This window comes from Bradyrhizobium canariense (assembly GCF_019402665.1).
Taxonomy (GTDB): domain Bacteria; phylum Pseudomonadota; class Alphaproteobacteria; order Rhizobiales; family Xanthobacteraceae; genus Bradyrhizobium; species Bradyrhizobium canariense.
The window spans coordinates 1-57,671 of the sequence record NZ_VSST01000040.1 but is presented as its reverse complement, the minus strand read 5'-3'; the positions used below and the strand labels follow the sequence as shown (position 1 = coordinate 57,671).

Below are 57,671 nucleotides of genomic sequence, written 5' to 3'. Positions count from 1 at the left end.
CCTTCGTCCGATCGCCGAATAGTGCACGGCGAACGCGCGGCGGCACGAAATCATCGTTCCGCGACGAGGCAAAGATGATTTCCGAAGAGTAGGAAAAGAACCGCGCGCACTTCAGATAGACACCCTGGTAAAAGGGAAAGATCAGAGCCATCTTCCAGCCAAACGTTCCGACGGATCGATGGAACAGGGCGAACACAAGTGCCATATTGAAGACCGAGATCCAGAGCAACAACAGGTAGACCGCCGACAGAAACAGCACGGCATCCGAGCCGAACAACAGCACAATGTAGGCCAAGTAGAACGGCAGGCTGAGCGTCGGGACGAGATCAAAGACGATGAAGTCAAGCCGTTGGATCGTGTCCGGTAAACGCTCCAGCGGATGGCGAAAACTCAGCTCGCCATACATCATGAAGCGGATGCGCAGAGCATCGCGATCCCAGCGCGCGCGCTGTCGCAATAGACTTACGCCGCTTGCGGGGCCGGCTGTTTCCGCCCAGGCGTCGGACACGAACCGAATGACATAGCCGAGTCTGCGGAGCCGCAAGGTGTACTCCATATCCTCTCCCGGGCCGACGTCGAGCCCGCCCTGCTGCGCGAAAATATCCCGGCGATACATGGAACAGGCTCCGGACAGACACGCGATCGCATCCACCACGTCGAGGATCGACCGCCCCGCGGTGATCGACATCAGGTATTCGACGCTTTGAAGTCCTGTCCATATCGAGTCGCGCTCGTTACTGATCGCGATGTTGCAACTTGCGCCGGCGACGAGCGGATCGTCGAAGGCAGCCGCGAGGCGCTCAACCGCGTTCGGTTCGAAGACAGTGTCGGCATCTACGGTCAAAAGAAGATCGCCGCGGGCAAACCGTGCTGCAGCGTTGATGGCAGCGCTGCGGCCGCAGCGGGTCCCATGGCAGATGACCATGTCAACCAGGCCCTGCGCTTTCGCCCGCTCCGCGACCGCGCGTGTTGCGTCGGTGGAGCCGTCGTCGACGACGATGATTTCGACAGGTCGGAGGGTTTGCCGGCGCAGCGAGCTGATCGAAGGAGCAAGCCCGGAGCCGCCGTTGAATGTCGGGATAATCACGCTTACCGTCGCCTGGCAAACCGTCCCGCCGACGCTTCGCCGCTTCGAGCTGAACAGAGCAAGAGACACCAGCGACAAGGTGTGGCGGGGGATGTCGAATATCAGCAGCGAGAAGGCGAGTAGAAATAAACTCGTTCCGGCGAGCACTTCCATCATTTCGGACATGCCGGCCACCTCCGCCACGACAGGACCATTCCCACCATCCGACCAAACAAGGCGCGCAAGGCAATTATCAGACGGGAAAATGAAGACCATCGCGTTGATGGTCGCGGGGTAAATTGCGTAAACATTTGCTTTTTGTGTCTGCGCTATTCATCTGCATCGTCGGCTTCGTCGGTTGACGATGACCGGCTCTCGAAGGCTGATTGTTGGCGTGCCGGCATCAGCTTTGCGTTGGAGTTGTTCCCGGTTCGATGAAACCCACAAGGTGACCGGTCCGTCCAACCTTTCAGGCGCAAGACGGCCCCAGTCTGGAAAGACTGAGGCCGGTGGGGGGCGTCGATGTACCGTTGGGGTCGGTACTCCCCAAATCTAATCACGATGAACCACTTTGCGTATTGTCCTTGAGGACAAGCAATCAGCACGTTGTCCCTCTCACACATCTGCGGACCGCCCGACGGGTTTGACGGACGGTCGTCCGTGCGACGCACACGCCATTGATACGTGTCCTACCGACGCCGCAGGCAGCAGCGACTTCCGTAATCAGGCTTTCGGGCTGTGCAATCGGGGCAGGCGTCATCGCCTGAGCCGATACTGCGAAGAAGAAGGCGAATGCGGCGATTCCGAGCGATTTGATCATATCGAGCTCCCTGGAAGCGCCCAACCGTCCGGCCGGCGCGGCGGAACGATGGACGCGACTCCCTCAAACTGATACCCGCTCCTGTCAGAGAATTGAGATAGATCAAAGCGACTTCAGTGACTTGCATGCGGCCATCGCTGCAGGCCGAGACGCGGGGTTAGGACTATGACCGCAAGAAGACTGCAGAGTCCAAATAGCAGCGCGCAAATATCGTCTGCAACTGCGCACCGCGAAGGAAGATTGTGTGAGGCGACAAACCACCCCGGCCTGAGATCCAACTCCGAACTGGAGCGGGGTACATGGAATAGATCATCCGTGTAGCTTCTCGATTTGTAATATGGCGTCCGCCGGCGCTGAGATCCCAAGCTGCGTGGAAAGCAAGGTTTGCCCTTTCTGTCACGCAAACTCTATCTGATGGGATCTTTGCTAATACGATCGTGCAGGCGGACGCGCAGAGGCCATCGATAATCACAGTCTGGCCAGTCTCATTCAACTCCTCATATCGATCAAGGTAACGTTGAATCAAGCCACCGCGGTCATTGGCAATTCTCACGACTGCGTGGCTATCGTCAGCGCATGCGAACATAGATGCTGAAGCGAGCAGCAGAGTAAAGGGTTTCATAATGTGCCTCTTCGACTGCGACATCAGCAAGGTTCATGACGGCTCGTGCGCGAGAGAACTCGCGGCTTGGCGATGCGCGAGAGCGTGTTCTCTGGTGGTAAGTCCGGCATTCTCGGATCGGCCTTACAGCAACACGTTGCTCGTACGTGCGGCCCACGCTTTCCGTAACGCCGACGGATGCACCTCGCGGCATAATCCTGCTGGAGTTCTTGTGGTCAATGAACCAGCGTTGAGTTTGAGCGCGCGGGCCCGAACCATTTACCGCTCATTGATCACCGCCCCTCATTGTCCAGGCGTAGCGCCAAATGCATCGTGTGGGGGGCGCGGTTCCCGTCCCGCCTGAAGCCAAACTTGCCGAGCACCGCCAGCATTGACTTGTTTTCGGGCAGGACCTCCGCAGTCAGCTCACGCAATCCGCTATTGGAGGCGATCTCGCCAAGGTGGCGCATCAAGATGGAGCCGATGCCTCGGCCCTGCCAAGCGTCGATGACGACGAACGCCAACTCGGCTCGTCCGGGCTCAAACACGACATATCGAGCGCCTCCGACAATCATTGTACGCTCGGATTGCCCGACCTCGCACACCAGCGCGACGTGATTCATGAAGTCGACATCCATGAAGAACGCGCGCTCCTTGTCCGAGAAATGACGCTTGATCCCAAAAAAACGGCGCTGCAACGACTGCTTGCTGGTCTGATCCAGCGCGTCGAGGACGGCCGTCTCGTCGGCCGGCCGCAGCGCTCGGATTTCGGACGTGCTGCCGTCCCGCAAGGGTTCCGTCGCGCTGTATTTAGCGATGTCCGGCATGCGAGGTCTCGGCTCGGGCGGCCGGAAAACACGTCGGCCTGAGGCTCGTCTATGAATGGGGCGGTCGGCTGCCCGTTTGATTTGTATCAAGGGACCTCGCAAAAAAGCGGGCGGCCTGAATCTCGGCAGTCAGCTCGACACATTCCGGCGGGAGGACCGACGTGACACGACTGGGTCGGCGTACTCGCCGTCCAGCATTGACCTATATCAAAGGCCTGCAGTTGCGGCGGGCTTTGGATGCATTCATACGACATTGAGGTCGGAGCATGCAGATGGAAGTGCCTGGAACGCCCGGCGGTTCGATGTCCGGTCTCGTCGCCTCGGCCGTTGAATACATGGTCGATGCGGGGCAACGGAGCATACTCTTTCTCGATGTGATGCGCCGGCGCGGCGACCAATATCGGGAGCACGTCGCCCAAACCGCGCCACACGTTCTGCAATATGCGGCCGAACTGATCATTGATGGCCGCAAGTTGGACGAACCCGTCAATTACGCGCTTGTCCGCATTATCCCGCCAGCCGGCGTCGAGATCGATTCCACACGGCGGCCGTTCATCGTGATTGATCCACGCGCCGGGCACGGTCCAGGGATCGGCGGGTTCAAGGCCGACAGCGAGATCGGCGTCGCGATGAAGGCGGGACATCCCTGCTACTTCATCGGCTTCCTGCCGGAGCCGGTGCCGGGCCAGACGATCGAGCGTATCGCGCGTGCCGAGGCACTGTTCATCGAAAAGGTGATCAGTCTCCATCCGGACGCTGACGGGAAACCCTGCGTCATAGGCAATTGCCAAGCCGGATGGGCGGTCATGATCCTGGCTTCGGTTCGGCCGGATCTGTTCGGTCCACTGATCATCGCCGGAGCCCCGCTCGCGTACTGGGCCGGCGTGCATGGTAAAAATCCGATGCGATATTCGGGCGGCCTGCTGGGCGGAAGCTGGCTAACTGCGCTCGTTAGCGATCTCGGCGGTGGGAAGTTCGATGGTGCCTGGCTGGTCCAGAACTTCGAAGGCCAAAACCCGTCGAACACGCTCTGGACCAAGCAGTACAATGTCTATTCGAAGGTGGATACCGAAGCCGATCGCTACCTCGAGTTCGAGCGCTGGTGGGGTGGGCACGTCAATCTCAACGCCGAGGAGATTCAGTTCATTGTCGACGAACTCTTCGTTGGCAACAACTTGGCCGCTGGCAATATCACCCTATCCGACGGGCAGAAGGTAGACCTGCGCAACATCAGTTCGCCGATCGTGGTGTTCTGCTCCAAGGGCGACAACATCACTCCGCCGCAGCAGGCGCTGGGTTGGATCCTCGAATGCTACGCCGACGTGGATGACATCAGGGCCTATGGGCAAACGATCGTCTATACCGTTCACGAGAGCGTCGGCCATCTCGGCATCTTCGTCTCGGGCGGCGTCGCCAAGAAGGAGCACGCTGAATTTTCCAGCAACATCGATCTGATCGATGTACTACCGCCCGGCCTTTACGAAGCGACGTTCGAAGCCAAGGACGAGGAAACCACCAGTTCCGATCTCGTTGTTGGCCAATGGGTGATGCGCTGCGAGGCCCGAACGCTCGAGGATATTCGTGCCATGGGCGGCAATTCGCCTGAGGACGAGCGGCGCTTTGCCGCGGCCAAACGCGTCTCGGAGCTTAATCTTGCCGCCTATCGCAAGTTCGTGCAGCCCTGGATCAAGGGCATGGTGGCGCCGCAGACGGCAGATTTGATGCGTAACCTGCACCCGCTGCGGACGCAGTATGAGGCCTTCAGCAGTCAGAATCCATGGATGACGGCGGTGAAATCGGCAGCGGAAGGGCTAGAAGAGAACCGCAAGCCGGTTTCGAACGACAATCCGTTCCTGGCATTTCAGGAGCAGGTCTCTAAGCAGATCGTTCATGCGCTGGACAGCTGGCGCGATTCGCAGGAAGCGATGAGCGAGGCGATCTTCCTCAACGTCTACGGCTCCCCGGCGCTACAGGCGGCGGTCGGCATAGATCCGAAAGCTGAACCGTCGCGCGGGCGCGAGATGCCGGCCGAACACCGTGCGATGCTCGACAAACGGATCGCCGAGCTCCGATCCAGGATTGGCGAAGGCGGGCTTCGCGAGGCGGCCATCCGTGCCCTGCTTTATATCGGCTCGGCGAGAGGAATGGTGGATGAACGCAGCATCGAGGCGTTGCGTCAGGCTCGTCACGACAACAGCGGAGCGCGATTAGCGCTTGCCGAATTTAAGATGCTGGTTCGCGAGCAGTTCTTCATGCTGCTGCTCGATCGCGAGGCGGCGCTGGCCGTTATCCCGAAGTTGCTTCCCGACGATGTCAATCAGCGCCGCGCGGCTTTCACGACGATGAGCGAGGTGCTGTCGGCCAGCGAGGACATCACAGGCGAGCGCGCCAGCCGCCTGCAGCGTGTCGCGCAGCTGTTCGGTCTCGACGCCGAAACGTCGGGGAGGGCGTCGAACGTTGCCCCTTTCGACCCCAAGGCGAAGGCATCGTAACGCTGTCTGGAAGGAACCGGCTCATGTCAGCCGACACATCGCAGGCACAGTCCCCGAGCAAGTACGACCGTCTGATAGCGGCCGCGCAGGCCGTGCCGCCGGCCCCAACCATCGTCGTGCATCCCTGCGATGAAAGCTCATTGCGCGGCGCTGTCGATAGTGCACAGGCCGGCATCATCCGGCCGCTCCTGGTCGGACCTGAAAGGAAGATCCGGGATACGGCCGCCAGGCATGGTCTCGACATCGCGGCCTTCGAGCTCGTTGACGCAGCGCATAGCGATGAAGCCGCTGCAAAGGCGGTAGAGCTGATCCACGCCGGCCGAGGTGAGCTGTTGATGAAAGGCAGCTTGCACACCGACGAATTGATGCGCGCGGTCACCGCGAAGGCCGGAGGCCTGCGCACCGACCGCCGTATCAGCCACGTCTTCGTGATGGACGTGCCGGCCTATGCCGAGACCATCTTCGTGACGGACGCGGCCATCAACATCTTCCCTGATCTGGACGCCAAACGCGACATCATCCAGAACGCGATCGATCTTTACGTGGAAGCTGGATTCGGCAAGTCACCGCGCGTGGCAATCCTGTCAGCGGTTGAAACCGTGACCTCGAAAATTCCGTCTACGATCGAGGCGGCAGCACTCTGCAAGATGGCGGATCGCGGGCAGATCACCGGAGGGATCCTCGACGGACCGCTGGCTTTCGACAACGCCATCGACCTGGAGGCGGCGCGCATCAAGGGGATCAAGTCCGAGGTCGCCGGTCGCGCGCAGATCCTCGTCGTTCCCGACCTGGAGGCCGGCAACATGCTGGCAAAGAACCTCGCCTATTTCGCCAAGGCGGACGGCGCGGGCATCGTGCTCGGAGCCCGGGTCCCGGTCGTCCTGACCTCACGCGCGGATTCGGCGCGTGCGCGGATGGCCTCGTGCGCGGTCGCAGCGCTGTATGCCCATGCCCGGCGCCGGCGTGCTCCAACGATTGCCGCGTGAACGCCATGGACACCATCCTTGTGGTCAATGCCGGCTCCTCCAGCGTCAAGTTCCAGGTCTACTCGATCGAGGGGGACGGAATATTGCGGCGACAGCTGAAAGGGCAGATGGATGGGATCGGCAGCCGCCCGCGTTTGCGCGCGAGTGGCTCCACCGGCGATCCGGTTGCGGATCGCGCCTATCCGATCGAGGCGGTGCCGGATGTTCCGGCCGCGATGGACATTGCCGGCGCCTGGTTGCGGGACGAGCAACGCATTCACCCGATCGCGGTCGGTCATCGCGTCGTTCACGGTGGCCCGGACTACGATCGGCCGATCCAGCTCGATCATGGTGTCGTGACCCGGCTGGAGCGGTACATCGCGCTCGCGCCGCTGCATCAACCCCATAATCTGGCGCCGATCCGCTCGATTCTCGGCAATTTCCCGGAGCTTCCGCAGGTCGCCTGTTTCGATACCGCATTTCATCGCACACATAGCGCGGTGGCCGATCATTATGCGATTCCACATCATCTTTATGCCGAGGGCGTGCGCCGCTACGGCTTTCACGGTCTCTCTTACGAGTACATTGCGAAGACCTTGCCAAAGGTCGCGCCGAAAGTTGCGAATGGGCGGATTATCGTCGCTCACCTCGGAAGCGGCGCCTCGATGTGCGCTCTCAGCGTGGGACGAAGCGTCGAAAGCACTATGGGCTTCACCGCTCTCGACGGGCTTCCGATGGGAACCCGCCCTGGTCAGATCGACCCTGGGGTGGTGCTCTATCTCATTTCCGAGAAGGGGATGTCTGCCTCCAACATCCAGAACTTCCTTTACCGCGATTGCGGCTTGAAGGGGTTATCCGGCGTCAGCAACGATATGCGCGTGCTGGAGAGCAGTGACGATCCGAGAGCCAGACTGGCCGTCGAATATTTCTGCTATCGCATAGGCCTCAGTGCCGGCATGCTTGCCGCAGCGCTGCAGGGGCTGGACGCCTTTGTGTTTACGGCTGGTATCGGCGAAAACTCCGCAACAATTCGCGCGCATGTCGCTGGCCAGCTTGCGTGGCTGGGCGTCACCCTCAATCAAGCCGAGAATACGCGCCACTCACAGCTGATCTCGGGTCCCGACAGTCGCATTCCAGTCTATGTGGTGCCGACCGACGAGGAGCTGATGATCGCGCAGCACACTCTCTCAGTGCTGATGAACAGAACATCGACCGATCAAAGACAGGAGAGGGCATCATGATTCCCGTATTTCCGGATACCAAGATTGCCCTGAAGGGGAAAAAAGGCCTCGTCGTGGGCATCGCCAACGACCAGTCGATCGCATGGGGATGCGCCAAGGCCTTTCGTGCGCTTGGTGCCGATCTAGCCGTCACTTACCTGAACGACCGCGCGAAGAAGCACGTCGAGCCTCTTGCCCAGGCACTTGAGGCGTCTATTTTCATGCCACTCGATGTAATGACGGAGGGGCAGACCGAAGAAGTATTTGCCCGGGTCGAGAGGGACTGGGGCCAGCTCGATTTCCTGCTGCACTCGATCGCATTCTCACCGAAGGAAGCCTTGCACGGACGTGTGGTGGACGTCGGTCGCGACGGCTTCCTGAAGACGATGGAGGTCTCCTGCTGGTCCTTCATGCGCATGGCGCATTTGGCCGAGCCGCTGATGAAGAACGGCGGCACCATGTTCACGATGACCTATTACGGCAGCCAGATGGTGGTCGAAAACTACAATGTGATGGGTGTGGCCAAGGCGGCGCTCGAAGCCTCCGTCCGCTACATCGCCGCCGAGCTTGGGCCGAAGGGCATCCGCGTGCACGCGATTTCGCCCGGGCCGCTGGCTACGCGAGCGGCATCAGGCATTCCAGAGTTCGACGAACTGATGGACAAGGCGCAATCCAAGGCCCCGTCGCGCAGCCTGGTCAGCATTGAAGACGTCGGCAACGCCACGGCATTTCTCGCGCTCGACGGCGCCAAGCTCATTACAGGAAGCGTTCTTTATATTGATGGTGGTTATCACATCATCGACTGAAGGGGACGGGATGCGACTCAGCGATAGTGCAGGGCGATTAGCTCGGCCACGCAGGCCGGTCGATTGCCGCCTTCGATCTCGATGACCAGATGATAGTTCACGCGCAGCCCGTCGGGAGGGACATCCTCCGTCTCAGCAACGCTGACGCGGCCACGCAGCTTTGAGCCCGCCGGGACCGGCGAAAGGTACCTGATCCTGTCGGCGCCGTAGTTCAGGGTGTTTCGGAGGCCTTTTAACCCCATCACCGAGCGGATGAACATCGGTGCCAGCGCCAGGGACAGCATGCCATGGGCGATGGTGGTGCCGCCGGGCATTTCTTTCCTCGCGCGCTCCTGGTCGACATGGATCCACTGTTCATCGCAGGTCGCTTCCGCAAACTTGTTGATCCGGTCCTGCGTTACCTCGATCCAGTCGCTAGCGCCGATTTCGGTACCGACCGCAGATCTTATCTCATCAAAATTGCCGAATATCCGCATGTCCTTCACCTTCAGATCATCATCTCCGGGACATGGTCGCCGACGAGAAGGTCGGCTTCAGTCGCAGCCATCACTTCGCCGATCGTGACGCCCGGCGCGGTCTCAAGAAGCGTCGCCGTGCCATCGGCAAAGCCGATCACAGCCATGTCGGTGACGACTAGATTCACTGGCCGCGCCGAGGTGAGCGGCAAGCTGCATTTCGCAACAATCTTCGACTTGCCCTTTGCTGCGTGCTGCATGGCGACGATGACCCGCTTCGCGCCGCTCACGAGATCCATGGCGCCGCCCATGCCGGGAACCATCTTGCCCGGGATCATCCAGTTGGCGAGATGGCCATGGGCATCGACTTGAAGGCCGCCAAGCACCGTGACGTCGACATGGCCGCCGCGGATCAGTCCGAACGACATCGCGCTGTCGAAGGTCGAGGCCCCGGGCAGCGCGCTAATCGGGCGCCCCCCTGCGTCCGTTAGCGTCGGATGCGCCAGGCCTTGCTCGGGGATAGGCCCCGTTCCGATCAGGCCGTTTTCCGACTGGAAGAATACCTTCAGGTCCGTTGGAACGTAGTTCGCGACGAGCGTCGGGATACCGATGCCGAGATTGACGAGGTCGCCGCTCCGAAGCTCCTTGGCGACGCGCCGGGCGATGATGATCTGCGGATCCATGTCGTCACCCGTTTGTAATGAGGTAGTCGACGAGCGGCGCCGGGGTCACGACGTGGTCGGGCGCGATCACGCCGATTGGCACAATGTTCTCCGCGGTGACGATCACGGTGTCGGCGGCCATCGCCATGACTGGATTGAAGTTGCGCGAGGTCAGTGCGTACGCCAAGTTGCCGAGGTAGTCGGCAAGGAAGGCGTGCACTAGCGCAAACTGTGCACGCAAGGCTGTCTCCAGCAGAAAAGGCTTTCCGTCGACTTCGATCTCGCGCTTGCCCTGCGCAACCAGCGTGCCGACGCCGGTTGGCGTCAGAACTCCACCTAGCCCGCATCCACCCGCACGAATGCGCTCGACGAAGGTTCCCTGGGGTACCAGATCGACGGTGATCTGGTTTGCCAGCATCTGCTGCTGTGCCTTCGCATTGAGACCGATATGCGTTGCGGTCAATCGCGCGACCAGCGCAGCATCGAACAGCTTGCCGACGCCCTTGCCGGGGATCGCCGCATCATTGCAGATCAGCGACAGACCGCCCTTCTTCTGCCGCACCACCTCGTCGAGCAGGCGCTCCGGTGTTCCGACACCCATGAATCCGCCGACCATGACACTCGCGCCGACCGGGATCATTGCGACGGCTTCTTCGAGGGAGATGGCCTTCATGAGGGAGAACTCCGGTCGGCGCGTGCAGGGCGTCGATGAATGCTGGAGGGCGGAAATCGCGCTGCTTTGATCTGCGTCAAGGCTCCGCATCATTCGCGGACGATTCCCACGCTCGCGAGCGCGTCGTGCCAGAGCTTGCGCAGTTCGGTGTGTCGGCTTTCCAGGACTGTGCTGACGGTGCCACGGAAGGGTAACAGGTCGGGACCTTTCAGGAACAGGATTTGCGCCTGCAACAGACGTCCGCTCTCGAACTCGATGCGGCGTAGCGCCATCACGAAGGGGTCATTCGGGTTTGCCTCAAGCGGTAGTAACGCCGCTGGCCGGATCCCGGCGTGGACGGCATGCGCGAGCGTGGCGAGGTGGACTGCTTGCCAAAGAATGCGATCGGCAATGCCTTCGTTCGGCGTCGGAAGCCAGGCGGCCTCCCAGGATATGGCCATATAGCCCAGGGCGAGGTCCGGCACCCATGTGGTTGCGCGCATCAGAAGCGACACGATCTCGCTCTCTCGGTAGAACTGAGCGTTCAATTCTGTCTGCCAGCCGGCCTCGAACTTCGCCGGCAGGGCGAGGGCGAATTGCCTTGCGAGAGCGCCATGGGCCGAGATCAGGAAAGCGGCGACGCGAGTCTGCTGGCTGTGCGGCACGCGGCCTTCGGAGTCGAGTGGTCCGAGAAGTCCGCTCATGCCCGGGTCCTCTGGACGGGGATGGCACGCAGATGGTCGTAGCTGGCGGGAAATGGAGTGAGCTCACCACCAGGGTCTTCGGGCGCAATCCAGACCGCTTTGTTACCTTGCCAGCGTCCGGCCAGCACGTCATCGGCGAAGCGCGCGAGCAGGTCGGCTGTGAGCGCACCCTTTTCCAACGTGAAAGCGTGATAGGCGCCCGGGATGATCACGAGCGCGCTGTTGGGGATTCCGACTCGCAGCGTCTCGTGGAGGGCACGCGGCGTCAGGAAGTCGAACTCTCCGTTCAGGATCATGGTTGGGACGGCGATCGAGGCGAGTTGCGGCGTCAGCGGCTGGAAGTCGAGGAACGACTCCATCAGGTTCTGCAGCGCGTAGAGGTCATTGACCAGCCAGCCCTGCCGCTTGACACCGTCGAGCTTATCCAACAGCGGCTTCAACCATTCATCGGACAGATTCATCGGCAGCAGCAGATCCTGGAGATAGCCGGTTCCACCCAGAATTAGGCCGGTGCGTAGTGCGTTGCCGATCAGGAGAAGTTGAGGCGAAAGCTCGGCAAAGCAACTCATTGGCACCAGACCCGAGAGGCGCCTCCAATGCTCGATCGCGTAGCGCAGCGCGATCAGGCCACCGAAGCTGATTCCACTGAGGAAGACCGGACCTTCACCGAGCATTTCGATCAGGCGATGCAGCGCAAGGACATGGTCGTCCTGATTGATGAAGAGCGTCGGCTTGTCGGAGGCGCCCTGGCCGAGCAGATCGAATGTCGCAACGCGAAATCCCCGTGCGATTAGCGCGTCTCGGTAAGCGGTCCACAGTTCGGAGTATTGAGTCAGTCCATTGACCAGCACGTAGGCTGGCGCCGTCACAGGACCGTCGAGCTCATACCGGATCCGGTAGGAGCCGTGCGTGAGGAAAGGCATCGCGGCGTCCGGCATGTAATTCGGTGCCAAGACACTCGCGCGGGCAGTGCGAATTCCCTTGCGCTAGATCAAGGGTCGCGCCGCGTCCTCTCCTAGCGTTTGGCAAAATCAAAGCCTGCCGGAGGAATTCGCCATGGTCGGGAGACATGTCATGCGGCGATATCTCATCAGCCTGCTGTTGCTGTTGATCGGGACATCGCTCGCGGTTGCGCAGCCCTTCACGCGCCGCTCGTCGCAGATGCAGCATGACGGGCTGAAGAAGACCTACGAGATCGCGAATTTTCGACTTGGGGGCAAGTACGATCTGGCCGATCCCTCGAAGTGGGAGAATGGCGGCGAGGGCGGCGTCACGCTCGAATCTTTGGGCGTCGGGAAATTGCACACCGCCTATATCGCGGTCGGTACGCCGCGGCGCAACGCCGCCGGTGAGATCACCAATGCCGTCGTCATCAACTCATATTATTCCGGCGATGCCACCGACATGTACGAGCAGTGGGTCAAAGGAGCAGCCTTGTCAGGCACCGTGCCAATTATTGGTCCCGGCCGTCCCATCGATACGGATCGTTATTATGTCATCATGGTCGATCCGCTCGGAACCTGGGGCGCCAGCAAACCTTCGGACGGTCTCGGCGTAAAGTTTCCGCAGTACAGCTACTATGACATGGTCCAGGCCAATTATCGCATGCTGCGCGACGGGCTGAAGGTCGCGCGCGTGGCCCTAGTGTCCGGCGTTTCCATGGGCGGCACGCAGACCTATGTCTGGGGCGTGATGCATCCCGAATATATCGGCGCAATGATGCCGATCGGTGGCACCACGCAGTCGGATGGGGAAGATCCTGTCGGCAACTGGACATTCCAGATGATGACCGCGGCGATCGAATCCGATCCGGTGTGGCAGGAAACGAATGGTGATTATTACAAGCTGCCCAAAGAGAAGCATCCGATGCCGGGCGTGGCGTTCGGCTGGTCGATCCTCGGCATGACCGGCTATGACTTTGCGTTCCGTACGACCCAGAATTGGGGCGCCGTCCAGCCCGAAATTTTTTATTGGGACCCCCCGAACGAAAAGGCGGCTTTGAACGTCGTCAACCGTGCCAAGCTTTACGATGCGGTCGACCTGGTCTGGCGCAACCGTGTCGGCGAGACCCACAACATCAATGCTTATCTCGGCCGGATCCAGGCGCGCACGTTGGTGATGCACATTACCAACGACCTGTGGCTGAACTTCAAGTTGGCTCAGAAGGCTGTCGACCGTGTACCCGGTGCGGACCTTATCGCTCAGGAAAGCCCGGTCGCACATTATGGTGTGTTTCCGATCATCAACCAGCGCAAGAACGACCCGAAGTTCGTTGCCTTCATGGATGATGTGGCGAGCCTCGACCGCGCGCAGAAATTCGTTGACAAGAATTATCGCGTGCCCGGCGTCGCCGAGAACATCGACCCCAAAAAGTCGTTCTGGAAAGAGTTCGTGACCTATCCCTATCCGGTCAAATACGCCAATGCCAAAGACAAGGGCGGAAATTCCTGGCAGATCGGCTACATGGATGAATACGCCGGCACGGAGAAGGATCCGAGGATCCTTGTGATCGTCCATGGCAAAGGCGCGTTCGGCGGGCACTACGGCAACATCATGCAGTATGCGCTGCGTAGCGGCTTGCGCGTGATCGTGCCCGACCTGCCGCATTACGGTATGTCCGGACCCGGCAATCTCGACAAGAGTCCGGCGCGCACCATGCAGGACATGCGCGAGGTCATCTACGATCTCGTCGTCAACCAGCTCGGCGTCAAGAAGGCGTATTATCTCGGCCATTCGCTCGGCGGTCAGTTCGTGATGGGTTATGCCCTGACCTGGCCGGATGCAGTGCAGGGTCTCGCGCTGGAGGCGCCATCAGGTCTCGAGGAATATCCTCGCGAGATCACCATCGCCAAGGGCAAAAAGGCGCCGCTGTTCGACCCGGCCTTCGATCATGACTTCGACAAGTGGAGGGCGACCTGGGACCAGACCGGCATTCTGGCCGCCGAGAAGGCGCGTGACGAGCAGAACATCCGCGACTTCTTCTATTTCAAGAAACGCGATCCGGAGACTGGCGCGGTGTCCGCGGCGAAGAGCGGCTATTTCTTCAGCGACAGCGAATATGCCCGCTTCCACACCGAGCAGCGCGTTGGGCTGACTAAAGGCAATCCGAAGGAGCTCGAGCAGTGGTGCAACGTGTTCATCTACGACGTCTACACGATCGGAGCGGAGCTCCAGCAGGATGATCCGAAAAACCTGTACGAGCGGCTCACGCAGATCAAGGCTCCGATCTTTCTCGCCTTCGGCGACAAGGAGCCGTTCATCCCGACGCCGGCGTTCAATGGACTGACGGATCTCGGACGCGATGCCATCACGCCCTTCATGACACGCATGACCAATGCGGGCAACCGGCCGATCCTCAAGATTTATCCGGAGACCGGGCACTTCATCCACACGGACAACCCGGTTGAATACCCGGTAGATGTAGTGGATTTCGTGACGCGCGGAAGCGTCGACACGTCGTCGCCGGTCGGAACCGATCGTATGATCAAGGGCTCGGTGGCTTCTGCTTTGCCGGTGGCACCGACGCCGGCCGGCGCCGCGCCCACCGCCGGCCTGAACAAGTAGGACCGGTCCATGCCGATGGTGCAGGCGGGCGAAGTCCAGCTGGGCTGGCGAGAGTGGGGCAAAGGCGACATTACCGTCGTCTTCATCCACGGCAATCTCGCCAGCAAGGACTGGATCGAACTCGCTGCGCCGCTGTTTCCTTCTGGTCTTCGCGTCATCGGCATTGACTGGCGCGGCTGCGGCGACAGCGACCGGCCGAAACCTGCGGTTGACTACACCAACTACACGATGCAGCAGCACGCAAAGGACATGCTGGCTGCGCTCGATACCCTGGACATCAACTACTGCCATCTTGCAACGCATTCAACCGGCGGCATCATCGCGGCCCGCATGCTCCTGATGCAGCCATGGCGATTCGGGCGGGTATTTGCGCTTGATCCGGTCACGCCGCTCGGCATGGCTTTTAATGCCGACCAGATCGGGCTGTTCCGCGCCATGATGGCGAGCAAGGAGGTGACCCGGTCGGTGATGGCGACCGCGGCCTCATCGCTGTTCGTGCCGGAAAGCATGGCGCCGAATAAGGTCCCGCAATTCCGTCCAGGGGGCGCGGACATCCAGGCGCTGTTCGACCGGATCATCGAACAAACCTTCGGCGTCTCCGAAGGGATCTGGATCGGGACGCCCGTCAATCTCACGCGCGAGCGGGAGAGTCGGGAATTGGAGAGCCGCATGCCGGAGATCGGGCATTCGCACCTGGTATTGTGGGGCGAACGGGACGGCTGGATCCCTCCCGCGGATCTTCATGCGATGGCCGCGGCAATGCCGGACTGCCGCCTCGTCGTCGTGCCCGGTATCGGACATTCGATGAATCTTGAAATGCCCGCGCTCTACGCCGGCTATTTTGGTGCGTGGTTCGGGGGACTTGCGGCATAACAAGGAGGAATGACACCATGGCCGATATCAATCCATCCGCAGCGGATATCCGCACCATGCTCGCCGAGACGCTTCTTCGCCTGCGTAAGGCCAACGCGGAGTATTTCGAGCAGCTGGAAATGGGACTGAACGCCTCGAAGCTGCCGATAGCAAACCACGCCAAGGAGTTCTGCGGCTACATGCAACGCAACGTCACGGCGACGTTCGGCCTCGGCGACAAACTCATGCAGGCCAAGGACATGCAGGACGCGCTCGAGATTCAATCTGATTTTTTCCAGGCGCAAATGCGATTGCTCACCGAGCAAAGCAAAAGCATGAGCGAGTCTGCCATGAAGGCCGCGACCGAAGCGTTTGCACCAAAGAATTGAGCCACGCTCGTCGCGGACGCTGTCGCTTGCAAAGCTGGGAATTGTTTATTGAGCAACTAGGATCAATGAGTGACGTGATGAAGCCCCACCAGGCAGCTCTGCATTTGGGGTTTTCCGAGGTTCCGCCGTCTCATGACGGAAGGCCTTGCCCGTGCGCGAGCACCTACCCTGATCTAACCCCCCGTTTAGGCGGACGATCGGAGGAAATATCGCAGATTGGCGTCATGTGGGGAAAAGCGGTAGCGGCCTCCTGACTCGAACCCCCGACGCATCGCAACGCCACCGATCTGGCGCGGCGGTAAATCCGCTGGCGCGATTGCGATTCCAGCCGAACCGGATCAGCTCTTAAGTTCGTCAAGGGATCTCGACCGGCTCCAATCCTGTAGGTGGGAGTGGAATGTGGTGTGCGACGAATGCCCATTTGCGGTCGGATAAGCGCAGCAGTGCGATCCATAAGTCATTGATTGTATTTGACCCGTGGCTGACTCTTAATCAGCGGGTCCCAGGTTCGAGCCCTGGTGCGTCCACCAAATAAGAGTTCTTGCTTCCCAATACCTTCGCGAAATGGTGGCCGAGAATAGAACGGGTCTCGCGCGATATCTTTCGTGGCGGGACGGCGCACGGGCAGATCGCTGCGGGTGAAGTTTCCTTTGTCCTGTATCTCACCCCATTCGACATGGTGCGCAGAGCCGGGCGTTAAGCTTCGGTCGTAGGGCAAGTTACCCGAAAGCCGATCTCAACAAGCTCATTGCGACTGCAAATCGCGAGGCACTCGTTTCTTCGGCCGACCGGAACGATGCAGACCGCGTACTTCCTGCTGTTGAAAAAGCTCCGCGCAGAGGCCACGCAGCCATTGGCTTGCCGGGTCGTGATGGAAGCGGGCGTGCCAATATTGCTTCACCGTGAAGCCGGCAATCGGCAGCGGGCAGTTGAGCACGCGCAGTCCGTAATAGTGAGCCAGGGTTTCGCCGATGTGCCTTGGCAGGGTAGCAAGCAGGTCAGTCGTTCCGACGATTGCGGGTAGCCCCAAAAAGCCGGGCAACTCCAGCGCAACGTCGAGGACTATTTGCTGCTCCTGCAGCGCGCCCGCGAGCAACTGATGTCCAGTGCCGGAGCGAATGAGGACGTGAGCCTCACGCCTGAAATCCTTTGCCGTGATGCGGTCGCGGATCCGAGCATGTTTTGCGTTCGCGAGGCAGACCCAATCCTGCGGAAAAAGAGCCTGCTGGAAGTGTCCAGCATCGAGATCCGAGATGTAGCCGAGCGCCACATCGGCTTCACCGGATTGCAGCATGCGTGGGGTGTCGGCGCCGATCTGTGTCGCCTCGATACGAACGCCTGGGGCAACGCGGCGGACGTGGGCGAGAATGGACGGGAGCAGCGTGACGTGGCTTCCGTCCGTCATGCAGATGGCAAAACGGCGCTTTGCGGTTGTCGGATCGAAGTCGGTGCGAAGCTCGGCAAGGCGACGCAGCATTTCCAGCGCCTGCCTCGCGGTGCCGATGAGAGCCTCGGCGCGCGGCGTCGGCAGCATGCCCTTCGCTGACCGGATGAAGAGCGGATCGTCCAGTTCCGCACGCAGGCGGGCCAGCCAGATCGAGATGGTCGGCTGACTTTGGCCGAGCTTTTCGGCTGCCTTGGTGACGCTGCCAGTGGTGAACAATGCATCGAAGAGCCTGAGCAGGCGCGGGTCCAGCAGGTTGGTCTCGGTGCGATCCCGGTGCTTCATTGCGATTCACAATAATGGATATAAGAATCATAACATATATAAATATCGAGCCGCCAGCTACGATGCTTCCAACGCCGAGAATGGCGCGGGAGAAGCGTTCGGATGAGGATCTGCTTTATCGGAGCGGGAGCCTTGGGCTCGACCATCGGCGGTACGTTGGCGCGCGGCGGGGCCGAGGTCTGGCTGATCGATCCGTTCCAGGCTCATGTCGGCGCAATCAATGCCGGTGGCCTGCGAATACTCGAAGATGGCGCCGAGACCGTCGTGAAGGTCACTGCTTGCACCTCCGCGGCTCAGGTCGGCGTAGAAGCGGACCTCGTCATTGTCCTCGTCAAATCCTACCACACGCGGGATGCCATCCGTGCCGCGGCGCCGATCATCGGGCCGCGGACGGTCGTGATGTCGCTTCAGAACGGTCTTGGTCACGAGGACATCCTGTCGGAGGAGGTTGGTCGTGACCGGGTCGTGGCGGGCAAGACCTACGTCGGCGGTGTGCTGCTCGGCCCTGGTCATGTTCGTTCCGGGGTCATCGGCAAGGAGACCATCATCGGCGAGCTTGATGGGCGCTTGACAGAACGTGCGCAGCGAATCTCCGAGACCTTTAATCGCGCCGGCATTCTCACGCTGCTCAGCGACAACATCTTGGGCACGATGTGGGACAAGTTGTTCATCAACGTCGCCGGAGGAGGAATTACCGCCGTGACCGGGCTGACTTATGGCGGCCTGTATTCGCTGCCGGTTCTGGAAGATTGCGCGCTGGCCGCGATCTCGGAGAGCATCACGGTTGCGCAAGCTGCTGGCGTGAAGATCTCGATTACCGATCCGCGACGCGCCTGGACAATGGCGTCCGCTGGACTGCCGCCCGAGTTCAAGACGTCGATGCTGCAGAGTTTGCAGTCCGGCCATCTCACCGAGGTTGACTACATTCACGGCTCCGTCGTGCGTTGGGGCGCCAGGCTCAGCGTGCCGACCCCCGTCAATTCCACCCTCGTCGCGCTGGTCAAGGGCATCGAATACGCCCGCAGCGACTATCCTGGAAAGTCCTGAGATGTCATTGCCCCGCGCCTATGTCGAGCACGTCGCGATCCGTGTGCCGGACGTTGATCGTCACGTCGCCTTCTTTCGTGAGGTGCTTGGTCTCGCCATTCGCGATGAGCAACCCGCCGATGGTACGCGCCCGCGTCAGGTTTGGGTGCTCGGAAGCGTGCAACTCATCGAAGATCCGAATTTCGTCGGACCAGAGGGGCGTCTCGCCCATCTCGGCATCATGGTCGACGATTACGAGGGTGTGCTCACCCGTGCCGCCGCCTGGGGCGCCAAAGCGTTGCCCGCCGGGCCGAACTGGCTCGAGCTGCCGGGCGGGCTCAACGTCGAAATCTTGCAAGCCAGCGCAGGCGCCGTGGAAGCCGCCCTGGCGATCAATCCCCGTGCCTAGAGGAAGACGCGACATGACAGATGAGCGCTACTGGGACGATGCCAAGGTCGGCGATGAATGCGTAACCCCCTCGGTGACGGTCACCGAAGCAATGGTGAATGCCTATGCCGAACTGACGGGCGATTTCACGCCGGTCCATGTCGACGAGGAGTACGCGAAGACAACGCCGTTCGGCACCCGCGTCGCGCATGGGTTGTTTGGTCTGTCGCTCGCTGACGGATTGAAAACGCGTGCCGCCTACCGGTTCCTCCCGGGAATGTCGCTGGGCTGGACATGGGATTTCAAGCTGCCGATCAAGCTCGGGGACACCGTGCATGTGAAGTTCCGCGTTGGTTCAATGCGCGGCACAAAGAGGGATGGGTGGGGCATCGTTGTGCTGCCTTCGGAACTCATCAATCAGCGCGGCGAGGTCGTTCAGCTAGGTGAGCATCGGCTGATGATCCCGATGCGCCCGAAGACCAGCGCTGCAGGAGAGCAGGCATGACCGCGCAAGATCTGCCGCTCAAAGGCATTCGCGTCATCGACTACAGCCATTTCCTGGCCGGCCCGTTCATGGGCCGTTGCCTCGCCGCGATGGGCGCGGAGGTCATCAAGGTGGAGCGCCCAAAGGGGGGCGACGCAGGCCGGGCCCATGGATATTTCAAGGACGGACAATCCGGCTACTTCCTGCAGCAGAATATGGGGAAGCAGGGACTTTGCATCGACCTGCGCGACGAGCGTGGTCTCGACATGATGATGAAGCTGGTCGACACGGCCGATGTCTTCATCGAGAATTACCGACCCGGCGCACTCGAACGTCTCGGTCTCGGTTACAAAGCACTATCGGCGCGGAATCCGAGGCTGATCTATTGCTCGGTCTCCGCCTATGGCCATACCGGTCCCTATGCCGATCGTCCGGGCTTCGGCCTGATCGCAGAGGCGATGTCGGGTGCGCTGGCGCAACTGGGCAATCCCGGCGAACCGCCGCCGCTGCTGCGGATGCCGCTGGCCGATATGTACACTGGCATTCATGGCGTCGCTGCTATCAATGCGGCGCTGGTTGGCCGTGCGTCGTCCGGGCGCGGCCAACATATCGATCTGGCGCTGTACGATTGCATGGTCTCGATGCACGACTATGCGGTTCAGCGTTACTTCCTCTCGGGCGGCGCTGACCTGCCGAAGCAAACCGGCAGCGGACAGCCGGATTCGACCGTTTACGGCGTCTTTCCGGCCAAGGACGGCAATCTTGTCATCGCTGCGCAAGTCGATGATGCGTGGCGACGATTGGCGAGCCTGATTGGAGGAGACACGCTGGCATTGGACGAGCGTTTCGCCAAGCCCGCCGCGCGGAACGCCCATTATGCTGAAGCCATGGAGATTGTGCGCAACTGGACGCTATCGCAGCCGTCTCGAGATGCGTGTCTTGCGGCACTCGAGGAAGCAGGTGTGCCGTCCGCTCCCGTGCAGACCATCGAAGAGGTCGTGAGGGATCCGCAGATCCATGCGCGCGGCATGCTGGTCGAGCAGGAGCATCCGGTGCTCGGCAAGGTAACGCTGCCGAACCTGCCGTTCCGGTTTTCCGATTGCGACACCTCGGTGCGCACTCCGGCGCCACTGCTTGGACAGGACAATCGTCGCATTGCTGTCTCGCTGGGACTGTCGGCCGAAGCCGTCGACGCGATGGTGCGCGACGGCGTGCTCTACAACGAAGCTGCAGTGCAGGAGTGAGCGATGAGCGATCGCTATGCGGTGATTGGCAATCCGATCGGCTTCAGCAAGTCACCTTTCATCCATGGCACTTTCGCCAAAATGATGGGACAGGATCTCGTCTATGAGGCGATCGAGGGGCCCATCGATGGCTTCAGCGCACGGGTTGATCAATTCCGGACGGAGGGCGCCAAGGGGCTGAACATCACCGCCCCGTTCAAGCTCGATGCCTTCGCTTATGCAAATGAGCTCTCAGAGAGCGCCCAACGCGCAGGTGCCGCAAACTGCCTGAAGTTCGAGGGCGATCGGATCATTGCCGAGAATTTCGACGGAATCGGCCTGGCGCGTGACATCACTGCCAATCTCGGCGTCAAAATGGTTGGCCGGCGCGTCCTGATGCTCGGCGCTGGGGGAGCGGCACGTGGCGCGTTACTGCCGTTTCTGCGCCAGCAACCGTCCGAGCTGGTTCTCGTCAATCGAACGCTGTCCAAAGCCGTGGCATTGGCCGAAGAGTTTGCCGGCTGTGGTCCCCTGATCGTGAGCGGCTACGCTGAACTGGCCGACCTTGCCGAGGGCTATGACGTCGTGGTCAACGCGACTTCTGCCAGCCTGCGAGGTGAAATGCCGCCGCTTCCGAGCAATGTCTTCCAGGGCGCGGAGCTGGCGTACGAACTTGCCTATGGCAAAGGATTGACTCCCTTTCTGCAAGCGGCCCGCACTGAAGGCGTGGCCAAGTTGGCTGACGGCGTCGGCATGCTGGTCGAGCAGGCGGCGGAAGCCTTTGTCTGGTGGCGTGGCGTCCGACCGAGCACGGCCCAGATCATCGCCGAATTGACTGTCCCATTGAGCTGACGGACGACGCCGACAATGCATCCCAAACCCAGTTTTCTCGTCGGCCTGATCGGCAGCGGCATCTCGGCGTCTCGCACGCCGCCCATGCACGAAGCGGCCGCAGACGCCGCTGGCATCCGCTATCTCTACAAGAAGATCGATCTGGTCGAGTTGAACCTCGGGGTCGAAGCGTTACCGGAATTGCTCACGGCCGCAAGGCGGATGGGCTTTGACGGATTGAACGTGACCCATCCCTGTAAGCAGGCGATCCTTCCACTGTTGGACGAGCTTTCGCCCGACGCGGAGGCGCTTGGCGCTGTGAACACCGTGGTCGTCAGAAAGGGCCGGATGACCGGCCATAACACGGACTGGTTCGGCTTTGCCGAGAATTTTCGCCGCAGCATGCAAGGTGCACCACTCGGTCGTGTCGTGCAATTCGGCGCAGGCGGCGCGGGCGCGGCGGTTGCTTTCGCGCTCATGAAGCTTGGCGTGCAGGAACTGACCATCATAGACGTCGACTTGGCCAAGGCGCAGAGCGTGGTCGACGGCTTGTCCTCTCGATTTGTCAAAGGGCGCTTGAGGGTCGGCCGGGATGTCGCAGCGGCCGTGGCTGCCGCAGACGGAATTGTAAACGCGACGCCCATTGGCATGGACAAGTATCCGGGAACGCCGCTGCCGCTGGCAATGCTCTGTTCCGGTCTCTGGGTCGCTGAGATCATCTACTTCCCGCTGGAGACCGCGCTGCTGCGCGCGGCGCGTACCCTCGGCTGCCGCACGGTCGATGGTGGCGGAATGGCAATCTTCCAGGGCACCGAAGCATTCCGCCTGTTCACGGGCGTCTCGCCTGATCCAGACGTCTTCTTCGCAACTTTCGCATCCCTGGGAGGATGACATCCGGCCGATGGGCGAGCGGTACGCACAACGCCCGAGAGGAAACGCAAGATGGGCTACACGCCCGATTTCTCGGTGGTTTGGCACGCAATGCCCGCGTTGCTGTGGGGTTGCGTGGGGACGTTGGGTTTGGCGCTTGCTGGCATGACGCTCGCAATGATCATCGGCGTCGCGGGCGTCGCAGCCCGCGATGCGAAGGCGGCCTGGTTGCGCGCCATCGTGATCGGCTTCGTCGAAATCGTGCGCAACACGCCGTTCCTGGTGCAGATCTTCTTTCTGTTCTTTGCACTGCCACTCGTCGGGGTAAAGCTCAATCCGACTGCCACCGCCATTATTGCGCTCGGTGTGAACGGAGGGGCATACGCCATCGAGATCATCCGCGGCGGCGTGCAATCGATTCACAAAGGGCAAATCGAGGCCGGCTACGCGCTCGGACTGCACAAAGGGCAGGTATTCCGTTCCATCGTACTCAAGCCCGCGCTTCGCGCGATCTATCCCTCGCTCACGGGACAGTTCATCATGCTGACGCTGACCTCGTCGATCTGTTCGGCTGTGTCCGCCTATGAATTGACGTCGGTTGCGCAGCGCATCGAAAGCGACACATTCCGCAGCTTCGAGGTCTATTTCTTCGTCACTTTCCTCTACCTCGCGATCTCCTGGCTGCTGATGGCGGGCTTCGCAATCATCTCTCACCGCTTCTTCTCATATCCGACGCGCTGAGGAGCACAGATCATGACACCGCATTTCGGCCTTCCCGAGTTCGGCTTCCTCCTGCGTGGTCTGCAATGGACGGTGCTGCTGACGCTGGTTGCATTCGTCGGTGGCTGTACCGCCGGCCTGATCGTCGCACTGTTGCGCACCTGCGGTCGCACGACTGTGGAATGGATAGTCCGGATCTATATCGGAATCTTCCAGGGGACACCGCTGCTGCTGCAACTGTTCGTGGTGTACTACGGCTTGGCGCTCCTCGGATTGAAGCTGTCGGCATTCGTTGCGGTCGCGATCGGGTTCACCGTCAACGCCTCGGCTTTTCTCGGCGAGATCTGGCGCGGCGCAATCCAGGCCGTGCCTCGCGGTCAGACCGAGGCTGCAATGGCGCTCGGTCTGCATTATTCCGCGCGCATGCGCGACATCGTGCTGCCGCAAGCCATTCGCATCGCGCTGCCGGCGACCATCGGCTATCTCGTGCAGCTCATCAAGGGCACCTCGCTCGCTGCCATCGTCGGCTTCATCGAACTCGCCCGCGCCGGTCAAATCGTATCGAACCAGACCTACCAGCCGTTGCTCGTCTTCGGTGTGGTCGGCGCAATGTATTTCATCCTCTGCTGGCCACTCTCATGGTGGGGCAGTCGGGTGGAGGCCAGGCTCGCCCTGGCCGGTCAAAGGTAGGTTCGGCGCACCTACTCAATCAAACACAGCCATCACCAGGAGGAGATACTCATGTTGTTTTCGCTCAATCGTCGCCAGCTCGGCATTGCGCTGCTGACGCTCTCGGCCATCGTTGTCGCAGGCGGCTCGCAGGCGGGCACGCTGGAGGACGTGAAGAAGAAGGGCGTCGTCGTCATCGGCATTCAGGGCGATAATCCGCCCTGGGGCTATGTCGATAGCTCAGGAAAGCAGGATGGGATCGATGCCGACATGGGGCGCGCCTTCGCTGAATATCTCGGCGTGAAGGCCGAGTTCGTCCCGCTGGCGGTGGCCAACCGTATTCCGGCGCTGACCACAGGCCGCGTGGACATTCTGTTCGCGACCATGGCCATGCTGCCCGAGCGCGCGAAGGCGGTACAATATTCCAAACCGTATGTTGCCAATGAGATTACACTGGTCGCTGCCCAGGCAACTCCGATCAACAGTAATGCCGATATGGGGAAGTACGTTATCGGCGTCCCACGCTCCTCCACGCAGGACACCCAAGTCACCAATAATGCTCCTGCGGGCGCCGAAATCCGCAGGTTTGATGATGACGCGGCCACGATCCAGGCGCTGCTCTCGGGTCAGGTGCAGGCGGTCGGCGCAAACAGTTTCTACCCGCAGCGTCTGAACGCTGCAAAGCCGGAACTTGGGTTCGAGCCCAAGCTTCACTTCACCGCCTTGTACAACGGGGCCTGCACGCGCCTGGGAGAGAAGGAGTGGAACGAGACGGCGAACAAATTCATCGACCAGATCAAGTCCAATGGCAAATTGGCCGGTTTCTACGCCAAGTGGATGAAGGCGCCCGTGCCAATCTTCCCCGACTCAGTCCCCGGAGTTCCGTTCACAGTTCAATAGTCACTGCAAGCGGCCGACGCGCTGGGCGCGTTGGCCGTCGTCCGATAACGGAGGCCGAATCCATGCAGGACCAGATCCTGATCGAAATGAAGGGCGTGCAGAAATGGTACGGCGGGTACCAGGCTCTCCGCAACGTTGATCTCACTGTGCGCCGAGGTGAAAAGATCGTGCTCTGCGGTCCTTCCGGTTCGGGCAAGTCGACGCTGATACGCTGTATCAACCGCCTGGAGGCGATCCAGCAGGGCAGTATCGTGGTGAACGGTCATCGGCTGGACGACAGCATCAAGGCCATCGATGTCGTACGTCAGGACGTCGGCATGGTCTTTCAGAGCTTCAACCTTTTTCCGCATATGACGGTCTTGCAGAACTGCATGCTCGCGCCCATTCGCGCGCGCCGCATCGGCAAGACCGAAGCGGAGGCGACCGCGCGAAAATATCTCGAGCGGGTGCGCATTGGTGAGCAGGCCGAGAAGTATCCGGCTCAACTCTCGGGCGGTCAGCAGCAACGTGTCGCTATCGCGCGTGCTCTCTGCATGCAGCCCAAGGTCATGCTGTTTGATGAACCGACCTCGGCTCTCGATCCGGAAATGGTCAAGGAAGTGCTCGACACGATGATTGGCCTCGCCAACGACGGCATGACCATGATTTGCGTCACCCACGAGATGGGTTTTGCCCGCCAGGTTGCCGACCGTGTCATCTTCATGGCTGAAGGGCAGATAATCGAAGAAGGTGTGCCCGACGCGTTCTTCCGCAATCCGCAGCACGCTCGCACCAAGCAGTTCCTTGGCGAGATCCTAGCCCATCACTGAACGGAGTTTATCCATGAGTCGTCTTGTCTACGTCCTCAACGGGCCAAATCTCAATTTGCTTGGCAAGCGCCAGCCCCACATCTACGGTCACGAAACGCTTGCCGATGTGGAGCGGGATTGCCGGGCGCTGGCCGGGGAGCTTGCTCTGGAGCTACGCTTTCATCAGTCGAACAGAGAATACGAGTTGATCGATTGGGTCCACGAGGCACGCGAGACGGCTGTCGGCGTCGTGATGAATCCCGCGGCTTTCACCCATACGTCAGTCGCCATCCTGGATGCTTTGAACACGTTCGAGGGGACAGTGATCGAGGTGCACATTTCCAATGTGCACAAGCGCGAGGAATTCCGCCACCACTCGTTCGTTTCCAAACGAGCTGATGGCGTTATTGCAGGCTTCGGCACTCAGGGTTATCTGCTCGGCTTGCGTCGCGTGGCCAAGCTGCTCGATGAGAAGAAGGTATAGAATCGCATGAGTGCACCCATCCGCCTGACGGTCATGGGAGCGGGTCTCATCGGCAAGCGACATATTGAACATATTCTCGCGCGGCCGGAGGCGGTGCTGTCGTCGATCGTCGATCCGACGCCGGCAGCACGAGAGTTGGCGGTTTCGCTGAACGTGAACTGGTTTCCGTCCTTTCGGGACATGCTCTCCGAAAGTCGGCCCGACGGGGTGGTCGTCGCCACCCCCAACCAGATGCACGTGGCGAACGGCATGGATTGTATCGCTGCGGGCATCCCGGCGCTGATCGAGAAACCGTTAGCGGATGATGTCGTTGCTGCACAGGCGTTGGTCGAAGCCTCCGACCGGGCGGGCGTGCCGTTGCTAACCGGCCACCACCGCCGCCACAGCCCGATGATCCAACGCGCCAAGGCGGAGATCGATAGTGGCGGGCTCGGTCAGATCGTATCGGTGCATGGCATGTTCTGGTTGATCAAGCCGGACGATTATTTTGAAGTGTCCTGGCGCCGCGAGAAAGGAGCGGGCCCCATTTTCCTGAATCTCATCCACGATATCGACCTGTTGCGGTATCTGTGCGGCGATATCGTCGCGGTGCAGGCTGCCCAATCCAATCGGCTGCGCGGAAATGGCGTTGAAGAGACCGCGGTGGTGATCCTGCATTTCGCCTCCGGCGCGCTGGGAACGGTCAATGTCTCCGATACCATCCAGTCGCCTTGGAGCTGGGAATTCACCGCCGGTGAGAACCCAGCCTACAGTCGTACGCAGGAGGCGTGTTACCAGATCGGCGGCACGCGGGCATCGCTGGCTATTCCGCAACTCGATTTATGGCATCATCCGAGCAAGGCCAGTTGGTGGGCGCCGATTGAGCGCGAGCAGCTAAGATATGAGAAGGAAGACCCGCTTGGCCTGCAGATCGCAAATTTCTGTGGTGTTATCTGCGGCACGGCCACGCCTGTGGTGAGTGGGCACGAAGGGCTAAAAACGCTCAGGGTGATCGACGCGGTCAAGCGCGCAGCGGAAACCGGAGATCTCGTGTCGGTTTGATTCGGGCGAGGCACCTGTGTTCTCGCGGCGGGATCCGCGCGAAGATCGCGCTAGTCATGCTCATACTGTTCCGAGAGAAACTGGTTGATCGCGTCGAACGCCTGCAACCGGTTCTTCTCCAGCAGAACCATGTGCGTGCCTTCGCCGATCTCGACCCATCGCCGATATCGCGCCTGTTTCAGTGAGAGGAAGAGGTCCTGTGCCGAGCCGATGGGCACGTCGCGGTCCCATTCGGCGTGGACCAGAAACACCGGCACGCGAATCTCGCTGGGCTCGTAAAGGGCCTTGCCGGCGGCCCAGTACTCGCGGATGTCCAGGATCGGGCCGTTCACGGCACGCATGAGCGGACGAGCTCCTGCGCTGGCCTGTGGGTCTGTTGCGAGCGAGATGTCCGCCCAGAGTTCGAACCCACCTTCCGGGATGAGACTTGATCGCGCTGCTTCCGGTGCTGCCGAAAGCCAGCGCTCCCTGAAGTCCAGAACAGGGACGTGGCGATAGGCCCCGAGGCGGCCGCCCGCATCGATCGGAGCCGGGCCCTTCAGCAACCACAGTGGCGCGACGAGCGCCAGCTTTACGATCTTATCGTTATTGCTTACCGTGTAGGCACCGGCCACAGAGCCGCCCCAGGACATCGCGACCAGATTGAGCCGCGTGATGTTGCGCTGCTTCAGGATGTATTGGACTGCGCTGGCGAGGTCACGCACGCCGACTTCCGTGCGCACAATCGGCTCAGAATCCTCCGGCGGCGCGTCCATTTGGGGCGGACGCGTCGATCCGCCATAGCCGCGCACGTCGAGTGCAAAGACGTCGTAGCCGTGCCCGGCGAGATAATCCATGAAGGAGATGCCATCGAGCGGCACATCGAACAGGCTTTCCGACGAATAGGTCGCGCCGTGCATCATCAGGATGGTTCGCTCGGCGGAAAACGTCTTGAGCGCCGCTGTTCGCTTGTTGCGCAAGTGAAGCGAGATGCCGGCCGTGTCGCTCGGGATCATGAGATCCTCGACCACGATGTCGGATCCGTCTGCCTGCGCGTAAGTTTGCTGGTCCATGATCGGTCTCCTTTATCAGACGAATTGCCAGGCGAAGCGATCGCCGCGGCAGTCGATGCGCCCGACGGACGATTGTGCGAAATGGGTGGTGAAGACGGTTGCGCCAAGCTCGGCTGCGTCCTCGAGGACGGCGGCGCGAGAGCGCGAGGCGGCCTCAGGGAATTCGCAGAAGCAGGAATTGAGCGAAGGCTCATACACCTGCAGTGGATGGTGCATCACGTCGCCGGCAAAAAGCGCCTGCTCGCCGCGGGATACGAGACGGATCGACGCGTGATCGATGCTGTGGCCGGGAGTCGGGATGAAAGAGATGCCCTCAAGGAGCTCGTCGCCATTCACTGCGATGAGCTTGGCAAGGCCGGCCTCGATCACCGGCCGCACACTGTCGTCATAGACGCGGTCGGCCGGCTTGCGCGCCGCCGGGCCGAGCGCCGGGTCGGGGCGGGCTGCCCCTGTGGGCTCCGTGCCCGCCGCGAGGCTCTCGCCATAGGCCTGCTCGATCCCGGAGAAGACGTAGGTTGCGTTCGGGAATGTCGGAATCCAGCGACCGTTGACCAGGCGCGTGTTCCAGCCGACGTGGTCGGCATGGACATGCGTGAGCAGAACGTAATCCACCTGTTCCGGGGTGACGCCGGCCGCCGCCAGCCGCGCCAGGAAAGGTTCGTTCAGACGATGGAGCGGCGGGATGTCGGGCCGGTTCTTGTCGTTGCCGGTCGCCGTGTCGATCAGGATCGTGTGGTGCGGGGTTTTGACCAGCCAGCTGTGGATGCTCTGAATGAAGGTGCCGGTCGCAGGATCGAACGAGCCCGCCTCCAGCCGATCGCGATGGCGCTCCAGCGCATCCGGCTCGGCGTCAGGATAGAGGGCCTCGAACTTGAACGCGGCAAGCCGCAACTCATCAATCCGCGTGACGGCTGCATCGCCAACGCGATAGGTTTTCGTCGCTTGCGTCATCAAGGTCCTCCTCCAGGTCGTGGCTGAGCCGGCCTGATTGCCAGCGCCGCGGTGACCGGGAAGTACGAAGCGCACCACGCCGCCGGGAGGGCCGTGGGCTCGATAGGTCCCATCGACGACGTCGATATCGAAAGGCGGTCAGCCCAGCTTTTCAGACCGCCATTTTGGCTCTACCTCTCTCATCGCGGCTCGTTCGGCCGCGATCATGTGCTTTGAACGGAGGAGGACCGATGCCGGATGCGGAACACGGTCCAGGTCGGCTGGCCGACGACACCGATCTCGCCGAGATCGACCTCGGCCTATTGCTCGCCCTGGAGGCTCTGCTGCGCGAGCGGAACGTCACGCGCGCGGCGTCGCGCCTGAACATCGGTCAGCCCGCGCTATCGGCTCGATTGAACCGGCTGCGACAGGTCTTTGCCGACCCCTTGTTCGTGCCCGCGGCGGCGGGCCGCGGCGTGGTGCCGACGACGAGAGCGGTGGAGCTGCAGGCGGATCTGGCAGACGTGCTCGGCAAGCTCCGTCGCATGGTCGAGGGACCGGCAGTATTCGACCCGGTCCACAGCCAGCGCACCTTTGTCGTTGCCATCCACGAGAATCCAGCCGTGACGCTGGCGCCCGGATTCGTCGCGCGGTTGACCTCCACGGCCGCACGGGCGCGGCTAGCCTTCGTCCATCCGACGCGCGACGTTGTCGATCGGCTTGAACGGGGCGAGATCGACATTCTGGTGACGGGGGCTGATGGGGCACACGGCGATCTGATGCAGCGCCCGCTTTTCGAGGACAGCTTCCTCTCCGCGCAGCGCAAAGGTCACCCGCGCGGCCACGGGCCGCTTGATCTCGATGGTTTTTGCGCGCTCGACCATCTGTTGATCTCCGCCGACGGTGGCGGCTTTTCTGGTCTGGTCGACGACGCACTCGCCGGGCTAGGCCGTTCCCGACGCGTCGCCGTCTCGATTCAAACCTATGCGCTGGCGCCGGTCATCCTTGCCCACAGCGACTGCATCTGCACCCTTCCGCGACGTTTTCTGATGCGATTTTCCCACGAGCTCGATCTTACATCGCCGCCGCTCGATCTGCCGCCGGCGCGCATCGTTGCGCTGTGGCATCCGCGCAATCAGGAGGACGGAGCTCATGCTTGGTTACGTGAGTGCCTGTACCAAGCGGCCGCCTCCTGATTCGACTTGCCTCAACCGCACCACGTCGCGCATCTAGGCTTGATGATCGTCGGGACCTCTCGATCAGCGGATTCCGTGCCACTATTGTCGAGCGGCGATGGCCGTGATCTCGAGTTTGACGCCAGGACCGAGATCGGCCACGCCGATTGCCGCGCGCGCCGGCAGATGAGCCTCTGCAAAATGCGCCTTCCAGGCCGCATTGAACTCTGCCTTTTCCTTGAGGCTCGCCATGTAGATGGTCACCTGCAAGACGTTGCTCAGATCGGATCCGAGGGTCTTGAGTAACTGCGCCAACTGCCCGAGGACGTCGTTGGCCTGGCCCGACATATCGAGGCTCGTGTCCTCGGGGACGATTCCACCGATGTAAAGCACGCCATTGTGCTCGACCACTTCGTGGAGCAGACCTTCGTAGGGCAATTCGCGCTTGATCATGACGGGACCGATGTTGTGTGTGACGGGCGGCATATCGCACATTTCAATGTCAGTGTCGTTGCAAGAGATCTCGCGCCAAGTCTTGCCGGAAAACGGACCGCACGGCCCTGAATGCAGACGGCTAAGACGTTGAAAATAAAAGCACAAACTGGTCGAAAAATCGCCGCCGGTCGTCCCTGCGAACGTTCGCCAATCTGTCTTTGCACGAGCGCCCGGCATTTTCGCCGGCCCTGACCCGACGACATCGAAGCGCGGATCGCTATACTGCGACCCGGGTTATCGGTGCGGCCGGGACAGTGCCGCGACCGGAACAAGGAATGCGACGATGGACGATACGATTGGCTTCCCCGACCCCGGCCTCGACCTGTCCGACGGCTTCAAGCCGCACACCTCGCATTGGGGCGTGTTCTCGGCACGTCAAGGCGAGGCCGGGCTCGAGGTCAGGGCCTATGCGGGCGATCCCGATCCGAACGGCATCATCGATAATTTTCCCGGCGCGCTGCGCCATCAGGCGCGCATCACCCAACCTGCGATCCGCCGCGGCTGGCTCGAACGCGGTCCCGGTCCGGACGATCGCCGCGGCCGCGACGAATTCGTCTCCGTCAGCTGGGAGAAGGCGCTCGATCTGCTCGGCGACGAGCTGGCACGCATCCGTGACACGCGCGGCCCCGGCGCCGTGTTCGGCGGCTCCTATGGCTGGTCCAGCGCGGGCCGCTTCCATCACGCCCAGAGCCAGGTGCACCGCTTCCTCAACATCGCGTTGGGCGGCTATGTGCGCTCGGTGAACTCCTATTCCTCCGGCGCGTCCTCGGTGCTGCTGCCGCAGATCCTCTGCGGCTACGAGGACATCACCAAGCGCAACGTCACCTGGGAGCAGATCGCGGCCGATACCGACATCGTGCTGGCGTTCGGCGGCATGGCGCTGAAGAACTCGATGGTCGCAGGCGGCTCGATCAGCAAGCATGTCGAGCGCGGCGCGATGGAAGCTGCGCGCCGCCGCGGCTGCGAGTTCGTCCTGGTCAGCCCACTGCGCGAAGACCTGCCCGTCGAGGCCGGCGCCGAATGGATGACGTGCGTGCCCGGCACCGACACCGCGCTGATGCTCGGCATCGTTCATACGCTGGTCGCGGAAAACCTGCACGACCAGGCTTTCCTCGATCGCTACACCGAGGGATGGCCCGTCTTCCTGCGCTATCTCACAGGCGAGAGCGACGGCCAACCCAAGCACGCCGAATGGGCCGCCGCGATCTGCGGCGTCGACGCAAATACGATCCGCACACTTGCGCGCCGGCTCGCCGGCAAGCGTGCGCTCATTACTGTCTCCCATTCGCTCCAGCGCGCCGAGCATGGCGAGCAGCCGGTGTGGATAGGCATGGTGCTGGCGGCAGCGCTCGGCCAGATCGGCCTCTCCGGCGGCGGCTACGCCTATTCGTTGGGGGCGATCGGCTATTACGGCCGCCGCGTCAACGACGTGCCGGGGCCGACATTGGGGCAGGGCCGCAACGCCGTCCGCGATTTCATTCCGGTGGCGCGCATCGCCGATATGCTGCTCAATCCCGGCAGCACCTATCGCTACAACGGCGAGACGCGCACCTATCCGGATATCCGCCTGGTCTACTGGGCCGGCGGCAATCCCTTCCATCACCACCAGGACATCAACCGCCTGCGCAAGGCGTTTGCGAAAGTCGACACGCTGGTCGTGCACGAGCTCGCATGGACCGCCACGGCCCGGCATGCCGACATCGTGCTGCCCTCGACGATGACGCTCGAACGCGAAGACATCGGCTATTCCAGCAACGATCCCCTCATGGTCGCCATGCACCGGATCGCCGAGCCGTTCGGCCTTGCGCGCGACGACTACGAGATCTTTGCCGATCTCGCCGACCGTCTCGGCGCGCGCGAACCCTTCACCGAGGGGCGGACGTCACGGCAGTGGCTGGAACATCTTTATGAGCCGACCCGCGCCTCGCTCGAAGCGCGCGGTTTGGAGGCGCCGAGCTTCGAAGAGTTCTGGCGGCGCGGCAGCCTGGTCGTGCCGCAGCAGCCTGACGACGGCGGCCGGCTGCGCCGCTTCCGCGACGATCCCGTCAATCACGCTTTGCCGACGCCGAGCGGTCGCATCGAGATATTCTCCGCCAAGATCGCAGGTCATGGCGATGCGGATTGTCCGGGCCATCCGGTCTGGCTGGAGAAGTCCGACATGCCCAAGCCGGGGGCGCCGTGTTTTCTGGTCGCCAACCAGCCGGTGACGCGTCTGCATAGCCAGCTCGATTTCGGTGGACATTCGCTCGCCGCCAAGCATCGCGGCCGCGAGGTCGCGCGCATGAACCCAGGGGACGCTGACGCGCGCGGGATCAAGGACGGCGACATCATCCGGCTGTTCAACGCGCGCGGTGCCTGTCTTGCCGCGGTCCACGTCACCGACGGTATCGCGCCCGGCGTGGTCCAGCTCCCGACCGGCGCCTGGTACGACCCGATGGACCCCGAAGACGACGCGCCGCTCTGCGTGCACGGCAATCCGAACGTGCTGACCCGCGACGTCGGCACCTCGTCCTTTGCGCAGGGCTGCACCGGCCAGCTCACGACAGTCGAGGTCGAGAAGTTCACCGGCAATCTGCCGCCGATCCGGGCTTTCGATCCGGTGTAGAAAAAAAGGGGCCGTCCTGTGTGGGGGCAGGGACAGCCCCGAGTGGCTCGCAGGCCCGGGAGGATGAGGGCGCGAGCGGATGCTTACGCGGCTGCGCGGATCCAGTCCCTCTCCGTCAAAGGATGACGCGGCGGGAGTGCTTGCACCTCTCGCCGTTCGCCCTTGCTGGCGAGGCGCCAGCGTGCCGGGGATTGATCGCTGATGCGCTTGAAGACGGTCGAAAAATGCGCCTGCGTGCTGAAGCCGACCGCAAGCGCAATCTCCGCCAGCGGCCGTTCGGTGGTGGCCAGCAGCGTCTTGGCGTGCTCGATCCGGTGATTGAGCAGATATTCTCGGGGCCGGTAACCGGTCGCGGCGCGGAATTGCGCCGCAAAGTGCATTCTGGACAGGCCGGCGACATTGGCGAGTTCGGACAGGCTAATGCAGCGGTGGAAATGATCGGCGACATATTGCTCGACCCGCCGCAGCCGCCATTTCGGCAAGGCATTGACCCTGGCGCGTGGCAATTCCAGACGTGCGAGATGCATCGCAAGGGTCTGGCCGATGCAGCGCGTGAACTCGTGGTCCGCGGCGTCGCCAAGTTCGATCAGCGCCTTGGCAAGCTCGGCTGCGAGCGGATCGCGCAACAGGACGAGGTCATTCAATCCCTCGGTCCCGGAAAATTGTGCCGGAAATTGATCCGCGGAGATGTAAAAGTGCAAGAAGGCGCATGGCGACTGGAATTGCACGGCGAGGGGCTTCGACGGCGCGGTGAGATACAGTGTGCCCGCGGGCATGGTCCCGTCGAAAATGACCTGGCGATCCCGGGTCAGTTTCGCGCGCGTGGTCTTGAGGGCGATGCCGACGAAATAGCGATCCTCAGGGGTCGTCGCTTCGTGCGATGAGGTGCTCCGCGGGTCTTCCCATCGCGAGATCGCGATGTCCTTGGCGGCCACCCCCGCGCGCGGATCGACCTGACGCCATTGACGCTCGCGAATGATCGCTTGTGTTGCCTGAGGTATCTCGCAATCCCCCGAGGCGCCCGGAAATTCAATCCAGGCATCACTTGCCTGCAAATTGGTCAACATCGTTCGTCCTCTCCGGGCGTTCTCCGCTGTTTGCAACCAGCAAACGCGCAAAGCCCTGCTTTCCATGTTGAGAGGATAGGCGTGAGCTGACCTGCAAGCTCGTTAGTGGTGATTAGGATGTGTTAGTTTTTGTGGGAGCGCATCAGGTGCGGCATCCCGTCTCAGGAAGCGTCCTTTTTGTACAATTTATCAGATATTTGCGCATCCCCGGCCCGACATAGGAGAGCGCCGGACATCGCGTGGAGATCGACGCGGCGGCGTAAGTTCCGTGGTTTGCCCTCGCTGGACCTCGCACTGGCGCGGGGTATAGTCGCGCCGCATTTCGATGGAGCGGCCGTCAGGATGAGTCAGAAGTGACCGAGCTCTCGGCAGGACATGGCCCCCGCAGCAGCGACGCCGCGGCGATCCCAGATTTCGATGCCGTCGCGTTCGGGCCATTTTCGCTTCGGTCGCGGCTGCTGGAGAGGGATGGCTTGCCGGTCAGGCTCGGCAGCCGCGCGACGGATATTTTGCGCCTGCTGGTCAGTCGCGCCGGCGAAGTGGTCCCGAAGGACGAAATTCTCGGCTATGCGTGGTCCGGACTTTCCGTCGAGGAGGTCAGCCTGCGCGTCCATGTCGCGGAGCTGCGCAAGGTGCTCGGCGACGGAAAGGATGGTGCCCGCTACATCACCAACATCCCGGGCCGGGGCTATTGCTTTGTCGCCCCCGTGCGGCGTGGCGAACGCGCGGAGCTGGCTGCGCCGCCGTCGCGTGCGCCTGGAAGGACTGCGCCGCCACCTTCGCTGCCGCGCCGATTGGACCGGATGGTCGGGCGGGAGGACGCTGTGGCCGAGTTGGCGGCCCGCTTGCTCCGCGATCGCTTCGTCACGTTGCGAGGGCCGGGCGGCATCGGTAAGACCACTGTTGCGACCGCGCTCGCGCATGAGATGTGCGATAGCTTCGACGGCAATGTCCATTTTCTCGAATTCGGTCCGCTCAAGGACGCGGCCCTGGTCGCGAGCACGGTTGCCGCCGCCTTGGGCCTCGTCGTGCACCATGATGATCCCTCGGCCAGCATCGTCAATTTCCTGCGGGGCCGCCGGCTGCTTCTCGTGCTCGACAGCTGCGAGCACGTCATCGAGGAGGTCGCGCGGCTTGCAGAAAACATCTACCGGGAGGCGCCCGGCATCGTCATCCTCGCAACCAGCCGCGAGTCGCTGCTGGTGGAAGGCGAGCAGATTTTCGAGCTCGTTTCGCTTCCTGGTCCGCCGCAGGGCACCCGCCTCAGCGCCGGCGAGGTGCTGGCTTATCCCGCTGTGCGCCTGTTCGTCGATCGCGCCGTCGCGGCCGGGCATCGCGACGACATCACCGACGAGGATGCCGAAGTCCTGGCCCGGATTTGCGGCAAGCTCGACGGCATCGCACTGGCGATCGAGCTGGCTGCCGCACGCGTCGGTCTCTATGGACTGCGCGAGATGGCGGCACTGCTCGACAATCGGTTGCAGCTCGAATGGCGCGGGCGGCGAACGGCGCCGCCGCGGCAGCAGACGCTCGGTGCGACGCTCGACTGGAGTTTCGGTCTGATCGGCGAGAGCGAGCGGATCGTATTTCAGCGCCTTGCCGTCTTCGCAGGTCACTTCACGTTGAAGGGTGTGATAGCGGTCGCGGCCGGGGCAGAGATGCCGGAGGATCGCGCCGTCGAGGCCCTGGAGCAACTCGTGGTGAAGTCGCTGATTTCCACCCAGCCGGACGGCGCATCGCGGCGCTATCGCCTGCTCGACGCAACGCGCGCCTATGCCCTGCAGAAACTGGCCGATGGCGGACAGCTGGCCGAGATCGCGCGCCGTCACGCTCTCTATGTCCAATGCACGCTCGAAGCGGGCATGAAGGATGAGGGCAGCAATCATGCCTCACGTTTGCAGGAACGCGCGAGCCTGCTCGCCGATGCCCGCGCTGCGCTGCAATGGGCTTATGCCAACGACGAGGGCGCCGGCTTGCGCGTGCCGCTCGCCGGCAGCTGCACAAGGCTCTTCGTCGAACTCAATTTGCTCAACGAGGCGCGCATCTGGTCCGATCGCGCCCTCGCAATGCTCGACGAGGCCGACCGGGGCGGCGCATGGGAGCTCGAACTTCAGTCGACGCTCGGTCACGCCTTGATGTTCACCGAGCGCAACAGCGAGCAGGCGGAAGCGGCGCTCAGGCGCGGGCTGGAAATAGCGGAAGCGCTTTCCGATCACGCCAACACATTCAGGTTGTTGTCCCGGCTCAACATGTTCTACCGCCGGACCGGTCGCTATCGGCATCTGGTGCCGACTGCGCTTCACGCCGAGCGGATTGCCCGCGTCATCGGCGATACCGCGGGGATCGCCGGGAGCAAAGCGCTGCTCGGCGTGTCATATCACCTCGCCGGAGACCAGGCCGCGGCGCAAGCCCATCTCGACCAGGGCCTGCGCGACGACGCTGCGCTCCGCGGGACCCAACCCGGGCATTTCGCCTATTCACGCACACCGCAGATTCCGCTTGCGCGCGTGCTATGGCTGCGCGGCTTTCCCGATCGTGCGCTTGAATGCATCCGGCCGCTAGTCGGCGCTTCAGCGCCGCATGACGTGGTCATGCATTGTATCGCATTATGCTGGTCCGCCTCGGTGTTCGGCTGGCTCGGCGACTGGTTGTCAGTTGAGGCCATGACCGATCGCCTGGCCGCGCATGCGAGCATGCACGGACTCGTGCCCTACGAAGCCGTCGCGACGGGTTTTCGGGCACAGAGCATGATCGCTCGGGGCGAGGTGGCCGGCGGCGTCGACCTGATGCGGAGTGCGCTTCCACGCCTGCATGCCGATCGCTACGAACTCTATGCCTCGGCGTTCGCCGCGGATCTGTCTCGGGGCCTGGTCAGCTTGGGACAATTGACGCAAGGCATTCAGGTTCTTCACGAAACCATTCTGCGGGTCGAGCACGAAGGCGGCGCCTTCGACATGCCCGAGCTGCTCCGTCTGCGGGGAGAGCTGGAGGCCCATGGCGGCAATCCCGACGCGGCCGAGGCGGATCTTGTCGCCTCGATCTCGCTCGCCGAACAGCAGGGCGCGTTATCCTGGCGGCTGCGAGCCGAGATGTCGCTGGCGAGCCTTCGAATCCGGCAGCGTGTGCAAATTCCGCTCGAACAGCTCGCTCGAACCTATGCCCGGTTCACTGAGGGGTTCGAGACCGCCGATCTCAGGGCAGCGCGGCGCATGTTGAACGAGCCGGCGGCCCGGTGAAGTCGAAGCGAATTTTTTGCGCGGGCCGCTACTCGAAGACGGCGTCAAAGATCTCGACGTCCATCAGTACGGGCTTGGCGACCACTGTTCCGTCGGGCCGCAGCGTCTGCGCGCGTCGGAGCGTCGGCACCACGATGCCGCCGAAGCTGTCATGGGCCCAGGAGTAGTGCGCGACCTTCATCCCGAACAGATCGTGATCGGTCCGACGTTGCAACGCGTTATCGTCGAAATAGAAGATCTGCTCGGGCGCGAGCGTGATCAGGCCCGGAGGGAACTGCGCCCGCAACCGCCGCCATGACTCGTTGTTCTCCTGCCACGGTGGCAGCTCCTCCACCACCACGTCGGGATGGGCGAGCAGGAATGGATTGGTCAGATAATTCCAGATCGCGACGCCGCAGAAGAAGACGAGATGCAGTTCGTCCGCCAGCGTAGGCGAACCGGCCTCGGTGAACGCAACGCTTGGATTGCGCCAAGTCCTGAGGACCTCACCCTCGAGGCTTTCGATCGTGATCGCGTCCGGCTGAAACGAGCCGGAATGTTCCCCTCCGGTGATGCCGGTGAAGCGGACCGACTGCGTGCGGGTCGAGCCCTCCGCCGTCACGTCCTTGAATTCGCTGGCATGTCCGGTGCTGGAGAACAGCGTTCCGGCAACGGAGAGGTGAAGCGTGAACCGGCTCAAGCTATTCCAGCGGGCCATTCCGCCGCTGGCATCAATTACATCGTCAAGAAGCGCCATGTCCCGCCATATCCACCGTGAAGTGCCAGCACCATGGCGGGGCGGATGCGGCTTGGCGTGTTAGAAGTTGTTAGGAGTTGCGAGCGCGCAGCATGGCAGTATCTCATTGAAGATACTCTCAATTCAGCGCGCCCAGGAGCTCCCTGGCGGCGACGAGATCACGGGTCTGGAGGCCCTCTTGGTAGCGCGCGACGAGCGGGGCGAGCAGGGCGCGCGCGTCTCCGGCTTTTCCGGCCTGGCGCCAGAACCGGCCGAGACTGATTGCCCCCCGCAGCTCCCAGCCGAGCGCGCATTGGCGGCGTGACAGATCGAGCGAATCCCGGAAGCAGCTCTCGGCCTCCGCGGCATTGCCCGACCGGGCGAGGATATCGCCCTTGACCCTCAACATCTCGGGCATGTCGAAGGATTCGCCATGATCGGGGATCTCTGCGATGGCATCATTGATGGTCTGCAAGGCTTCGTCGGCCTGGTTCTGCGCCACGAGTCCCTCCGCGAGCGCGGTCGCAAACACCGTCGTCATGATCCGGTGTCGCGTTGCGTACAGCGTGGCCTGGCTGCGGCGGAGGTGCTCGATGCTGGCGGTGACGTCGCCGCGGCGAAGCAGCAGCTCACCCTTCTGGCCGATGCCGACCGCATGATAGGGGCCGAGGAAGTGCCGCGCCGAATGATCGATCAGCCGCTCGATCAGGATTTCCGCATTCGCCAGGTCGCCGACCCAGAGGAACACGTAGATGGTCCAGATCAAGGAAATACCGAGAGTGAGCGGTTGCTCGAGCAGCTCGGCTTCGCGAATGGTGTATCGGGACGCCTCGATCGCACGATCGGGCCGGCCGGTGAGCCAAAGCCCGCGCGCGAGCGCCACCAGTGCGACGATGCGGTCGTCATAGCCGAGATGCCCGATATTCAGCCGCTGCGAGCCGGGATTATGCAACATCGCGCTCTCGCAGAGCTGCACCGCCTTGTCCTGGTTGCCGATTAAATGATGGGCGACGCCCAGCATCCATTCGACGTTCAGCGTGCTGGCGGGATCGTTCAGCTTCCGCGCAACGCTCTCGCCCTGTTCGCCGGTTCCGAGTGCTCCGTGAAAATCCCCGACCCTGGTCAGGTAGATGTGTAATCCGCGCAGCAGCCAGAGCTGCCAGTGCAGATCCTGGAGCTCCCCGGCAAGCTGGAGACTGCGCGTGAACGCCGAGCGGACCGCTTCGGTATTGCCCTGCGTGAACATCGCGGAGACGCCGAGCGCGGCGTGCAGGATCATTTCATTGCGGCCATCCACTGCGCTCGCGTCGAGGGACGCCAGCGCCTGCTGGGTCCAGCGGTAGCATTCCGTCAGCAATGTCAGCTCAAGGAAGAACTGGGCCGCTGACGCCGCAAGATCCACGCCGATCGTTCGGTCCCCGCCGTCCGAAAAGCTCCAGGTCAGCGCGGCCCGAACATTGGGCAGGTGGTCGGCATAGGGAAGGAAGCCGCCGGCCGTCTGCATGCCCGTGGATTTGAGCGCGATGTCGCGCAGGAAATCGCGGAAATATTCGGCGTGGGCGCGTGCGACGCGGTCCGCTTCGCCGTTCTCGACGAGCTTGTCCGCGACGAAGGCACGCGTCGTATCCAGCAGGCGATAGCGCAGCCGCCGCTCCGCAGGCGAGGTCGCGATCAGCGATTTGGAAAGCAGATTGGAGATCGCCTCGGCGGCTTCCGCCTCGCCAATGCCCTGACAGGATGCGACCGCAAGCGCGGCCTCCAGGGTGAACGGCCCGACGAACGCCGACAATCCGCGCAGCGTTGCGCTTTCGTTTGCCGGCAGCAAATCATAGCTCCAGGCGAGCGCCGCACTTAGGGTGTGGTGCCTCGGCACAGCGGTGCGCCGCCCGCGCCATAGCAGTGAGAAACGGCTGTCGAGCAGCGAGGCGGTCCCGGCAATGCCATAGGCGTTCACCCGCCCGGCCGCGAGTTCGATCGCGAGCGCGATGCCGTCCAGCCGACGGCAGATATCGGCCACGAGCGGCGCATCCTCTTCGCTGAGCTCGAATTCGCTCAGGCTTTCTGCAATGCGTTCCACGAAGAGCTGAGTTGCGGGATAGGCAAGGATGTCGGCGATGCCGAGTCCGTCGCGCTGTGGCGGGCAATCCAGTGGAAACAGCCGATGGACACGCTCACCGTCGGCGCGGAAGGATTCGCGGCTGGTGGCGAGAATATGCAGCCCGCCCGCTTCCCGGACGATGCGTTCGGCCAGGGGGGCGAGATCGTCGAGGATGTGCTCGCAACTGTCGAAGACCAGCAGCATCCGCCGGCTGCGCAGGAATGTCAGCAACCCCGGCATCGGGTCGTCGGAATTGACTGTAAGGCCCAGCGCGGCCGCAATCGTTCCCGCAACGAGCCGCGTCCCCCTGAGTGCGCCGAAATCGACAAAACACACCTGGCCGTCGAAGGCCTGGAGTTCGCCATGCGCCACCGCCAGTGCGACCGAAGTCTTGCCGATCCCGCCGGGGCCGACGATCGTGACGAAGCGATGCAAGGCAAGCTCGGCGGAAATTCTCGCGACCGCATCGTCCCGCCCGATCATCTTCGCGAGCGGCGAGGGCAGCGAGCGCGGCGCAGCGACGGGCAGGCTGGTCCGGTTCTCCGATGGGGCAGCCCGGAGCAGCGCGGCCGTGAAGCAATAACCCCGCCCGGGGACGTTGACGACGTAGCGGGAGCCTTCGCCCGGATCGCCCAAGGCCTTGCGCAGTGTCGTGATGTGAAAGCGCAGGCTGCCTTCGTCCACATTCACGTCGGCCCAGACGCGCCGGATCAACTCACGCTTGTCCACGACCTCCCCGGCGCGCTCGGCCAGAAAAACGAGAATATCGAGCGCACGGCCGCCGAGGTGAACCGGGGCGCCGTCCTTCTCGAGCAGCCGCGTCTTTGCGAACAGCCGGAATGGCCCGAAAGCAATGGCCGACTCCTGGTCGTTAGTGTCCGGCACGGGCCAATCATTCCAGTGAGAGCTGAACTCTGCACTTTGATTTAGCAGAAGGGAACCCCGAGTAAACTGGCCGAAAGTGGCGAAATCGCGTGGGGCGCCGGCAATTGGCCGTCGCGCGCGACGATCCGTCGCAAATTGTACTCAAACGCGAGCATCTTGCGAAGCGATAGGGGCAGCCCGGCGGCGTGCTTGACCGCCCAGCTCACGGCTTGGAGTCCCGGTCGTCGCACCCTCATCATAACAAAATCTTGCAACGTCTAACGAGCAATGCACGCGAACTGCATCCAGTATCCGTTCCGAGTTTGACGTTAATTCCAACGGGGAGGCGACGATGTCCGGTATCAACGCTCGGCCGAATGACGACGTCGTTCGATCTCAGCTTGTGGCCAGTTTAGACGATCAGTCGCGTGACTGGCAGCTCGTGCTGCGGGAATCCCACCATCGGATGAAGAACACGCTGACGATACTGGGTGCGTCAGTCCGCCGCGATTTCACCCGGGCAGGCACCAGGGACGTGTCGCTTGCCGCGGACCGGCTCGAGCGGCGCATCGTCGCCTTCGGCAGGCTCTATCAACTCTTGTCCGACAATGACGATCATACGGCGATCCCGGTGGCGGCCTTCTTCGAAAATTTGTGCGGAGCGATTTCCGAGGCCGTGCTGGAGCCCGCGGGCATCCGCTGCGAGGCGGCGATCGAAAACGGGACCCTACCGGCATCGCAATGCCATCGGCTCGCGCTGATGCTGACGGAGCTGGTGACGAATGCGGCCAAGCACGCCTTCCCGAACAGGAATGATGCAATGATCCGCATCGAGATAGCCAATCGTGACGGCGCCTGGTTCTGCACGGTATTAGACAACGGGATCGGCGCGACCGGGCCGCTTCAGGGCACAGGCAGCCGGATTCTCGAAGGACTCGCACGCAGCATTCGCGCCCGGCTGCAGGGCGAGGCGGGAGAAGACGGCACACGTGTAACGATCGTGATGCCGATCGCAGCTGCTTGAAGTTCGTCTTCGATCCAACCCAGGGAGTTCGACATGGCCACTACCGAAATCGACCGCGACGCCGCGGCCAAGTCTTCTAAGAACCCTTCCAACAAGTCTGCGAGCAAGCCTTCGACATCGCCTAGAATTGATCAGAGGCTCGAGGTGATCGTGATCCCCGTGTCCGATGTCGATCGCGCCAAGGCCTTCTACGCGCGTCTCGGTTGGCGACTTGACGCCGATTTTGCCTCCGGCAATGACTGGCGCGTGATCCAGTTCACGCCGCCAGGCTCGGCCTGCTCGGTGATCTTCGGCAGGAACGTGACCGCGGCAGCGCCGGGCTCGGCGCGAGGCTTGTACCTGATCGTCTCCGATCTGGAGGCGGCGCGAAAGGATCTGCTCGGCCGCGGCATCGAGGTCAGCGCTCCATTCCATGGTGCCGGCGATGTCCACGCCGGAACCGACGAGCCTTATCTCTCCGGCAGCGTTCGGGTTAGCGGTGCTGACCCGCAGCGCGGCAGCTACGGCTCATTTGCCTCGTTCAGCGATCCCGACGGCAATGGCTGGTTGTTCCAGGAGGTCACCACGCGATTGCCGGGACGGATCGCGGGCGACGGCACGACATTCGCTTCGCAGGCTGCGTTGGCCGCAGCACTGCGCCGCGCGGCGGCGGCACATGGCGAGCACGAAAAGCGGACCGGCGGGCACGATGAGAACTGGGCCGATTGGTATGCCGACTATATCGTCCGCGAGCAAGCGGGCCAGCCGCTGCCATCCTGAGCTGGACGGCGGCTTCTCGACTGATGCAAGCCGACGCGGCGCGCGATGACTGAGCTGATCGCGCGCCGTGTTGCTTTGGCGGCGACCATCGTGGATCGCCGCTTGCTCTGCTCGGCGTCGCGCGGCTCGCAACGGCTAACGCGGTCTAACAACCCATAACGAGCAAATTGCCAGGGCCTGCGCCAATCTCTCTGCATGACGAACCGAGGCGTTGATGTCGAATTCGGTCAGCGTCACCGACCAAAGCCAGGGAGATCGAACATGACAACGCAAGCACGTATCGACATTCTCAATCCAGACCGCCGTCAACTGTTGGGCCAGGCCGCGATGGCTGCGGTTGCTGCAAGCGTATCGAGCCTGTTGCCGCTGCATTCCGCCAAGGCTGGCGTGAGTGGGGCGGTTCGCCCGTTCCACGTCAGCGTGCCCGAGCAGGATCTGGTCGATCTTCGCCGCCGCCTCGGGGCGACGCGCTGGCCGGATCGTGAGATCGTTGTCGATCAATCGCAGGGCGTGCAGCTGACGACGGTGCAGCAACTCGTGAACTACTGGCAGAACGACTACGACTGGCGCAAGATGGAGGCGCGGCTGAATGCCTTGCCGCAATTCGTCACCGAGATCGACGGCGTCGACATCCACTTCATTCACGTTCGCTCGCGTCACGAAAACGCGCTGCCGATGATCGTCACGCATGGCTGGCCCGGTTCGATCATCGAGCAGATGAAAATCGTCGGCCCGCTCACCGACCCCACCGGACACGGCGCGACGGCGGCGGACGCCTTTGATCTCGTGATCCCGTCGCTGCCCGGCCACGGCTTCTCCGGCAAGCCGACGGAGCTGGGCTGGGATCCCCAGCGCGTCGCGCGCGCCTGGATCGTGCTGATGAAGCGGCTCGGCTACAACCGCTATGTCGCGCAAGGCGGCGATTGGGGCAATGCCGTGACAGAGCAGATGGCGGTGATCGCGCCGCCGGAACTGCTCGGCATCCATACCAACATGCCCGCGACCGTTCCGGACGACATCGCCAAGGCGCTTCAGCCCGGCGGATCGCGGCCGTCGAACCTCTCGGCCGACGAGCGCTACGCTTACGATCAGCTCGATGATTTCTACAAGCACGGTCTCGGCTACGCCATCGAGATGTCGAACCGGCCGCAGACGCTCTATGGCCTGGTGGATTCGCCGGCGGGCCTCGCGTCCTGGATGCTCGACCACGATGCGCGCAGCACCGCGATGATCGCCCGGGTGTTCGACGGCAAGACGGAAGGGCTGTCGCGCGATGACGTGATCGACAACATCACGCTCTACTGGCTCACCAACACCGCGGTGTCGTCGGCGCGCCTGTACTGGGAGAACAAGCTGGTGTTCTTCGAGCCCAAGCACATCGAGATCCCGGTCGCCGTCAGCGTTTTCCCGGACGAGATCTACGCCGCGCCGCGCAGCTGGACCGAGAAGGCCTATCCGAAGCTGATGCACTACAATCGGCTGAACAAGGGCGGCCATTTCGCGGCCTGGGAGCAGCCCGCGTTGTTCTGCGCGGAAATGCGCGCCGCCTTCCGACCGCTGCGTCAGTCTATCTGAGACCTGCGGGGACGCGCACTTCCGCGCGTTCTCATTTTTCCCCACAGACAGGAATGCAATCATGAACCGCCCCGAACGCACCTTCACGACCGACCAAATCCGCCTGGAACGTCGGCTGCCGTCGTATTGGCGTGTCACCTTCGACATGCCCCCGGTCAATATCTTCGGCCCCAAGCAGCTTCCGCTGCTCGACGACGTCGTCACGGCGATCGAGACCGATCCTGAGGTGAAGGTCGTGGTGTTCGACAGCGCCGTCGAAGGCTTCTTCATCACGCATTACGACTTCCTCGCGCCGCTGGAGGATTCGCTTCGTATCCCGCCCGGGCCGACCGGCCTGCAGGCACTGCCCGACATGCTGGTGCGTCTCAGCCGCGCGCCGGTTGTCTCGATTGCCTCGATCCGGGGCCGCGCGACCGGCGTCGGCAGCGAGCTGGCGCTCGCGAGCGACATGCGCTTTGCCAGCCGCGAAAAGGCGATACTGTCGCAATGGGAAGTCGGTGCGGGCCTGGTGCCCGGCGGCGGGCCGATGGCGCGGTTGCCGCGCCTGATGGGCCGCGGCCGCGCGCTCGAAGTTCTGCTCGGCGCCGATGACATCCACGGTGATCTCGCCGAACGTTACGGCTATGTGAACCGGTCGCTGCCGGATGCCGAGCTCGACGGCTTCGTCGAGGCGCTGGCCATGCGCATCGCGTCCTTCGACAAGGAGGCGATTGCCGAGACCAAGCGCCTCGTCGACGTCGCGAGCCTGCCGCCGGATGTCGAGATCAAGCCGGAATGGGACGCGTTCCTGGCCTCGCTCAGCCGCCCCGCGAGCCAGACCCGCATCAAGGCGCTGATGTCGCGCGGCTTCCACCGCGCCGGTGACGTCGAGAACCGGCTCGGCTTCCACGTCGGACAGATCGGTAACTAGAGCGTTTTCGAGCAAAGTGGATACCGGTTCGCGTGAAGAAAACGCGTCAAAGCAAGAATCAAGTCCCGTTCGGAACGGGACTTGACGGAACCGCTGCGGCGCTCGGCCGGTTGGAATTGGCGACAGGTGGTCGTGCCAATGTCGCTTTCCTTCGGTACCGAGCGCCGGTGCTAAAAAATCAACCAGGAGAATTGAGATGATCCGCAAGGCAACAGCAGTCTGGAAGGGCACCGGTCGGGACGGGACCGGTCAGCTATCGAGCGAATCCGGCGTGCTCGCTGCGACGCCCTATTCCTTCAAGACCCGCTTCGAGAACGAGAAGGGCACCAATCCCGAGGAGTTGATCGCTGCGGCCCATGCCGGTTGCTTTACCATGGCGCTGGCCTTCGGCCTGCAGCTCGCCGGCTTCACGCCGGACGAACTCTCGACGGAAGCCGCGGTCACGCTCGAGCCGGAAGGCAAGGGTTTCAAGATCAGCAAATCGGCGCTGACCTTGCGTGCCAAGGTGCCGAACCTCGACGATGCCGGCTTTGCCCGCATCGCGGGCGAGGCCGAGAAGAACTGCCCGGTGTCGAAAGTGCTCAACGCCGCAATCACGCTCGACGCTAAACTGACGTAGGGCGCGCTCTCATTGTGTCTCCATCCGGTTCTGGAAGCTTGCGCCTCGCGAGAGGAGCTGGATGGACAAATGCCTGGCTTTCGGCTGAGCCGCCAAAAGCATAGGATGCGACGGATTCAGAACGGACAGACGGATCAATTGGGAGTGGAGATATGACAACGGAACGCGCAGTTTTAGCCGGAGGCTGCTTCTGGGGCATGCAGGATCTGATCCGCAGGCAGCCGGGCGTGATCTCGACCCGCGTCGGCTACACCGGCGGCGCTGTGAAGAATGCCACCTACCGCAATCATGAAGGTCATGCCGAAGCGATCGAGATCACCTTCGATCCCGCCAAGACCAGCTTTCGGACCATGCTGGAGTTCTTCTTCCAGATCCACGATCCGACCACGCTCAACCGCCAGGGCAATGATTTGGGCACGAGCTATCGCTCGGCGATCTTTTATACCAGCGACGAACAGAAGCGCATCGCAAAGGATACGATTGCAGACGTCGAGGCGTCCGGTCTCTGGCCTGGCAAGGTCGTGACCGAGGTCGCGCCCGCGGGCGAGTTCTGGCAAGCCGAGCCGGAGCACCAGGATTATCTCGAACGCTATCCGGACGGGTACACCTGCCACTTCATCCGCCCCGACTGGAAACTGCCGCGGCGCGGGGCTGCAGCGGCAGGCTAGAGCTGGTCGTCGTTATTGTCGGGGAGAGCCATGCCCGAAATCCGCGAGATCACCGCCGGCATCCGCAGAGCACATCGACCGCTTTTCGGGCCATCTCCCTCAGCTCGGAGCGGCGGGCGCCGGCACGGGCGCGAATGGCGATGGTGTGCATCGTGGCTGAAGCGAGAATGGCAAGCGCCGCTGGATCGGCGTCGCGCTTCAACTCGCCCTTGTCCTGCGCAAGGCGGAAGCGGGCTTCGAAATCGGCATCTATCATCCGCAGTCCCGCCGCAACGCTACTCCGGATCGCGGCATCTTCAGCGACTTCGGTCACCGCCGTCCCCACCACGAAGCAGCCGCGCGCGGCTCCCTTGCCGGAAAAGTAGATCGACAGCGCCGCGTCATAGGCCAGCATCAGCGCTTCGTCCAAGGGATGGTCCCCGGCGAGAGCCTCACGCGTTGCCGCAAGGCTGATCTCCCAATAACGCGCGAGCGCCTCGAGGTAGAGCGCATGCTTGTTGCCGAACACCGCGTAGAGGCTCGGCGGACTCATCCCGGTCGCGGCAGCGACCTTGTCCAGGGAGGTACCGGAATAGCCCGTCCTCCAGAACGTCTCCGTTGCCCGCTTCAAGGCGGTCTCTGCGTCGTAGGCCGGTGGCCGTCCCCGGCGCGCCGGGCTCGTTTCGCTCTTTTTCCGTGCCATATCGTCAGAACCCCGGTTGCCCTGTTCCACACGTATATTTGTATAGATCGTTATAAAAATCAAGGGTCGCAGCCTTGATCGCCGCGTTGGAGTGCAATATTTGTAACGAGCGTTATTAAATAGATTGAACCCGAGGATATTCCGATGCGTTTCGATTTCGCGCCAATCGCCGGCGGGCTCGGCGATGGCAGCAGCTTCCGCCCGAGCGAGGCTGCCGCGCAATGGTTTGGGGCAGGGCTCGGCAAGCGGCTGCGACGGCCGCTGATGCTCGCGCTGCCGATGGCGGTGGCCGTGGTTGGCGCCTTCATCTATCTGGCGCAGGAGCAATATGTCTCGACCGACGACGCCTTCGTGCGTGCCGCCAAGGTGACCATCAACGCGCGCGTTTCCGGCCAGGCGGTCGAGATAGCCGTGCGCGACAACGAGCGCGTCCGGCGGGGGCAGGTGCTGTTTCGCATCGACCCGGAGCCTTATCAAATTGCCGTCGACCAGGCCGAGGCGCGCCTCGGAAGTGCGCGGCTCCAGATCGAGTCCCTCAAGGCGACCCATCGTCAGCAGCAGGCGGAGCTGCAGTCGGCCAAAGAGACGGCTACCTTCGACGAGCGCGAGTTCGATCGCAAGAAGATGCTGGTTGCCTCCGACTTCACGCCACGCGCGGTGTATGAGCGGGCCGAGACGGACATGAAGGTCGCTCGCCACCGCATGGCGTCGATCGAACAGCAGATCGCCAACACGATCGTTGCCCTCAACGGCGATGCCGATATCGATGTCGACCGTCATCCGACCGTTCGCGCGGCCAGGGCACAGCTCGACCGTGCGCGGCTGGATCTCTCCTACGCCACCGTGACGGCGCCGGACGACGGCATCGTGACCAAGGTGGACGATCTCCAGATCGGCGGCTTCGTCAATGCCGGGGCAACGACGTTCTCGCTGCTGTCGAGCCGGCACGTCTGGGTCGAGGCGAATTTCCGCGAGACCGGCTTGACCCACATGCGCCCGGGCCAGGAGGCGACGATCGACGTCGATGCCTATCCGGATCGCAAGTTCAAGGCGCACATCGTCAGCATGAGTCCGGGGACCGGCTCTGACTTCTCGCTCCTGCCGCCCGAGAATGCGACGGGAAACTGGGTCAAGGTCGTGCAGCGATTGCCGGTGCGCCTGGAACTCGACGATCTCGATCCGAACCGGCCATTGTTCTCGGGCATCAGCGTGACGGCGCGGGTCGATACAGGCCATCGCCGCAGCTGGCCGCATCTGCTCCAACCGGCGCCTGCAACGGAGGGCAAATGAGTACGCCCCTTCCATCGACCACGGCGCCCGGCGGTCATCACGCGATCGCCGCGGCCGCACTCATGGCGACCTACATGCAGGCCGTCAACATTTCGATACCGAACGCGGCGCTACCCCATATTCAAGCGACGCTCTCGATGGCCAATGACGAGGTCGGCTGGGTGTTTTCCTCCTATATCGCGGCGAGCGCCGTGACCATGTCGATCACGCAATGGCTGGCGGGACGCTACGGCCGGAAAGTGGTCTATCAGGCCGCTGTCACGATCTTCGTCTTGGGTCTCGCCCTCGACACGCTGGCGACGACGTCGATTCAGTTCGTGCTGGCGCGAATTCTCCAGGGCGCGGCGAGCGGACCGCTGGCGCCGCTCTCGCTGGCGATCCTGCTCGAGGCGACACCGCCGGCGCGACATGCGCGCATGAACTTGGCCTGGACCGTCTGCTCCCTGCTCGGCATCAGCAGCGGCCCGGCCATTGGCGGTTGGCTCAGTGAATATTACGGCTGGCCCGCGATCTTCTATTTCAGCCTGCCGATGACGGGTTTCATTTTCCTGACGATGGCTCAGCTGCTCGGCGAGAAGCGGGCGGAGCGGAGCCAGCCCTTCGACTTCTTCGGCCTGACGACGTTCTCCGTCGGCATGATTGGGTTGCAGATGTTGCTCGACCGCGGCGAGCGCCTCGAATGGTTTGCCTCGACGGAAATCTGGATCGAGGCGGGCGCCTCCGTGCTCGGCTTCTATCTCTTCGTCGTGCACGTCATGACGACAAAGGAGCACTTTCTCCGCACGGCGCTGTTCAGGGACCGCAATCTCGTGCTCTCGACGGTCATCTCCTTCGCGGTTGGCTTCGTGCTGCTGCCGACCTTGGCCCTGACGTCCCCGATGCTGGAGGAATTGCTCAACTACCCCGTTGACACCACCGGATACATGACCGTTCCGCGCGGCGTCGCGCTGGTGGGAGCGCTGGTGCTGACGAGCCTGGTCCCGGCGCAGATCGACTACCGGCCGTTCCTCGTGGGTGGAATGACGCTGGTGGTCTATGCCAACTGGCTGATGCTTGGCTATTCACCGGCGATGGATTGGCGGCCGGTGGTCGAGGCGGGCCTGCTCCAGGGAGCGGGCCTCGGCATGTTGCTGCCCGCGCTCGCCAGGGCCGCGTTCGGCACGCTCGATCCGAAGCTCCGCCCGGAAGGCAGCGCGCTGATCAACCTGTCGCGCCTCTATGGCAGCACCATCGGCATCGCGGTGGTCCAGCTCTTCTTCTACGCCAACACGCAGGCTGTGCACGTCGCACTCGCAAAGAACCTCACGCCCTACCGAGTCGCTGCATTCGTCGGGGGGCCGATCGCGAAGCCAAGCCTTGCCGCCCTCAACGGCATGGTCACGCGTCAGGCGGCGACCGTCGCGGTCATCGACCAGTTCGAGATCCTGATGCTCGCCATGCTCGTCGTGATTCCGCTCGTGTTTTTTCTCCGTAAGCCGCGGCCGACCGGTTAACGCCTGGAGCCGTGGAATGACATCGCATCGAATACCTCGTCCCTCGCTTTTGAGGGAGCCGAGGACAAACAAAGGAGTATGAGCATGACTTCGTCAGATACGCTTCGTTATACGAGGATTCCAACTCATCAATCCGGGACGATTCCCGCGGTGGGATTTGGCACGCTCATTCCGGATCCGCTCGTGACCAGGCAGGCCACCAAGGCTGCATTGGAGGCCGGATTTCGACACCTTGATTGCGCGGAGCGCTATCGCAACGAGGAAGCGGTCGGCGATGCGCTGCAGGAGACGTTCAAGGAGGGAACGCTTCAGCGCAAGGACCTGTTCGTTACGACGAAGCTATGGAACACCAATCATCGACCGGAACGGGTCAGGCCTGCCTTCGACGCCAGTCGCCGGCGGCTGCAAGTCGACGAGATCGATTGCTACATCATCCATACGCCCTTTGCCTTTCAACCCGGCGACGAACAGGATCCGAGAGATGAGCACGGTCGGGTCATCTATGATTCAGGGGTTACGCTGGCGGAGACGTGGGGGGCGCTGGAGCGCCTGGTCGACGAGGGGCACTGCAAGTCGATCGGTCTGTCGGACATCACCCTGGACAAGCTGCGCGAGATCGTTTCGGTCGCGCGGATCAGGCCCGCCATGGTGCAAGTCGAATCGCATCCGTATCTTCCCGAGTGGGACCTGCTCGACTTCTGTCGAGAGCACGGGATCGTCTTGCAGGCGTTTGCAGCGCTGGGGCACGCGATGAAGCCGAACGTCCTGGCCGATCCGGTGATCACTGCCATCGCGGAGCGTTTGCACAAGACACCGGCCCAAATTGCGCTGGCGTGGGCCGTCCAGCGCGGCACCGCTTTCCTGACGACTTCGACCAATCCCCGGCGCATCCAGGAGAACTTCGATATTTCGGCTTTGCCCAAAGACGCCATGCGAGAGATGAGGGACGAGATCACGACAAACATCAGGTTCAACACGGTCGTCGAGACTGGCGTGCCCGGATTCATTCCGCGCGCCGGATGAATCGGCGCCGGCCAGCCGACTCGTCAAGCTCGGAGCTGCTCGATCAAATCGTGGGCGCTGCGGATTTCGGCGATGCCGGCGCCCTCGGTGAACGGCCGGCATGCCCGTTCCAGAATTGCCAAGGCCTCCTTGGTCTGGCCAGCGCCGATCATGTACCGCGCCAGGCTGACCGCGCTTCGCAGCTCCCAGAAGCGCGCGCCTTGCTGGCCGGCAATGTCCATGGCCTCGCGAAAGCGCGGCTCGGCGTCTCCTGAATGCCGGGTGCTCCTGAGCATCAACTCTCCCTTGATGCGGATCAGCTCCGGCAGATACCAGAGCTCCTGCCGGTCGTTGCAGCGGGTCAGGACATCCTCGATCACGTCGAGGCCGCGATCGACCTGGTCGGCTTCTCCAGAACACGCGGCGAGCTCGCCGAGCAGGGGCAGAAAACGCGGCAGGAAGCGCGCATCGCCGGCGCGATTGAGCTCCTCGCGCAGCAGTGGCAGGCCGGTCGAGTCGCCGCGTTTGACCATGACTGCGGCATTGAAGGCCCTAGCCCACAGGCCCCACAGCCGGATCGCGTGTCGCTCGGTGTGTTCGAGCAGCTCGGCGCCGTGACGCTGCGCGGCCTCGAAATCGCCGGACCAGAAGGCGATCGGGCAGGCGGCCTGTCCGAGCACGCTGCAGAAGGTCAGTGCGTGGCCATTGGCGCGGCCTTCCTCGATGTTCCTGGCGGTGAGGGCCTGAGCCTGATCGGCCAGGCCCTGAAGCCACAGGATGCGAGCTCGAAAATATTGGGTCGAGATTCTCAGATCGAGCGGGAAGATCTTCGGCTTCTCCGCCAACACATGCAACGATGCATTGACCCGGTCGATGCGTAGCCGAGCTTCGTTCTGATCCCCGAGATAGTGCAGCGCTACGGCCATCAGGCGGTCGCCCAGCATGACGTCGGTCCTGTCGGACGAGTTCGCCGCTGCGTTCGCAAAGCGATCGGCGAGCGCACGGGCCTTGCCGAACTGTCCGTTGTTGAACTGGTCGATGCACAAGCCCCAGAGCGCGCGCAGCCGGAAATCCTTGTCGTCGAGCCTGTCAGCCAGCTCGAGGGTCGTCTCGAGGATCGGCCGCGCCTCGCGCGCGCGGCCCTCGCCATACATCAGCGACCAGCCGAGTGCCGACAGGAGCTGCATGCGGATGCGGTCATCGTCGGCGGTGTCTCCGAGCGCTGCGAGTGCCGTTCTGCTGCGCTCACGGCATTCCGCGAACAGTGAAAGACGCACCCACAGCGTGATCGCGGCCGCCGTCAGCGCGATGCCGAGTGTCGCCTCGCCGTCGGGCCCGAAGGCCCAGTCCAACGCCGCGCGCACATTGTCCAGCTCCGCGCCATAGATGCTCAGCCATTCGGGCAGCGGCGTCGAAATATCCGCCTCCGCGCGCTGGAATAAATCGCGAAAATGCTCGGCATGACGCCGCGCGAACTGCCTGGCTTCGCCGAGCTCGTTGAGTTTTTCGTATGCATAGGTGCGCGTGGTGTCGAGCAGCCGATAGCGCAGCGTCCGCGAGCCGGACGGCGAGATCAGCGACTTGGTCACCAGGCTGTCGATTGCTTCGAGGGTCTCGGATGCGTTGAGGCCGTCACCGGACGCGACCGCTGCCGCCGTCTCCGGCGCGAAAGGCCCGGCAAAGACCGACAAGCGTCGCAGCGTGGCGCTCTCCACGGGAGGCAGAAGGTCGTAGCTCCAGTCGAGCGCCGCAGCGAGCGTCTGGTGCCGCGGCACGGCGGTGCGCCGGCCGCGCCATTGCAGCGAAAAGCGGCTGTCGAGCAGGGATGCCGTGCCGGCGATGCCGTAAGCATTGACGCGGCCCGCCGCGAGCTCGATCGCCAGCGCGATGCCGTCGAGGCGCCGGCAGATGCTCGCGACGAGGGGCGCCTCTTCTGCGCTGAGCTGAAACGGTCCCGAGCTCTGCGCAATGCGGTCCACAAAGAGTTGAGCCGCGGGATAGGCAAGAACCTCGTCGACAGCAAGCCCTTCGCGCTCGGGCGGACAATCCAGTGGGAACAGCCGGAAAATCCGCTCGCCTTCGCTCCGGAACGACTCGCGGCTGGTTGCGAGAACACGAAGCTGCGGTGCTTCGCGAACGATGTGCTCGACGAGAGGCGCCAATTGATCCAGCACATGTTCGCAACTGTCGAAGATCAGCAGGGCCGGGCCGATCTTGAGGAAAGTCAGAAGGGCCGGCGTCGGATCTTCCGCGCTGATGGTCAGTCCGAGCGCCGAAGCAATGGTGGTCGCGATGTGACTGGCATCCCTCAGCGGACCGAAATCGACAAAGAAGACTCGCCCGCCGAAATCCTGGGAGCGGCGATGCCCGACGGTGACGGCGACCGAGGTCTTGCCGATGCCGCCCGGGCCGACGACGGTCATGAAGCGATAGAGGGAAAGTCCGTTCGAGATCTTCTCGATGACATCTTCCCGGCCGACCATCCTGGTTAGCTGAGCGGGCAGGGAGCGGGGAGGGGCGGTTTCGGCCGCGAGCGGGGCGGCTGGCGCAGCTGCTTGAGCGAACGAGGCGACAAAGCAATAGCCGCGGCCCGGCACGTTAACGACGTAACGGGCCGACTTGCCGGTATCGCCGAGCGCTTTGCGCAGCGCCGCGACATGGAAGCGCAGACTGCCCTCGTCGACATTGACGCCGGCCCAGATGCGCTTGACCAGCTCTCTCTTGTCGACGACTTCTCCGGGGCGTCCGGCAAGGAAGATGAGAATGTCGAGCGCGCGGCCGCCGACATGAAGCGGCGCCCCCTCCTTCTCCAAGAGCCGGGACTTCGGAAACAGTCGAAATGGCCCAAAGGAAATGGCCGAGTCTTCGCTACGATCTGGCACGCGCCATCGCCCCCTCGAAGGGAGTCAAAAGGTATTACTTTTTGGTCTACCAGAACGAGGCGTACAGTAAACTGGCCGAAAGCAGTGGGCAGGGCTGGCAGCCCTGCGTGGACGGCTTGGGTCGGCTCGCTCGCGAAATTGTGCTTGGAAAGTAAAGAGTTAGGCCGATGTGACAATGCGATGACGCCGAGGCTCGCCCGGATGGAGCATTGACTGTGATGCCGGATTGCTGCGATGGCATCGTCCGGGAGCCGGTCCCGCCACCACATCGACTGCCGACTTCCGGAATTTCCAGCATGGCCTCTTTCACGCGGCGACAATTCGTGCACGCGTTGACAAGCGCAGCGGCGCTCGCCGCGCTTCCCCGCAGCGGACAAGCCGCCGACTATCCGTCTCGTCCCATTCGCCTGGTGATTCCCTACGGACCCGGTGGATCGGGTGACCAGATCGCGCGCCCCTGGGTTGACAGGATGCCGTCGCTGCTGGGGCCGACCTTCGTCGAATATATCGGCGGTGCGGGCGGCGCCATCGGGACCGCGGCGGTCGCACGCGAGGAGCCCGACGGCTACTCGCTGCTGCTCGGCAACGGCAGCACGCAGGTCATCATTCCCATGACGTCGGCGAATCCCGGATATTCGGTTGGCGATTTCCGCGCCATCTACCGGCTGATCAACAGCGCGCTGGTTTTCGCCGTCAATCCTTCGGTGCCCGCCGCAAACCTGCGCGAGTTGATCGCCTATGCGAAAGCCAATCCGGGAAAGCTGTCCTATGGCACGCCGGGGATCGCCACCGGAAACCATCTGGTCGGCGAATCCTTCAAGCAGCAGGCCGGTGCGCTGGACATCGTCCACGTGCCCTATCGGGGCATCGCGCAGGCGACCAACGATCTCGTCAGTGGCCAGATATCGCTCGTCATTGCCGTCATGTCCGTTCAATTGCAGCAGCTGGCTCAAGCGGGGAAAGTCAGGCTGCTCGCGGTCACCACCGAAACGCGGCTGAGCGGCGCGCCGGAGATCCCGACGGCCGTCGAATCCGGCATGCCCGGCATCCGGTATGAGGGATGGTTCGGTCTGTTCGCGCCCAAGGACACCGACGATGCGATCATCGACCGAATCGCGCAGGCGACGCGGCTCGCCATGGCCGAACCGGCGCTTCTGGCGAGCTATCGCGCCCAGGGCATGGAGCCGGACAACGATTCAAGTCCGGACAAATTCCAGCGCATCGTCGAGGCCACATCCGCAAGCCTCGCGCCCTTGATCAAATCGATCGGGCTGAGCAATTTGTGACGCCGCTCAGCCGTCGGCGCGCGTAACCATGCGCGCCGTCAGCGTGACGAGGCCCATCAGCGCGGCCAGGAGCCAGAACGCCATCGGCAATCCGCCAAAGCGTGCCACGAAGCCGACACCGGCGGGGCCGACGAGAACGCCAGCATAGCCGGCGGTCGTGATCGCCGCAACGGCGAGCCCCGTGGGCATCACCGTCTGCCTCGCCGCCCGGCGGAACAGCACCGGCACGAGGTTCGATGCGCCGAGGCCGATCAGCAGGAAGCCGGCTATGGCGACCGCCACGACGGGAGCCGTGAGCAGGACCACGAAACCCGCGATCGCAATCAGGCTGCCCCAGAACAATGTCGTGCGGTCTCCGACGCGTGCGACGACGGCGTCGCCGCCGAGCCGCCCGATCGTCATGGCTACCGAGAACACGATGTAGCCGATCCCGCCTTGCGCTTCGGAAACGAGACCCGCGCCGATGACGAGCAAGGCGCCCCAATCGAGCATCGCGCCTTCGACCAGGAAGGTGATGGCGCAAAGCAGCGCGAGCAGGAGCACGGCGCCATGCGGCAGCACGAACAACGGCCCCTCCTGCACCTGCACAGAGCGAAGCAGCCGCGGCCACGCCGCCAGCATCGCGATCAGCATCAGGACGGAGCAGATCAGCGTGCAAGCGAGCGCGCCGAGTTGCAGCGAGAGCAGTGCGGTCATCAGCGCGGCCCCGGCGAAGCCGCCGATGCTGAACAGCGCGTGGAAGCCGGACATCAGCGGACGTCCTGCGGCGCGCTCCACCTCAACCGCGTGGATGTTCATGGCGACGTCGACGGAGCCGAGCGCGGCGCCAAATGCGAAGAGTGCCAGCGCGAGCGTCATGGACGAGCTCGCGATTGTCAGCAGAGGCAGGACCAGGGCAAGACCGAGCCCGCCCGCAATGATGATCGGCTTGCTGCCATAGCGCGCGCTCAGCACGCCGGTCAGAACCATCGCGACGACCGAGCCGATGCCGAGGCTGAGCAGGAGCAGTCCGAGGATGCCGTCGTCGACGGCGAGCCGCGCCTTCGCGAACGGCACCAGCGGTGCCCAGCACGCGATGCCGAAGCCCGCGACGAGGAAGGCAAGCCTGGTCGCAAGGCGTGTCGCCGGCCTATCGGCAGAGGACATGGGAACTCCGGGGAGGGGAAGCAGGGCAGGGGCAATCGACAAGCCTCGCAATTGTCGCGTCTTTATGTCCGCGGCGGACTCGGATTGTCGCAGGCGGCCCGTGGGGCGGACGGAACGCCAGTGCGAACCAAGGAGTGAGGCTTCGTAGCCCGGATGGAGCGCAGCGCAATCCGGGGCCGCTAGTGCGGCTAGCTAGCGAAAACCCCGGATTACGCTTGCGCTCCATCCGGGCTACCGGATCTTGCTGTGTCGCTCCCCCTGTCAATCCGCCGTCGCAAAAATATTCCACTTTACCGAAATTCGGTTTTGGCGTATGTATCGGCCATCCCGGCTCATCCTTGAGGGGCGATCTTGTGGTCGTCATATTCGCGAGCCGGGCTTGCGGTGGACGCGGCAGCGTTCGGGTGCGAGAGGTTTGGGCAGGGCGGATTGCTCTCCGTGAGCCCGAGGCTTCGTTCCGACGAGCGGCGCTGCTAGGCTTCGTCTCGTCATCAGGTCGGCGGCAACGTGCACAACGTCGTCGAAACCGGTGGTGAAATGGCGGGCCGTGCGTACGGCAAAACCGTGTGGTCCTGGCCGTCGTTGCTACGGTCAAGTCCTAGCGAATGCGGCATCTGCGTCAACCGGCGTGGTGTCGGTGAATTTCGCTGGGGTGAGGGAGGCCAGAACGAACTCGGCTCCCGGGAGAGCACGGCATAAGCCGTCCAACCATCGCGCAGGGAAGGCCGAGTGATTGGCTACACCTGTATGCTGCTGTGCGGTTTTCCTGCGTGTGCATTTCGCGCAGCGGACCGCGGGTGCCAGCCGGCACCCGGCCTTCCCTGCGCCCTCTTGGACAAGAGGGTGGAATGACCAAGCAAAGCTCGGGCG

Annotated in this window: 49 protein-coding genes (1 of these 49 running past the window's edge); 32 read left to right on the top strand and 17 right to left on the bottom strand. The window is 62.7% G+C overall.

Annotated elements, in window-relative coordinates; translation table 11 throughout:
• On the bottom strand, positions 1 to 1,252 hold the 5' portion of the coding sequence (locus FXB41_RS21415) for a glycosyltransferase family 2 protein (protein WP_219683122.1). It extends 14 nt beyond the left edge of the window; only the first 1,252 of its 1,266 coding nucleotides appear in the window; it begins with the start codon at positions 1,250 to 1,252; its stop codon lies beyond the left edge, outside the window.
• 1,528 nt (positions 1,253 to 2,780) lie between these two features.
• Positions 2,781 to 3,314: a GNAT family N-acetyltransferase gene (locus FXB41_RS21410; protein WP_219683121.1), complete on the bottom strand. Its 534-nt coding sequence runs from the start codon at positions 3,312 to 3,314 to the stop codon at positions 2,781 to 2,783.
• A gap of 266 nt (positions 3,315 to 3,580) precedes the next feature.
• Between FXB41_RS21410 and FXB41_RS21405 the strand changes: the two genes are divergently transcribed.
• From FXB41_RS21405 to fabI, 4 genes are read left to right on the top strand one after another with little or no spacing between them, the layout of a single operon-like run.
• Positions 3,581 to 5,806: a DUF3141 domain-containing protein gene (locus FXB41_RS21405; RefSeq protein ID WP_007601239.1), complete on the top strand. Its 2,226-nt coding sequence runs from the start codon at positions 3,581 to 3,583 to the stop codon at positions 5,804 to 5,806.
• A 23-nt stretch (positions 5,807 to 5,829) separates the two neighbouring features.
• The gene (locus FXB41_RS21400) at positions 5,830 to 6,792 is read left to right on the top strand and encodes a phosphate acetyltransferase (protein ID WP_007601240.1); all 963 of its coding nucleotides are present in this window, start codon (positions 5,830 to 5,832) and stop codon (positions 6,790 to 6,792) included.
• 5 nt (positions 6,793 to 6,797) lie between these two features.
• Complete coding sequence (locus FXB41_RS21395) at positions 6,798 to 8,012, top strand: acetate/propionate family kinase (protein WP_219683120.1); 1,215 nt, start codon at positions 6,798 to 6,800, stop codon at positions 8,010 to 8,012.
• Positions 8,009 to 8,797, top strand: a complete 789-nt coding sequence (gene fabI / locus FXB41_RS21390; protein ID WP_007601242.1) for an enoyl-ACP reductase FabI — start codon at positions 8,009 to 8,011, stop codon at positions 8,795 to 8,797. Before FXB41_RS21395 ends, fabI begins: the two co-directional genes overlap by 4 nt.
• Before the next feature lie 17 nt (positions 8,798 to 8,814).
• Here fabI and FXB41_RS21385 read toward each other — a convergent pair whose 3' ends face one another.
• The 5 genes from FXB41_RS21385 to FXB41_RS21365 all read right to left on the bottom strand — a co-directional run bounded on the left by FXB41_RS21385 (position 8,815) and on the right by FXB41_RS21365 (position 12,193).
• A complete protein-coding gene (locus FXB41_RS21385) occupies positions 8,815 to 9,273 on the bottom strand; it encodes a MaoC family dehydratase (RefSeq protein WP_007601243.1) in 459 nt (152 codons plus the stop codon).
• Positions 9,274 to 9,284: 11 nt separating this feature from the next.
• Positions 9,285 to 9,935 carry a 3-oxoacid CoA-transferase subunit B gene (locus FXB41_RS21380; protein WP_007601244.1) on the bottom strand — a complete coding sequence of 217 codons (651 nt, stop codon included), beginning with the start codon at positions 9,933 to 9,935 and terminating at the stop codon, positions 9,285 to 9,287.
• A 4-nt stretch (positions 9,936 to 9,939) separates the two neighbouring features.
• Entirely contained in the window at positions 9,940 to 10,587 is a 648-nt protein-coding gene (locus FXB41_RS21375; protein ID WP_007601245.1) for a CoA transferase subunit A, read from the bottom strand.
• A gap of 89 nt (positions 10,588 to 10,676) precedes the next feature.
• Entirely contained in the window at positions 10,677 to 11,270 is a 594-nt protein-coding gene (locus FXB41_RS21370) for a hypothetical protein (protein WP_007601246.1), read from the bottom strand.
• A complete protein-coding gene (locus FXB41_RS21365) occupies positions 11,267 to 12,193 on the bottom strand; it encodes an alpha/beta fold hydrolase (protein WP_007601247.1) in 927 nt (308 codons plus the stop codon). Before FXB41_RS21365 ends, FXB41_RS21370 begins: the two co-directional genes overlap by 4 nt.
• Positions 12,194 to 12,326: 133 nt before the next feature.
• On the opposite strand from FXB41_RS21365, the gene FXB41_RS21360 reads away from it, so the two are divergent.
• Genes FXB41_RS21360 through FXB41_RS21350 form a run of 3 tightly spaced genes read left to right on the top strand, consistent with a single transcriptional unit; the run spans position 12,327 to position 16,075 of the window.
• Complete coding sequence (locus tag FXB41_RS21360; protein ID WP_219683119.1) at positions 12,327 to 14,834, top strand: alpha/beta hydrolase; 2,508 nt, start codon at positions 12,327 to 12,329, stop codon at positions 14,832 to 14,834.
• A 9-nt stretch (positions 14,835 to 14,843) separates the two neighbouring features.
• Complete coding sequence (locus FXB41_RS21355) at positions 14,844 to 15,707, top strand: alpha/beta fold hydrolase (RefSeq protein ID WP_219683118.1); 864 nt, start codon at positions 14,844 to 14,846, stop codon at positions 15,705 to 15,707.
• Positions 15,708 to 15,724: 17 nt separating this feature from the next.
• Positions 15,725 to 16,075 (top strand): phasin, encoded by a 351-nt coding sequence (locus FXB41_RS21350; RefSeq protein ID WP_007601250.1) that lies wholly within the window; start codon positions 15,725 to 15,727, stop codon positions 16,073 to 16,075.
• 745 nt (positions 16,076 to 16,820) lie between these two features.
• Here the strand turns inward: FXB41_RS21350 and FXB41_RS21345 are convergent.
• The gene (locus FXB41_RS21345) at positions 16,821 to 17,804 is read right to left on the bottom strand and encodes a LysR family transcriptional regulator (protein ID WP_219683117.1); all 984 of its coding nucleotides are present in this window, start codon (positions 17,802 to 17,804) and stop codon (positions 16,821 to 16,823) included.
• Between the two features lie 102 nt (positions 17,805 to 17,906).
• Between FXB41_RS21345 and FXB41_RS21340 the strand changes: the two genes are divergently transcribed.
• From FXB41_RS21340 to FXB41_RS21285, 12 genes are all read left to right on the top strand, one after another.
• On the top strand, positions 17,907 to 18,851 hold the full coding sequence (locus FXB41_RS21340) for a ketopantoate reductase family protein (protein WP_219683116.1): 945 nt from the start codon (positions 17,907 to 17,909) through the stop codon (positions 18,849 to 18,851).
• A 1-nt stretch (position 18,852) separates the two neighbouring features.
• The gene (locus FXB41_RS21335; protein ID WP_219683115.1) at positions 18,853 to 19,239 is read left to right on the top strand and encodes a VOC family protein; all 387 of its coding nucleotides are present in this window, start codon (positions 18,853 to 18,855) and stop codon (positions 19,237 to 19,239) included.
• A 13-nt stretch (positions 19,240 to 19,252) separates the two neighbouring features.
• Positions 19,253 to 19,723 carry a MaoC family dehydratase gene (locus FXB41_RS21330; RefSeq protein ID WP_007601256.1) on the top strand — a complete coding sequence of 157 codons (471 nt, stop codon included), beginning with the start codon at positions 19,253 to 19,255 and terminating at the stop codon, positions 19,721 to 19,723.
• The gene (locus FXB41_RS21325) at positions 19,720 to 20,946 is read left to right on the top strand and encodes a CaiB/BaiF CoA transferase family protein (protein ID WP_219683114.1); all 1,227 of its coding nucleotides are present in this window, start codon (positions 19,720 to 19,722) and stop codon (positions 20,944 to 20,946) included. The genes FXB41_RS21330 and FXB41_RS21325 overlap by 4 nt, the downstream gene beginning before the upstream one ends.
• Positions 20,947 to 20,949: 3 nt before the next feature.
• Positions 20,950 to 21,777, top strand: coding sequence for a shikimate dehydrogenase (gene aroE, locus FXB41_RS21320; RefSeq protein ID WP_007601259.1), 828 nt, complete (start codon positions 20,950 to 20,952; stop codon positions 21,775 to 21,777).
• A 15-nt stretch (positions 21,778 to 21,792) separates the two neighbouring features.
• Positions 21,793 to 22,647 carry a shikimate dehydrogenase gene (locus FXB41_RS21315; protein WP_219683113.1) on the top strand — a complete coding sequence of 285 codons (855 nt, stop codon included), beginning with the start codon at positions 21,793 to 21,795 and terminating at the stop codon, positions 22,645 to 22,647.
• A gap of 51 nt (positions 22,648 to 22,698) precedes the next feature.
• Positions 22,699 to 23,367, top strand: a complete 669-nt coding sequence (locus tag FXB41_RS21310) for an amino acid ABC transporter permease (protein ID WP_219683112.1) — start codon at positions 22,699 to 22,701, stop codon at positions 23,365 to 23,367.
• Between the two features lie 12 nt (positions 23,368 to 23,379).
• On the top strand, positions 23,380 to 24,036 hold the full coding sequence (locus FXB41_RS21305; RefSeq protein ID WP_219683111.1) for an amino acid ABC transporter permease: 657 nt from the start codon (positions 23,380 to 23,382) through the stop codon (positions 24,034 to 24,036).
• Positions 24,037 to 24,087: 51 nt separating this feature from the next.
• A complete protein-coding gene (locus FXB41_RS21300) occupies positions 24,088 to 24,915 on the top strand; it encodes a transporter substrate-binding domain-containing protein (RefSeq protein ID WP_219683110.1) in 828 nt (275 codons plus the stop codon).
• A gap of 62 nt (positions 24,916 to 24,977) precedes the next feature.
• Positions 24,978 to 25,724, top strand: coding sequence for an amino acid ABC transporter ATP-binding protein (locus FXB41_RS21295; protein ID WP_219683109.1), 747 nt, complete (start codon positions 24,978 to 24,980; stop codon positions 25,722 to 25,724).
• Between the two features lie 13 nt (positions 25,725 to 25,737).
• Positions 25,738 to 26,187: a type II 3-dehydroquinate dehydratase gene (gene aroQ, locus FXB41_RS21290; protein WP_219683108.1), complete on the top strand. Its 450-nt coding sequence runs from the start codon at positions 25,738 to 25,740 to the stop codon at positions 26,185 to 26,187.
• 6 nt (positions 26,188 to 26,193) lie between these two features.
• On the top strand, positions 26,194 to 27,228 hold the full coding sequence (locus FXB41_RS21285; RefSeq protein ID WP_219683107.1) for a Gfo/Idh/MocA family protein: 1,035 nt from the start codon (positions 26,194 to 26,196) through the stop codon (positions 27,226 to 27,228).
• A 50-nt stretch (positions 27,229 to 27,278) separates the two neighbouring features.
• Here FXB41_RS21285 and FXB41_RS21280 read toward each other — a convergent pair whose 3' ends face one another.
• Both FXB41_RS21280 and FXB41_RS21275 read right to left on the bottom strand, forming a co-directional pair.
• The gene (locus FXB41_RS21280) at positions 27,279 to 28,280 is read right to left on the bottom strand and encodes an alpha/beta hydrolase (RefSeq protein WP_007601273.1); all 1,002 of its coding nucleotides are present in this window, start codon (positions 28,278 to 28,280) and stop codon (positions 27,279 to 27,281) included.
• Positions 28,281 to 28,295: 15 nt separating this feature from the next.
• Positions 28,296 to 29,231 carry an MBL fold metallo-hydrolase gene (locus FXB41_RS21275; RefSeq protein ID WP_219683106.1) on the bottom strand — a complete coding sequence of 312 codons (936 nt, stop codon included), beginning with the start codon at positions 29,229 to 29,231 and terminating at the stop codon, positions 28,296 to 28,298.
• A 230-nt stretch (positions 29,232 to 29,461) separates the two neighbouring features.
• Here FXB41_RS21275 and FXB41_RS21270 point away from each other — a divergent pair, with 230 nt between their 5' ends.
• A complete protein-coding gene (locus FXB41_RS21270) occupies positions 29,462 to 30,406 on the top strand; it encodes a LysR family transcriptional regulator (protein ID WP_219683105.1) in 945 nt (314 codons plus the stop codon).
• An 81-nt stretch (positions 30,407 to 30,487) separates the two neighbouring features.
• On the opposite strand, the gene FXB41_RS21265 is transcribed toward FXB41_RS21270, so the two are convergent.
• Complete coding sequence (locus FXB41_RS21265; RefSeq protein ID WP_088941402.1) at positions 30,488 to 30,838, bottom strand: RidA family protein; 351 nt, start codon at positions 30,836 to 30,838, stop codon at positions 30,488 to 30,490.
• Positions 30,839 to 31,163: 325 nt separating this feature from the next.
• On the opposite strand from FXB41_RS21265, the gene FXB41_RS21260 reads away from it, so the two are divergent.
• Entirely contained in the window at positions 31,164 to 33,485 is a 2,322-nt protein-coding gene (locus FXB41_RS21260) for a molybdopterin guanine dinucleotide-containing S/N-oxide reductase (RefSeq protein ID WP_219683104.1), read from the top strand.
• Positions 33,486 to 33,568: 83 nt separating this feature from the next.
• On the opposite strand, the gene FXB41_RS21255 is transcribed toward FXB41_RS21260, so the two are convergent.
• Positions 33,569 to 34,552: a helix-turn-helix domain-containing protein gene (locus tag FXB41_RS21255; RefSeq protein WP_219683103.1), complete on the bottom strand. Its 984-nt coding sequence runs from the start codon at positions 34,550 to 34,552 to the stop codon at positions 33,569 to 33,571.
• Between the two features lie 353 nt (positions 34,553 to 34,905).
• Here FXB41_RS21255 and FXB41_RS21250 point away from each other — a divergent pair, with 353 nt between their 5' ends.
• Positions 34,906 to 37,788, top strand: a complete 2,883-nt coding sequence (locus FXB41_RS21250; protein WP_219683102.1) for an ATP-binding protein — start codon at positions 34,906 to 34,908, stop codon at positions 37,786 to 37,788.
• A gap of 28 nt (positions 37,789 to 37,816) precedes the next feature.
• On the opposite strand, the gene FXB41_RS21245 is transcribed toward FXB41_RS21250, so the two are convergent.
• Together FXB41_RS21245 and FXB41_RS21240 are read right to left on the bottom strand one after the other, a co-directional pair.
• On the bottom strand, positions 37,817 to 38,524 hold the full coding sequence (locus tag FXB41_RS21245) for a hypothetical protein (RefSeq protein ID WP_219683101.1): 708 nt from the start codon (positions 38,522 to 38,524) through the stop codon (positions 37,817 to 37,819).
• A gap of 118 nt (positions 38,525 to 38,642) precedes the next feature.
• Positions 38,643 to 41,486 (bottom strand): ATP-binding protein, encoded by a 2,844-nt coding sequence (locus tag FXB41_RS21240; protein ID WP_219683100.1) that lies wholly within the window; start codon positions 41,484 to 41,486, stop codon positions 38,643 to 38,645.
• Between the two features lie 331 nt (positions 41,487 to 41,817).
• On the opposite strand from FXB41_RS21240, the gene FXB41_RS21235 reads away from it, so the two are divergent.
• The 6 genes from FXB41_RS21235 to msrA all read left to right on the top strand — a co-directional run bounded on the left by FXB41_RS21235 (position 41,818) and on the right by msrA (position 47,020).
• The gene (locus FXB41_RS21235; protein WP_007601283.1) at positions 41,818 to 42,489 is read left to right on the top strand and encodes a sensor histidine kinase; all 672 of its coding nucleotides are present in this window, start codon (positions 41,818 to 41,820) and stop codon (positions 42,487 to 42,489) included.
• A 33-nt stretch (positions 42,490 to 42,522) separates the two neighbouring features.
• Positions 42,523 to 43,248 (top strand): VOC family protein, encoded by a 726-nt coding sequence (locus tag FXB41_RS21230; RefSeq protein ID WP_219683099.1) that lies wholly within the window; start codon positions 42,523 to 42,525, stop codon positions 43,246 to 43,248.
• A gap of 261 nt (positions 43,249 to 43,509) precedes the next feature.
• Positions 43,510 to 44,823 (top strand): epoxide hydrolase family protein, encoded by a 1,314-nt coding sequence (locus FXB41_RS21225; RefSeq protein WP_219683098.1) that lies wholly within the window; start codon positions 43,510 to 43,512, stop codon positions 44,821 to 44,823.
• Positions 44,824 to 44,884: 61 nt separating this feature from the next.
• Complete coding sequence (locus tag FXB41_RS21220; RefSeq protein WP_007601288.1) at positions 44,885 to 45,733, top strand: enoyl-CoA hydratase/isomerase family protein; 849 nt, start codon at positions 44,885 to 44,887, stop codon at positions 45,731 to 45,733.
• 196 nt (positions 45,734 to 45,929) lie between these two features.
• Complete coding sequence (locus tag FXB41_RS21215; protein WP_007601290.1) at positions 45,930 to 46,352, top strand: OsmC family protein; 423 nt, start codon at positions 45,930 to 45,932, stop codon at positions 46,350 to 46,352.
• 152 nt (positions 46,353 to 46,504) lie between these two features.
• Positions 46,505 to 47,020, top strand: coding sequence for a peptide-methionine (S)-S-oxide reductase MsrA (gene msrA, locus FXB41_RS21210; RefSeq protein WP_219683097.1), 516 nt, complete (start codon positions 46,505 to 46,507; stop codon positions 47,018 to 47,020).
• Positions 47,021 to 47,069: 49 nt separating this feature from the next.
• Here msrA and FXB41_RS21205 read toward each other — a convergent pair whose 3' ends face one another.
• On the bottom strand, positions 47,070 to 47,630 hold the full coding sequence (locus FXB41_RS21205; RefSeq protein ID WP_245286012.1) for a TetR/AcrR family transcriptional regulator: 561 nt from the start codon (positions 47,628 to 47,630) through the stop codon (positions 47,070 to 47,072).
• 216 nt (positions 47,631 to 47,846) lie between these two features.
• Between FXB41_RS21205 and FXB41_RS21200 the strand changes: the two genes are divergently transcribed.
• The 3 genes from FXB41_RS21200 (at position 47,847) to FXB41_RS21190 (ending at position 51,508) form a co-directional block, all read left to right on the top strand.
• Positions 47,847 to 48,992, top strand: a complete 1,146-nt coding sequence (locus tag FXB41_RS21200; protein ID WP_219683096.1) for an HlyD family secretion protein — start codon at positions 47,847 to 47,849, stop codon at positions 48,990 to 48,992.
• Entirely contained in the window at positions 48,989 to 50,485 is a 1,497-nt protein-coding gene (locus FXB41_RS21195; RefSeq protein ID WP_219683095.1) for an MDR family MFS transporter, read from the top strand. Before FXB41_RS21200 ends, FXB41_RS21195 begins: the two co-directional genes overlap by 4 nt.
• Positions 50,486 to 50,569: 84 nt before the next feature.
• Complete coding sequence (locus FXB41_RS21190) at positions 50,570 to 51,508, top strand: aldo/keto reductase (protein ID WP_007601300.1); 939 nt, start codon at positions 50,570 to 50,572, stop codon at positions 51,506 to 51,508.
• A gap of 23 nt (positions 51,509 to 51,531) precedes the next feature.
• On the opposite strand, the gene FXB41_RS21185 is transcribed toward FXB41_RS21190, so the two are convergent.
• Positions 51,532 to 54,369: an ATP-binding protein gene (locus tag FXB41_RS21185; RefSeq protein WP_219683094.1), complete on the bottom strand. Its 2,838-nt coding sequence runs from the start codon at positions 54,367 to 54,369 to the stop codon at positions 51,532 to 51,534.
• 296 nt (positions 54,370 to 54,665) lie between these two features.
• Between FXB41_RS21185 and FXB41_RS21180 the strand changes: the two genes are divergently transcribed.
• Positions 54,666 to 55,655 (top strand): Bug family tripartite tricarboxylate transporter substrate binding protein, encoded by a 990-nt coding sequence (locus tag FXB41_RS21180; protein ID WP_219683093.1) that lies wholly within the window; start codon positions 54,666 to 54,668, stop codon positions 55,653 to 55,655.
• 6 nt (positions 55,656 to 55,661) lie between these two features.
• Here the strand turns inward: FXB41_RS21180 and FXB41_RS21175 are convergent, their stop codons facing one another.
• Positions 55,662 to 56,801 (bottom strand): MFS transporter, encoded by a 1,140-nt coding sequence (locus FXB41_RS21175; protein ID WP_219683092.1) that lies wholly within the window; start codon positions 56,799 to 56,801, stop codon positions 55,662 to 55,664.
• Positions 56,802 to 57,671: the final 870 nt, after the last annotated feature.

Coding starts and splice junctions, on each gene's coding strand:
- FXB41_RS21410 (WP_219683121.1), bottom strand. CDS start 3,314: ATGCCGGACATCGCTAAATACAGCGCGACGGAACCCTTGCGGGACGGC.
- FXB41_RS21405 (WP_007601239.1), top strand. CDS start 3,581: ATGCAGATGGAAGTGCCTGGAACGCCCGGCGGTTCGATGTCCGGTCTC.
- FXB41_RS21400 (WP_007601240.1), top strand. CDS start 5,830: ATGTCAGCCGACACATCGCAGGCACAGTCCCCGAGCAAGTACGACCGT.
- FXB41_RS21395 (WP_219683120.1), top strand. CDS start 6,798: ATGGACACCATCCTTGTGGTCAATGCCGGCTCCTCCAGCGTCAAGTTC.
- fabI (WP_007601242.1), top strand. CDS start 8,009: ATGATTCCCGTATTTCCGGATACCAAGATTGCCCTGAAGGGGAAAAAA.
- FXB41_RS21385 (WP_007601243.1), bottom strand. CDS start 9,273: ATGCGGATATTCGGCAATTTTGATGAGATAAGATCTGCGGTCGGTACC.
- FXB41_RS21380 (WP_007601244.1), bottom strand. CDS start 9,935: ATGGATCCGCAGATCATCATCGCCCGGCGCGTCGCCAAGGAGCTTCGG.
- FXB41_RS21375 (WP_007601245.1), bottom strand. CDS start 10,587: ATGAAGGCCATCTCCCTCGAAGAAGCCGTCGCAATGATCCCGGTCGGC.
- FXB41_RS21370 (WP_007601246.1), bottom strand. CDS start 11,270: ATGAGCGGACTTCTCGGACCACTCGACTCCGAAGGCCGCGTGCCGCAC.
- FXB41_RS21365 (WP_007601247.1), bottom strand. CDS start 12,193: ATGCCTTTCCTCACGCACGGCTCCTACCGGATCCGGTATGAGCTCGAC.
- FXB41_RS21360 (WP_219683119.1), top strand. CDS start 12,327: ATGGTCGGGAGACATGTCATGCGGCGATATCTCATCAGCCTGCTGTTG.
- FXB41_RS21355 (WP_219683118.1), top strand. CDS start 14,844: ATGCCGATGGTGCAGGCGGGCGAAGTCCAGCTGGGCTGGCGAGAGTGG.
- FXB41_RS21350 (WP_007601250.1), top strand. CDS start 15,725: ATGGCCGATATCAATCCATCCGCAGCGGATATCCGCACCATGCTCGCC.
- FXB41_RS21345 (WP_219683117.1), bottom strand. CDS start 17,804: ATGAAGCACCGGGATCGCACCGAGACCAACCTGCTGGACCCGCGCCTG.
- FXB41_RS21340 (WP_219683116.1), top strand. CDS start 17,907: ATGAGGATCTGCTTTATCGGAGCGGGAGCCTTGGGCTCGACCATCGGC.
- FXB41_RS21335 (WP_219683115.1), top strand. CDS start 18,853: ATGTCATTGCCCCGCGCCTATGTCGAGCACGTCGCGATCCGTGTGCCG.
- FXB41_RS21330 (WP_007601256.1), top strand. CDS start 19,253: ATGACAGATGAGCGCTACTGGGACGATGCCAAGGTCGGCGATGAATGC.
- FXB41_RS21325 (WP_219683114.1), top strand. CDS start 19,720: ATGACCGCGCAAGATCTGCCGCTCAAAGGCATTCGCGTCATCGACTAC.
- aroE (WP_007601259.1), top strand. CDS start 20,950: ATGAGCGATCGCTATGCGGTGATTGGCAATCCGATCGGCTTCAGCAAG.
- FXB41_RS21315 (WP_219683113.1), top strand. CDS start 21,793: ATGCATCCCAAACCCAGTTTTCTCGTCGGCCTGATCGGCAGCGGCATC.
- FXB41_RS21310 (WP_219683112.1), top strand. CDS start 22,699: ATGGGCTACACGCCCGATTTCTCGGTGGTTTGGCACGCAATGCCCGCG.
- FXB41_RS21305 (WP_219683111.1), top strand. CDS start 23,380: ATGACACCGCATTTCGGCCTTCCCGAGTTCGGCTTCCTCCTGCGTGGT.
- FXB41_RS21300 (WP_219683110.1), top strand. CDS start 24,088: ATGTTGTTTTCGCTCAATCGTCGCCAGCTCGGCATTGCGCTGCTGACG.
- FXB41_RS21295 (WP_219683109.1), top strand. CDS start 24,978: ATGCAGGACCAGATCCTGATCGAAATGAAGGGCGTGCAGAAATGGTAC.
- aroQ (WP_219683108.1), top strand. CDS start 25,738: ATGAGTCGTCTTGTCTACGTCCTCAACGGGCCAAATCTCAATTTGCTT.
- FXB41_RS21285 (WP_219683107.1), top strand. CDS start 26,194: ATGAGTGCACCCATCCGCCTGACGGTCATGGGAGCGGGTCTCATCGGC.
- FXB41_RS21280 (WP_007601273.1), bottom strand. CDS start 28,280: ATGGACCAGCAAACTTACGCGCAGGCAGACGGATCCGACATCGTGGTC.
- FXB41_RS21275 (WP_219683106.1), bottom strand. CDS start 29,231: ATGACGCAAGCGACGAAAACCTATCGCGTTGGCGATGCAGCCGTCACG.
- FXB41_RS21270 (WP_219683105.1), top strand. CDS start 29,462: ATGCCGGATGCGGAACACGGTCCAGGTCGGCTGGCCGACGACACCGAT.
- FXB41_RS21265 (WP_088941402.1), bottom strand. CDS start 30,838: ATGATCAAGCGCGAATTGCCCTACGAAGGTCTGCTCCACGAAGTGGTC.
- FXB41_RS21260 (WP_219683104.1), top strand. CDS start 31,164: ATGGACGATACGATTGGCTTCCCCGACCCCGGCCTCGACCTGTCCGAC.
- FXB41_RS21255 (WP_219683103.1), bottom strand. CDS start 34,552: ATGTTGACCAATTTGCAGGCAAGTGATGCCTGGATTGAATTTCCGGGC.
- FXB41_RS21245 (WP_219683101.1), bottom strand. CDS start 38,524: ATGGCGCTTCTTGACGATGTAATTGATGCCAGCGGCGGAATGGCCCGC.
- FXB41_RS21235 (WP_007601283.1), top strand. CDS start 41,818: ATGTCCGGTATCAACGCTCGGCCGAATGACGACGTCGTTCGATCTCAG.
- FXB41_RS21230 (WP_219683099.1), top strand. CDS start 42,523: ATGGCCACTACCGAAATCGACCGCGACGCCGCGGCCAAGTCTTCTAAG.
- FXB41_RS21225 (WP_219683098.1), top strand. CDS start 43,510: ATGACAACGCAAGCACGTATCGACATTCTCAATCCAGACCGCCGTCAA.
- FXB41_RS21220 (WP_007601288.1), top strand. CDS start 44,885: ATGAACCGCCCCGAACGCACCTTCACGACCGACCAAATCCGCCTGGAA.
- FXB41_RS21215 (WP_007601290.1), top strand. CDS start 45,930: ATGATCCGCAAGGCAACAGCAGTCTGGAAGGGCACCGGTCGGGACGGG.
- msrA (WP_219683097.1), top strand. CDS start 46,505: ATGACAACGGAACGCGCAGTTTTAGCCGGAGGCTGCTTCTGGGGCATG.
- FXB41_RS21200 (WP_219683096.1), top strand. CDS start 47,847: ATGCGTTTCGATTTCGCGCCAATCGCCGGCGGGCTCGGCGATGGCAGC.
- FXB41_RS21195 (WP_219683095.1), top strand. CDS start 48,989: ATGAGTACGCCCCTTCCATCGACCACGGCGCCCGGCGGTCATCACGCG.
- FXB41_RS21190 (WP_007601300.1), top strand. CDS start 50,570: ATGACTTCGTCAGATACGCTTCGTTATACGAGGATTCCAACTCATCAA.
- FXB41_RS21180 (WP_219683093.1), top strand. CDS start 54,666: ATGGCCTCTTTCACGCGGCGACAATTCGTGCACGCGTTGACAAGCGCA.
- FXB41_RS21175 (WP_219683092.1), bottom strand. CDS start 56,801: ATGTCCTCTGCCGATAGGCCGGCGACACGCCTTGCGACCAGGCTTGCC.